A 53797-nucleotide genomic window follows, 5' to 3' on the forward strand; every position below is an offset into this window, starting at 1 on the left:
CGATGCGGCCGACAATGTCGATCTTGACGCCGCGGGCGAGCGCCCGGTCAAAAGCATGGGCGAGGCTCGGCGTCAGATTGAGGTAGGGATTGACGATCTGGATATGCTGCCGGGCGGCATCGACCAGCTCGACGAAATAGTCCTCCAGCGCATGGTCGTCCTCATAGGGCACGGAGATGAAATGCCGGGCATTGCCCTGGGGGCGGCCATTTCCATGGACCGGGATGGAGAAGGGGCGCGCCAGATTGGTGTCGGCGTCGCGCAACCATATCGTCGATAGATGCGCGGCGAGCGTCTCGACCGTCGCCCGGTCGGCGAACTCGATGTCGAAGTCGCTCCAGTTCGAATAGTAGTTCAGCGAAAAGCCGTCGGTCTTGCCGTATTGCTGCAGGTCCGGATAGCGCGACAGGTCGATCGGACTATGGAACAGGAAGCCGTCATGGATGTTGCGGCCGCCGATGATGACGCGCGAGCGCGCAGGGTCCACAGCCAGCGTCGCCAGCATCTTGATATGATGGGTCTTGTGCAGCTGTGAAATCTGCTCGTCGATCGGCGCGCCATGATCGGCGCGCCAGCGGTATTCCTGCAATTCGACATTGGGGAATTCGGCGGCCAGCCGGTGCAGCATGGCGTCGTCCTTTTCGCGCTCCAGCACGTCGGTGACCAGTATGCGCACCTTGGTGCCAAGGGCGGCATGATGGCGGATCAGCCGCTCGATGATGCAGCCGGAGAAGTCCGCCTTGAATTCCAGCGACGACAGATAGATCAGCTTCAGCCGTGGCGCCCTGGAGAAATCGAGAGGCAGCTCCGGGTCGCCTTTGTCTATCGCCGCATCGGACAGCGGTGCGCCCATCAGCGCCTCGACCTTGGCGTTGAAGCCGTCGCGCGACTTGCGCAGCAGCCTGGGCTCGCCGACGGGTAGGGCGCAGGTCTGCGACAGCCAGCGGCTGGCATAGAAGGCGCGCTCGAGCGCGTCGAGGCCAGCGCTTTCGGGGACCGGGCAGCGCTCGTAGCGGCTGTCGAAGCTGGCGAGAGCCGGATCCGCGGTCTCTTCGCGCCGGATGGTGAGCGGCGCCCCGGCCGGGACAAGGCTGGAGCGGATCCTTGCCGTGCAGCGGTTCAGGCCGTCGCTGGGAAACAGGCTGACCGTGTCGTCCTCGCCGGACAGGCGAAAACGAAATGCCGCGCCGGCGGCGATGGTGCGCGAGGCTCCGGCGGCGCGGATCGCCAACGCGCCGTCGCAGGTGGCCTCGATCTCGACCGGCTGCTCTCCGGCCTGGCGCACGACGATCTCGGTGCTTCGCGCCTGCAGGCCGGAGAAATCGAAACTCTTGGGTGACGAGGGCCGTGCCGCCGCATCGATGTAGAGCGTCTGCCGCGACACCCGCCAGCGTCCGTCGAAATGGCCCACGCCGCTACCGCCATTGGCCGACGGCAGATGCGTCCTGGCGAGTGGTTCGGCCAGTTGCTGCAGCGTCGAATAGGTCGCCCGGAAGCCGCTGTTCTGCACATCGCGGCGGTTGCGCCCGTACGGGCCGGTACCATTGGCGCGATCCATGGCGCCGAGCTGATTGTGGGCGAGCAGCGCCAGGAAGCGTCTTTCGTAGTCGCTGGCGCCGGCATCGCCAAAAAACTGCGACGCGGCGACCTGCGGCCCAGGCGTGCTGGCCGACAGAGACGGCCGCGCGCAGGCCGCCTGTCCCGGCAGGAGATTGCAGGCATTGTGGCCTGTGCCGGCACAACCGGCAAGGGCGGTCAGCCCGAACAGGGCAAGGATGATAAATGCGTGGCGATTCACCCGGTGGCTCCGGCCTTCATGGCGCTCAACTGAGCCGGGTCGCGCGGCGGCATGAAGCCTTGGGGAAACACCTTGCAGACGGGGATGGCGAAGGTAGCGATCAGCAATTCCGCCTCGCCGCGCATCTTGCGTGGCGCCGTCTTGTCATCACGGATCGCCCGGGCGGAGGCGACGAGCGCGCCGTCGCAATCGCAATGATTGTGGCGCGCGATGTAGCAGGCGTCGTGGGTCTGACACGCCGCGTCGAGGCGGTCGACCGGCCGGGCCGACATATCGCCGGTGCGGGTGCCGGGGCCGCAATAATTGCCGAAGACGAAAGGCGAGGGGCGCGCCATGGCGTAACGGATCGGCTTGGGCAATTCGGCTTCCGGCACTTTTGTCCACGGGTTGGCGCAGGCCGAAACGAAAATCAGCGGCAGGATGGCAAGAACGGCTCGCATTTTTTCCGCGCCAGCTTTCTGAACGATTCCCACCGGCGGCCCTGCCAATGGCCGGCGACCGCATGCCTGATGCCACACTGGCCGGTTTTGTGGCAAGCAAAAGGCGGCGTGTATCACCAGACCGTGTTATTACCGCAGCGATACAACCTGCCGGGCGCATCGACCCCGTCTGGCATTTCGCGAGCACCAGTGATGCGTATCGGCTTTGCGGTTACAGCTGTCGTATTTCTGTCCTGCATCTCGGCGGCCAATGCCGCCGCCAAGACCGTTCACGACAAGGACAACGGATTTTCCCTGACCTTTCCGGAAGGGTGGAGAAACGAGGCGCCTTCCGGCAAGACGATGCGGCTGAAGATAAAATCCGGTGATCAGGGCCTGACCTGCCGGATATCGGTCGGTCACTATGATCCGCAGGCGTCCGGTTCCCCCGCCGATCCCAAGGCATTTCTCGAAACGGGCTGGTCGCCGCAGGCCTGGCAAGAGATGGTGGGAGCCGCCTTTACCTCGGCGGCCTTCAGCAACGAAAAGTTGATCCGCTTTCCCGACGGCTATCCGGCACGAATGGCCGATATGGATTTCCAGGTCGGCGACGGCAGCGCCAGCTTCCCCGGTCACGCCAAGGTCGTGCTTTCGCTGCGCGGCAGCCACTTCGGTCTGGTGACTTGCGGGCTCACGGGCGACAGCCTCGAGCAAATGAAGCAGAAGTGGGCGCCACTGGCCGACGAGGCCGAACGGGTGGCGAGTTCGTTCGTTCTCGATGGGCCCTGAGCGCCTTACAGGAAGAGACTTTTTTCCCGCTCCACCGCCTTGGTGATGAAGCCGGCGACGATCTGGATGCGGCGCAGCGGCCTCACCGATTCATGATAGACCAGCCAGTAGGCACGGCGTATGGGCGCCACCACATCGACGGCCACCAGCTCCGGCATCGAGCGCGCGACGAAGGTGTGCAGGATGCCGATGCCGGCGCCCGAGCGCACCGCTTCGGCCTGGCCGAGTGCCGAGGAGATGGCGAAGCTGGTGCGCCAGTCCGCGCTGAATTCGGCCGCGTAGTCGAGCGAAGGGCTGACGATGAGATCCGGCACATAGCCGATGAGGGTGTGTCGGCCGAGTTCGGCCGCGGTTTTGGGCAGGCCATTGGCCTCGGCATAGGCGCGCGAGGCAAACAGGCCCAGCGAATAATCGACCAGCTTACCCGCTACCAGCCGGCCCTCGGTCGGCCGCTCGACGGTGATGGCGATGTCGGCTTCGCGACGGGACAGCGAGAAGGAGCGCGGCACCGGCACGAGCTGGATCGTCAGTTCGCGATGCAGTGCGGTCAGTTCGCCGAGGCGCCTGGCCAGGAAGGCGACGCCGAACCCGTCCGGCGCGCCGATGCGCACGGTGCCGGAGATATCGTCGCCTTCGCCTGATATGGTCGAGCGCGCGGCGATCATGTCACCCTCCATGCGCTCGGCAATGTCGAGGAAGCGCTCGCCGGCCGGCGTCAGTTCGCTGCCGGTGGTCAGCCGGCGAAAGAGCTTTGTGCGCAATGCGTCTTCGAGCGCTGCGATGCGGCGCGAGACGGTGGCGTGGTTGAGCTCCAGCCGCTTGGCGGCGCCAAGGATCTGGCCGGCGCGTGCCACGGCGAGGAAGATGCGGACGTCATCCCAGTTCATGGGAATCCCCAGGAGATATCTTGCGGTCCTCCATTTGCGAGAATTGATGCGCGCCCGTCAATCGTTATCTATTTGCTGCACAACGGTTGCGTTCTTCCTCGCGTTGCCTTCGCCATCGCAAAGGCGGACAATGCGTCCATCACAAACAAGGGAGAGATATCATGATCGAATACGGTCATTTCATCGGCGGCAAGCGTGTCGCCGGCACCAGCGGCCGCAAGCAGGACGTCATGCAGCCGATGGACGGCTCCGTGCGCGGCACGGTGGCGCTGGCCTCGCAGGCGGAACTGCGCGCGGCGGTCGAGAATGCCAAGGCGGCGCAGCCGAAATGGGCCGCCACCAACCCGCAGCGCCGCGTTCGCGTCTTGATGAAATTCCTCGAACTGGTCGCCCGCGACTATGACGAACTGGCCGACATACTGGCGCGCGAGCACGGCAAGACCATCGCCGACGCCAAGGGCGACATCCAGCGCGGCCTCGAAGTGGTCGAAGTCTGCATCGGTGCGCCGCACATGATGAAGGGCGAGTTCACCGATGGCGCCGGCCCCGGCATCGACGTCTATTCGATGCGCCAGCCGCTCGGCGTCGTCGCCGGCATCACCCCGTTCAACTTCCCGGCGATGATCCCGCTGTGGAAGATCGCCCCGGCGATCGCCTGCGGCAACGCCTTCATCCTGAAGCCGTCGGAGCGTGATCCGGGCGTGCCGATCCGCATCGCCGAACTGTTCCTCGAGGCCGGCCTGCCGGCTGGCATCCTCAACGTCGTCAACGGCGACAAGGAAGTCGTCGACGCCATCCTCGACGATCCCGACATCAAGGCCGTCGGCTTTGTCGGCTCAACGCCTATCGCCCACTACATCTATTCGCGCGGCACCGCGGCGGGCAAGCGCGTGCAGTGCTTCGGCGGCGCCAAGAACCACATGATCATCATGCCTGACGCCGATATGGACCAGACCGTCGACGCGCTGATCGGCGCCGGCTACGGCTCCGCCGGCGAGCGCTGCATGGCGATCTCGGTGGCTGTGCCGGTCGGCAACGACACGGCCAACCGGCTGATGGAAAAGCTGATCCCGCGCGTCGAGAGCCTGAAGGTCGGACCGTCGACGGATTCGGCCGCCGATTTCGGCCCGCTGGTGACGGCGCAGGCGCTGGAGCGGGTGAAGGGTTACGTCGATACCGGCGTCAAGGAAGGCGCCAAGCTGGTCGTCGATGGCCGCGGCTTCACGATGCAGGGCTATGAGAACGGCTACTATATGGGCGGCTGCCTGTTCGACAATGTCACGGCGGACATGCGCATCTACAAGGAAGAGATCTTCGGGCCGGTGCTCTCGGTAGTGCGCGCGCCGACCTATGAGAGCGCGATCAAGCTCGCCAACGACCATGAAATGGGCAATGGCGTCGCCATCTTCACCCGCGACGGCGACGCCGCGCGTGATTTCGCAAGCCGTGTCCAAGTCGGCATGGTCGGCGTCAACGTGCCGATCCCGGTGCCGATCGCCTATTACACGTTCGGCGGCTGGAAGGCGTCGTCCTTCGGCGACCTCAACCAGCACGGCCCGGACGCCTTCCGCTTCTACACCAAGACCAAGACGGTGACGTCGCGCTGGCCGTCCGGCATCAAGGATGGCGCCGAGTTCGTCATCCCGACGATGAACTGATTGGGAAACGTTCCAAAACAAGAAAGAGGCGGCTCATCCCGCCTCTTTCTTTTTTGTCGGCCGCTTGCCTCCGTCAGACCGTCGGTATGGTGCCACCGTCGATGACGTATTCGGCGGCGTGGATCGCCGAGGCGCGGTCCGAGACAAGGAATGCCACGAGTTCCGCAACCTCTTGCGGCCATGCCGGCCGGCCGATCGGGATGCCGCCCAGCGCATCCATGATGCCCTGGCGGGCGGTTGCCTCATCCGAGCCCGAGTGGGATGCCAGCCGCTTCACCATGGCTTCCGAAGCAGTGGTGTGGATCCAGCCCGGCGCCACGGTGTTGACGCGGATGCCTTTGGGGCCGAGTTCCTTGGACAGCGCCTTGCTGTAGGTTGAAAGGGCTGCCTTGGCCGCCGCATAGGCGATGGTGGATTCGTGCAGCGGCAGGCGGCGCTGGATCGACGACATGTGAACGATCACGCCTGAACCTTGCTCGATCATATGCGGGACAAGCAGGCGATCGAGCCGCACCGCCGCCAGCAGGTTGAGGTCCAGTTCATCTTGCCAGGCCTGCTCCGACAGTCCGGCAAATCCTCCTCCTGGGCTCTTCGAACCGCCGACGTTGTGAACGATGATGTCGACACCACCAAGCTGCTCCATGACACCCGCGGCGACCTTTTCGACGCCTGCCAGAGTGCTGATGTCGGCCCGCATGAACAGCTTCGGCTGGCATGCTTCCGTCGCCGAGCGAGCGGTGGTTGCAACCATCGCTCCCGCCGCCGAAAGCCTACGCACGATGGCCTCGCCGGCACCCTTTGTGCCCCCGGTGACCAGAACGCGCTTGCCGGCAAATTCCCGATCGTCGACCGCAAATTTCTGGACGAAGGTCATGCGCCGATCTCCAGCCGCGCGATCCGGTCATCGGCCAGTGTGAAGACGTAGTGGAGTATCGCGGGACTGCCGGGGAAATTTCCAGACACGATGCCGGCGATCCGCCATTTATCGCCGTTGACCGTCACGTCGGCGACCTCGACGGACACCCGGTATTTGCGTGTCGTTGCCTCCATCCAGCCGCGGATGGCGACTGAGCCTCGATGGGGTTCGCCTTCGTCCTTGACCGTGGCGTCTGACGAGAAAGGCACGAGCATGGCGTCGATGTCGTGCCGGTTCTTGGCGGCAAAATAGTCGGCCAGCGGCTGCGGAAGGTTTGCGGTCATGGTGTCGTCTCCGGTGCGGGGTTGCCGCCGCCCATCGAGGCCGGCGGCGCTTGTCCGGCTTCTAAAATGAGATATACTGGTGAAATGACAAAAACCGACGAAAAAGTAAGGTACTTACCTGAGAGTAAGCCCGAGACGTTGACGCCGTTGTCGGCGGCGAGCGGCGTCGAGAATGTGCTGCGCATCCTCGAGGGCCGCTGGAAGCTGGTGATCCTGTTTCACCTGTTCGGCGGCAAGGTGCTGCGCTTCTCCGACCTCGAACGGGCGATCCCGGCGATCTCGCAGAAGATGCTGATCCAACAGCTGCGGCAGATGGAGGCCGACGGCATCGTTCGCCGTATCGTCCACCACCAGGTGCCGCCGAAGGTCGAGTACTGCCTGACCGATTGGGGCCAGGCGCTGTGCCCGGCCCTCGACGCCTTGCTGAAATGGGCGGCACTTCGCGAACCGACGGAAGTCTGACGCCGATCGTTGCTCTGCAACGCGCCGCAAGCTCCGAAGCGATGCTTGTTTTCAGATCGGGGCCTCACCATATCGATTCCAGGGAATGATAAGGTTCCCTGACGACAGACCGGAAACCAGAAGGAGTGACGTGATGAAGACGTCGAACCCGGCCTGGAGCGTTCCGGTGCGTTGAGGCTGCCCCCATGTGCCTCCCTTTGCCGGAACGTCAAGGCGAAGGAGGTGCCAAATGGCACACAGATTTTCGTTTCGATGGATCAGGATAGCCGTGATTGGCGCCGCGCTGGCGCTGTCGACGCTATCGGCGCAGGCGCAATTTATCTGCGGCGGCCACAACGACCTCGTCGCGGGACTGGCGCAGGCCTTTCAACAAAAGCAGCTTGGTTATGGTGTGGTCGGGCAATCCGCCATTGTCGAGATCTATGTTTCGGCAAGCGGGACCTGGTCCATGCTGGTGACCGACGTGCAGGGCCGAAGCTGCATCTTCGCGACCGGTGAGGGATGGGAGAGTACCGCCATCGCCGCCGCGCAAGGAATCTGATCGCCCATTCAACGCGTCGCGGCGACCTCGGCGTGGCCGCGCAGCAGCGCCATCAGCCGCTTGGCATCCTTGGCGGCTGCCTCCTCGTCGCCGTCGAGGATCGAGCGGATCAGCGCGACATGATGCTCGGCTGACTCGGCCAGGCCCGTATCCGCCTTGTAGCGGAACCAGAAGCGGCGGCTGTGGGTCTGCAGCGGCGCGGCCAGCCGCGCGGCGAAGCGGTTGTCAGCGGCCATCGCCAGCGCCTCGTCCAGCGCCTTGTCGGCCTGGATGAAGGCAAGCACATTGCCCGAGATGACCGCCTTCTGCATGGCCAGCGCCGCCTCGTGAAACAGGTCGGCGGCCTCGCGGGTGACGAAGCGGGCGGCCGAGCGGGCCAGCACCACCTCGACGCCGCGCCGGGCGTCGAGCACGCGCAGCCAGTCGCCGGGATGCAGCGGCGCGATCGCGATGCCGGCGCGTGGCCTGACATCCAGCAGCCCTTCCCAGGCCAGCCGCTGGATCGCCTCGCGCACCGGCGTGCGGCCGAGGTCCAGCTTCTCGATAAGCGCTCCTTCGGTGACAAAGCTCGACGGCGCCAGTTCCAGCGTGACGATCATATGCTCGAGCACGCGGTAGGCCCTGGCCGCCGCCGGCTCGGACGTCATGGTTGCTTCCATGGATATCAAAGGCGATCTCCTGATATATTTTGGATATATCATAACGGATTCCGCATTGACAGTGAGTTTCTTGACAGATATACGGCTGATATATCAGATGGAGGCACGACTATGTGGACCGGAGTTTTCCCCGCCGTTACGACCAAATTCACCGCCGACGACCGGCTCGACCATGCCGAAATGGAGCGCTGCTTCGGCCTGCAGATGGAGGCCGGTTGCGACGGCATCATCGTCTGCGGCTCGCTCGGCGAAGGGCCGATGCTGTCGCCTGACGAGAAGATCGAGGTGCTGAAGACCGCGCAGAAAGTCGCCGGCAAGAAGCCGGTGCTGCTGACCGTAAATGAGGCGGGCACCCGGGAGGCCGCCGCTATTGCCAGGCGCGCCGCGAGCGAAGGTGCCGATGGCCTGATGGTGGTGCCGAGCCCGATCTACCACACCAATGCGGAAGAGACCGTCGCGGCGCTGCGCGCGGTCGCCGAGGCCGGCGACCTGCCGGTCATGATCTACTCCAACCGGCTCGCCTATCGCGTCGACGTCACCGTCGACCAGATGGAGGAGTTGGCGTCGGACAAGCGCTTCGTCGCCATCAAGGAATCCTCCGACGATATCAGGCGCTCGACCGAGATCATCAACCGGCTTGGCGACCGCTACGATCTGTTCACCGGTGTCGACAATCTCGCCTTCGAGGCGCTGTCGATCGGCGCCATCGGCTGGGTAGCCGGCCTGGTCACCGCCTTCCCGCGCGAGACCGTCGCCATCTTCCAACTGATGAAGCAGGGCCGCCGCGAGGAGGCGCTCGCCATCTACCGCTGGTTCCGGCCGCTGCTCGACCTCGACGTCTCGACCTATCTGGTACAGAACATCAAGCTTGCCGAAGTGCTGGCAATCGATACCAATGACCGCGTGCGCATGCCGCGCCAGCCGCTGTCGGGCGAGCGCCGCAAGGCAGTCGAGAAGATCATACGGGATGCGCTGGCGGTGCGGCCGAAGCTGCCGTCGCTCCAGACGTCTCCTCTATCGGCGGACAGACTGGTGGCAGCCGAATAACGGACAGCACCGACGTGCCAGAAAATTCCAAATCCGCGGAACAGGAGCAGCGCTCCGCCGTTGGGGCGCCTTCTCCCCGTGAATGGGGAGAAGGGAAAGATATCGCCATTGTCGGCGGTGGCATCATCGGCATCTGTGCCGCTGCCTTCCTTGTCGAGGCGGGGTGCAGCGTAACAATCTTCGACCGCACCGGCATCTGCGAGGAGACGAGCTCCGGCAATGCGGCGGCCTTCGCCTTCTCAGACGTGCTGCCGCTGGCGCACAAGGGCATGATCAAGCACCTGCCGAAATGGCTGGCCGATCCGCTCGGCCCGCTCAGCATTCCGCCCGCCTACCTGCCGCGGCTGCTGCCCTGGCTGATCCGCTTCTGGCGCGCCGGCGCGCCGGCGAAATACGAAGCCAGCCTCGCCGCCCAGGCCGGCATGATGAAGCTCGCCGAAACCGAATGGATCGGGCTGCTCGATCGCTCCGGCACGCGGCCGATGCTGCGCGAGGACGGCTCGCTGGAGCTCTACGAGAGCGAAGCCGAGTTCCGCGCCTCGCTGTCCGGCTGGGCCGCGCGCGAGCGCTTCGGCATCGGCTTTCGCCATGTCGAGGGCGAAGGCCTGGCGGGTTTGCAGTCAGGCCTCTCCCCGCGCTTCATCAAGGGCACCTTCGTGCCGGGCTGGAAGACGGTGGCCGATCCAAAGCTGCTCGGCAAGGCGGTGTGGGCTTACGCCGAGGCCAAGGGTGCCCGCTTCGAGAGGGCTGGGATCGATCGGGTCGCGGCGGACCAGGATGGCGCGACACTGACGTTGGCCGATGGCACGACCAGGCAGGCAAGGCACCTTATCGTCGCTGCCGGCGCCTGGTCGCATCTTCTGGCGCGGCAGCTTGGCGACCGCATTCCGCTGGAGACCGAGCGCGGCTACAACACGACGCTGCCCAGGAGTGCCTTTGACGTGAAGCGACAGCTGATCTTCTCCGGCCATGGCTTCGTCATCACGCCGCTGGAGACGGGCCTGCGCGTCGGCGGCGCCGTCGAGCTCGGCGGCATCGAGCGGCCGCCCAATTTCAACAGATCGAAGGCGCTCCTGCAGAAGGCGCAGCAGTTCCTGCCCGGGCTCAATCCCTCGGGCGGGCGCGAATGGATGGGGTTCCGGCCCTCGCTGCCGGATTCGGTGCCTGTCATCGGCAAGGCCTCGGGAAGCCGGCCGGTGGTCTATGCTTTCGGCCACGGCCATCTGGGCCTGACCCAGGCCGCGGCGACCGCACGGTTGATCCGGGAAATCATCCTGGGGCAGGTTGCGTCTGTTGATCTTGCCCCCTTCAGTCCACAACGGTTTTGAATTTTTCGAGGAACGACATGGCCAAGAAATCCTTCTTCTGCATCGACGGCCACACATGCGGCAATCCGGTGCGGCTGGTCGCCGGCGGCGGCCCGCTGCTCGAGGGCTCGACGATGATGGAACGGCGCGCGCATTTCCTTGCCGAGTATGACTGGATCCGCACCGGGCTGATGTTCGAGCCGCGCGGCCATGATGTGATGTCAGGTTCGATCCTCTATCCGCCGACGCGCGAGGATTGCGACATCGCCATCCTGTTCATCGAAACCTCCGGCTGCCTGCCGATGTGTGGCCATGGCACCATCGGCACGGTGACGATGGCCATCGAACACGGGCTGATCAAGCCGAAGACGCCGGGTGTGCTGAGGCTCGATACGCCGGCCGGGCTCGTCATCGCCGAATACAAACAGGTCGGCGAATATGTCGAGGAAGTGCGCATCACCAATGTGCCGTCTTTCCTCCATGCCGAAGGTCTGACGGTCGAATGTCCCGGGCTCGGCGAGATCACCGTCGATGTCGCCTATGGCGGCAATTTCTACGCCATCGTCGAGCCGCAGAAGAACTACCGCGACATGGCGGATTATTCCGCCGGCGACCTCATCGCCTGGAGCCCGGTGGTGCGGCAACGGCTCAACGAGAAATATTCCTTCGTGCATCCGGAGAACCCCGGCATCAATAGGCTGTCGCACATGCTGTGGACCGGAAAGCCGACGGTGGAAGGGGCTGATGCCCGCAATGCCGTGTTCTACGGCGACAAGGCGATCGACCGCTCACCGTGCGGCACGGGTACCTCGGCGCGCATGGCGCAGCTCCATGCCAAGGGCAAGCTCACGGCAGGCGATGCCTTCGTGCATGAATCGATCATCGGTTCGCTGTTCAAGGGCAAGGTCGAAAAGGAGGTCACCGTGGCGGGCAGACCGGCGATCATCCCCTCGATCGGCGGCTGGGCGCGGATGACCGGACTGAACACGATCTTCATCGACGACCGCGATCCGTTCGCGCATGGTTTCGTGGTCAAGTGAGGAGAATCCTGACCTTGCGGAAAGGAGTGTGACGAAAAGACGAACCCTGTCAGTAACGCAACGAATCCTCATATCACCTAATTTTGACGGCGATTTCTTCGAAACGGGGTGCATGATACGGCCGAATCGTCAAAGACATTGCGTTATGCCAATGATAGGGTCCGCGATAGTCCAGGGGTCGGGTGCAGAAAACGGGCGGTCGGAACGACGTGAATCGGAAACACGCGGGGCGGTCAAAAAAATCACGTTGCAATCCGGGCTCGAAACTTTACGACTAGGGGAAATACGAAAAGGAATGCGTCTGCATGGGCGACATTCCAGGGGAGCCATGTACACATGCAGTATTTTGTCCAGCAGCTTATCAACGGGCTGACGCTGGGATCGATCTATGGGCTGATCGCAATCGGCTACACGATGGTCTACGGCATCATCGGCATGATCAACTTCGCCCATGGCGACATCTTCATGGTGGGCGCCTTCACGGCGCTGATCGTCTTCCTCATCCTCGGCGCGCTGTTCTATTCGGTGCCCGTGGTCATCGCGCTGCTGGTCATGATGATCGTGGCGATGCTGCTCACCAGCCTCTACAACTGGACGATCGAGAAGGTGGCCTATCGGCCGCTGCGCGGTTCGTTCCGGCTGGCGCCGCTGATCACCGCCATCGGCATGTCGATCGCGCTGTCGAACTTCGTCCAGGTGACGCAAGGTCCGCGCAACAAGCCGATCCCGCCGATGGTCAGCCAGGTCTACAACATCAACGGCGTCAGCGTGTCGCTGAAGCAGATCATCATCGTCATCGTCACCGCGCTGCTCCTGGTGGTGTTCTGGTACCTGGTCAACAAGACCTCGCTTGGCCGGGCGCAACGCGCCTGCGAACAGGACCGCAAGATGGCGGCCCTTCTGGGCATCGACGTCGACCGCACCATCTCCATCACCTTCATCATGGGCGCCTCGCTTGCCGCCGTCGCCGGCACGCTGTTCCTGATGTATTATGGCGTGGTGGCCTTCTCCGACGGTTTCGTGCCGGGTGTGAAGGCATTCACCGCGGCGGTGCTTGGCGGCATCGGCTCGTTGCCGGGCGCCGTGCTCGGCGGGCTGCTGATCGGCTTCATCGAGAGCATGTGGTCGGCCTATTTCTCGATCGACTACAAGGACGTCGCGGCGTTCTCGATCCTGGCGATCGTGCTGATCTTCCTGCCTTCCGGCATATTGGGCCGGCCAGAAGTCGAAAAGGTCTGAGATCATGGCCGTGACCGTATCTCGTGAGAGCGACAGCGTCGCCACCCCCACCCAACGCGCGCTTAAGGAAGCGTTTTATGCCGGTGCCATCGCGCTTGGCCTGTTCGTGCTGTTCATCGGTCTGAAGACCGGTCAGAACATGTCCAATGAACTGGTCCTGACTCAGCGTTGGGGCCTGCTCGCCGCCGTGGTGATCGCCACGGCCGTCGGCCGTTTCCTCTATGTCGCCTATGGCCAGCCCTTCATGGCCAACCAGAAGATCGCCAACGTCGCCACCGGTCTGTTGCCGGCCAGCGTGGGGTCACGGTTCTTCACGCTGCCGGCGTTCATCGTGGCTGTCGTCGCGATGGTGCTGCTGTTCGTCTTCAATGGCTCCCTCGCCGGATGGGTGGGAGCGGAACCTGCCGGCTATCTGCAATTCCTGCGCGCCCTGGCGGTCATCTATGTGCTGGCTTGCGTGATCTACTACTTCCGCGCCTTCATCCATGCCAACTTCACCAAATTGGGCATCACAGCGCTGGTGCTATACCCGATCCTCGTGGTCGCGGTGCTGTCGCTGAACGCCTGGTCGATTGCTGGAGGGCTGCAGGGCTCGCTGAAATGGGTCGACAATTTCGGCATCCAGATCCTGATCTATGTGATGCTGGCCTGGGGGCTGAACATCGTCGTTGGCCTCGCCGGCCTGCTCGATCTCGGCTACGTCGCCTTCTATGCACTTGGCGCCTATGCCTATGCGCTTCTTGCCACGCAATACGGCCTGTCGTTCTGGATCCTGCTGCCGGCAGCGGGCTGCATGGCCGCTCTGTGGGGGGTGCTGCTCGGCTTCCCCGTGCTGCGCCTGCGCGGCGATTATCTGGCGATCGTGACGCTCGCCTTCGGCGAGATCATCCGCCTGGTGCTGATCAACTGGCGCGAGGTCACCAACGGGTCGGCCGGTATCTCCGGCATTCCCAAGGTTTCCTTCTTCGGCCTGATGACCTTCAACGTGTCGGACCCCAACTACATTGCCAAGGTTCTGCACATTGCGACCTCGAGCGCCTACTACAAGATCTTCCTCTACTATCTGATCCTGGGCCTGTGCCTGCTTACCGCCTTCGTCACCATCAGGCTGCGCCGTCTGCCGGTCGGCCGCGCCTGGGAAGCCTTGCGTGAGGACGAGATCGCCTGCCGCTCGCTCGGCATCAACACCACCACCACCAAGCTGACTGCCTTCGCAACCGGTGCCATGTTCGGTGGCTTCGCCGGCTCGTTCTTCGCCGCGCGGCAAGGCTTCGTCAGCCCGGAATCCTTCGTTTTCCTGGAATCGGCCATCATCCTTGCCATCGTCGTTCTCGGCGGCATGGGCTCGCTGGTCGGCATCGCGGTTGCCGCGATGGTGATGATCGGCGGCACCGAGGCGCTGCGCGAACTCGACTTCCTCAAGCAGATCTTCGGGCCGGACTTCACCCCCGAACTCTACCGCATGCTTCTGTTCGGCATGGCCATGGTCATCGTCATGCTGTGGAAGCCGCGCGGCTTCGTCGGCAGTCGCGAACCGACCGCCTTCCTCAAGGAGCGAAGGGCTGTCTCAAGCTCCTTCACCAAGGAGGGCCACGGCTGATGAACGCGACCACGCAAATGAACGACGCCATCCTGCAGGTCGACCATCTGTCGATGAAATTCGGCGGCCTGGTCGCCATCGGCGACCTCTCCTTCACCGCCAGGCGCGGCGAGATCACGGCGCTGATCGGGCCTAACGGCGCCGGCAAGACCACCGTGTTCAACTGCATCACCGGCTTCTACAAGCCGTCCGAAGGCATGATCACGCTCAACCGGGCCGACGGCTCGACCTATCTGCTGGAGCGGCTGCCCAACCATGAGATCCCGGCGCGCGCCAAGGTGGCGCGCACCTTCCAGAACATCCGGCTGTTCTCGGGCATGACGTTGTTGGAGAACCTTCTGGTTGCCCAGCACAACAAGCTGATGAAGGCATCGGGCTATACGGTGCTTGGCCTGTTCGGCTTCAGCGGTTACCGCAAGGCGTCAGCCGAGTCGATGGAGCTGGCCAGGCATTGGCTGGAGAAGGCCGATCTCGTCGATCGCGCCGATGATCCGGCCGGCGATCTGCCCTATGGCGCGCAGCGGCGCCTCGAGATCGCGCGTGCCATGTGCACGGGTCCGGAACTTCTGTGTCTCGACGAGCCGGCGGCCGGCCTCAACCCGAAGGAATCGGCGGCGCTCAACGAGCTCTTGATGGACATCAAGCACAACACCGGCACCTCGATCCTGCTGATCGAGCACGACATGTCGGTGGTCATGCAGATTTCCGACCATGTCGTCGTGCTGGAATACGGCCGCAAGATCTCCGACGGCAATCCGCAATCGGTGCGCACCGATCCGCGCGTCATCGCCGCCTATCTCGGCGTCGACGACGAGGAGGTCGAGACCGTGCTGACCGAGGTCGGCGACGAGGACGTCATCGAGCAGCTCGACATTGGGCCGGATGCGGCGCATGGCCCGGGTACGTCGTCATCATACCTGGCCGGACCTGTGACCGACACTGTCGGACACAGCGATGGCGAGCGCGTCACGGTGTCGAAAGGCGCCTCGAAGGCGGCACAGGTTGATGCCCGCGCGGCAACCGTGGTGAGCAAACCCCTCGCAAAACCGGCCGCGCCGACCAAGCCGGCGGCGAAAGCAGCACCGAAGAAGACGGCCGCCAAGGTGCCCGCGGCAAAAGCCGAAGGCATTTCGAACCGCCTCGCCGCCCCTCGTGGCGGCAAGGCCGACAACCTGACCCGCATCAAGGGTATCGGCACGGTCAACGAGAAGAAGCTCAACGAGCACGGCATCTTCCACTTCGACCAGATCGGCGCCTGGAAGAAGGCCGATGTCGAGGCTGCCGAAGCCTATCTCGCCTTTGACGGGCGCATTGCGCGCGAGGAATGGGTCAAGCAGGCCAAGCTGCTCGGTCGGGGCAAGGGCACGGAATTCTCGCGCCGCGTCGACGCCGGCAAGGTGGCGACCAGCCATGCTTCCGCAAAGACCACCGGTGCGGCCAAGCCTGTGTCGGGCAAGCGTGGAGGGGGCAAATAATGGCCGGGACAACGCTGCTCGATATCAAGGGCGTGGAGACCTACTACGGCAACATCCGGGCGCTGAACGGCGTCGATGTCACCGTCAAGGAGGGCGAGATCGTGGCGCTGATCGGCGCCAACGGCGCCGGCAAATCGACGCTGATGATGACCATTTTCGGCGCTCCGCGCGCCCGCACAGGGACCATCACCTTCGCCGGTACCGACATCACCCAGTTGCCGACGCACGAAATCGCGCGCATGCGCATCGCCCAGTCACCCGAAGGCCGGCGCATCTTTCCGCGCATGACGGTGATGGAAAACCTGCAGATGGGCGCCAGCCTCGACAACCTCAAACACTATGACGAGGACGTCGAGAAGGTGTTCACGCTGTTCCCGCGGCTCAAGGAGCGCATCGCGCAGCGCGGCGGCACGCTGTCGGGCGGCGAGCAGCAGATGCTGTCGATCGGACGCGCGCTGATGGCGCGGCCGAAGCTGCTTCTGCTCGACGAGCCGTCGCTGGGCCTGGCGCCGCTGATCGTCAAGCAGATCTTCGATGCCATCCGCGAGCTGAACCGCACGCAAGGACTGACCGTGTTCCTGGTCGAGCAGAACGCGTTCGGCGCGTTGAAGCTCGCCACGCGCGGCTACGTCATGGTCAACGGCAATGTGACGATGAGCGGCACCGGCAAGGAACTGCTCGCCAATCCGGAAGTGCGCGCCGCCTATCTCGAAGGCGGACATCACTGAGTTTGGAGCGGAATGTGCATCCGGTATCCCGCTCCAACTTGTTTGTTTGTCGCATGATCCTTGTCCGAAAAGTCTGCAACTTTTCGGGATCGTGCTAGGGAGACTTCATCATGCAGGGCATTCTCTATGAGGAACCCTCGATCTGGCAGTTCTTCTTCGTCACTTGCCTGCTCGGCGGCTGGGCGGCCTGGATGACCGGCAAGGCCAGCGCCCAGACATGGCGCTCCTTCATCCAGCTTTTCGCCTATCTGCTGGGTCTCGGCATCGGCATCCGCTTCATCCATCATGCGCTGTTCGACGGCACGATGTTCTCGCTGCAGTACTATATCGTCGACACCATCGTGCTGATGATATTGGGCTTCGTCGGCTATCAATACACACGAACCAACCAGATGGTCACACAGTATAATTGGCTCTACGAAAGAGCTTCAATCTTGAGCTGGAAACCGAAAGGTTGAGGTTCATCATTAACGCCGGGTCAGGGATGAATCGGCGTGACAAGTGCCTGAAAATCGGCAAACTATGCTTTCTGCGATAAGGGTGGGCATCGCATGAAAGCTTCATCCACGCCCACTCCGTTAATGGGAGCGTTTAAATGAAAAAGTCACTTTTGTCCGCCGTCGCCCTGACCGCGCTTGTCGCGTTCGGCGGCAACGCGTGGGCTGATGTAATGTTCGGCGTTGCCGGTCCGATCACCGGTCCGAACGCGGCCTTCGGCGCACAGCTGCAGAAGGGCGCAGAGGCGGCGGTCGCTGCGATCAATGCCAAGGGCGGCATCAACGGCGAGCAGATCAAGCTTGAAGTCGGCGACGACGTCTCCGACCCGAAGCAAGGCATATCGGTTGCCAACAAGTTCGTCGGCGACGGCGTCAAGTTCGTGATCGGCCACTTCAACTCGGGCGTCTCGATCCCGGCCTCGGAAGTCTACGCCGAAAACAACATCGTCGAAATCACCCCGGCCGCGACCAACCCGAAGTTCACCGAGCGCGGTCTGTGGAACGTGTTCCGCACCTGCGGACGCGACGATCAGCAGGGCAGCATCGCCGGCGCCTATATCGCCGCGAACTTCAAGGATGCCAAGGTCGCCGTCGTGCACGACAAGACCCCTTATGGCCAGGGCCTCGCCGATGAAACCAAGAAGGCGATGAACGCCGCCGGCGTCAAGGAAGTGATGTATGAAGGCGTCAATGTCGGCGACAAGGACTTCTCGGCGCTCATCGCCAAGATGAAGGAAGCCGGCGTCACCCTGATCTATTGGGGCGGCCTGCACACCGAAGCCGGCCTGATCATCCGCCAGTCGGCGGACCAGGGCCTCAAGGCACCGATGATGTCGGGTGACGGCATCGTGACGGACGAACTCGCGGCGATCGCGGGCGACGCCGTCGCCGGCACGCTCAACACGTTCGGACCCGATCCGCGCCTGATCCCGGCCAACAAGGAACTCGTCGAGAAGTTCCGTGCGCAGGGCTTCGAGCCGGAAGCCTACACGCTCTACGCCTACGCCGCCGTGCAGGTGGTCGCCGAGGCGGCTGCTGCCGCCAAGACGAACGACCCGCAGGCCGTTGCCAAGGCGATGCATGAAAACGGCCCGTTCCCGACCGTTCTGGGCGATCTTGCCTATGACGCCAAGGGCGATCCGAAGCTGCCGGGCTACATCATGTACGAGTGGAAGAAGAAGGACGACGGCAAGTATTCCTGGTTCCCGAAATAAGCTGCTCTGACAGGTCTGAAATCCAAGATGCCCGGCGCAACGCGCCGGGCATTTTCTTTTGGCGCGTTCGGTCGGCCGATGATCTTTCTTGCCGGCTCCCCTCAGGCGGAGAGATCGCATCCAGGATCGAAATTGTCGCCATTGTTCCGTCCGTTGGGGCTAAGGCGTGCGAGTGTTGGCCGGATAATTGATTTAAATCGGTTTAAACCGGCGCTGATTTTGTTTGCACTGCAGCATTTTCACGCTAATCATTGCACCGATTTCCCGTCCCTTCCGCTGCTGGAGCCCAGTCCTTGGCCATCACGAAGATCCTCGTCGCCAACCGGTCAGAAATCGCCATCCGCGTCTTTCGCGCGGCCAATGAACTGGGCCTCAAAACCGTGGCGATCTGGGCCGAGGAAGACAAATATTCGCTGCACCGCTTCAAGGCCGACGAGAGCTACCAGGTCGGGCGCGGTCCGCATCTCATCAAGGATATGGGGCCGATCGAGAGCTATCTGTCGATCGAGGAGGTGATCCGCGTCGCCAGGCTCTCGGGCGCCGATGCCATCCATCCCGGCTACGGGCTTCTGTCCGAAAGCCCCGAATTCGCCGAAGCCTGCGCGCAAGCGGGCATCACCTTCATCGGACCGAAGCCGGACACGATGCGCCGTCTCGGCAACAAGGTCGCGGCGCGCAATCTCGCCATCGAAGTCGGCGTGCCTGTCATTCCCGCCACCGATCCGTTGCCGGACGATATGGAGGCGGTCAAGAAACTGGCCAAGGAGATCGGCTATCCGGTGATGCTGAAGGCCTCCTGGGGCGGCGGCGGGCGCGGCATGCGTGCCATCCGTTCCGAGGCCGATCTCGCCCGCGAGGTCACGGAAGGCAAGCGCGAGGCGAAGGCCGCTTTCGGCAAGGACGAGGTCTATCTCGAAAAGCTGATCGAGCGCGCGCGCCACGTCGAGGTGCAGGTGCTTGGCGACACGCATGGCAATGCCGTGCACCTGTTCGAGCGCGACTGCTCGATCCAGCGCCGCAACCAGAAGGTCGTCGAGCGGGCACCCGCGCCCTATCTCGAAATGGCGCAGCGCGAGGAGCTTTGCGGCTACGCGCTGAAGATCGCGCGCGAGACCAGCTATATCGGCGCCGGCACGGTCGAGTTCCTGCAGGATGCCGATACCGGGAAATTCTATTTCATCGAGGTCAACCCGCGCATCCAGGTCGAGCATACCGTCACCGAGCAGGTGACCGGCATCGACATCGTCAAGGCGCAGATCCACATCCTCGACGGTTTCGCCATCGGCACACCGCAATCGGGCGTGCCGGCGCAGAAGGACATCAGGCTGAACGGCCATGCCTTGCAGTGCCGCATCACCACCGAAGATCCCGAGCACAATTTCATCCCGGACTATGGCCGCATCACCGCCTATCGCGGCGCCACCGGCTTCGGCATCCGGCTGGATGGCGGAACCGCCTATTCCGGCGCCGTCATCACCCGCTTCTACGATCCGCTGCTGGAGAAGGTGACGGCCTGGGCGCCGACGCCGGCCGAGACGATTGCCCGCATGAACCGGGCGCTGCGCGAATTCCGCATCCGCGGCGTCGCCACCAACCTCACCTTCCTCGAAGCGATCATCAACCACCCGAGCTTCGCCGACAACTCCTATACGACCAAGTTCATCGACACGACGCCGGAGCTGTTCCAGCAGGTCAAGCGCCAGGACCGCGCAACCAAGCTGCTCAACTACCTGGCCGATGTCAGCGTCAACGGCCATCCCGAGACGCGCGGCCGGCCGATGCCGAAGGCCGATGCGGCAGCACCGGTCGTCCCCTATCTCAACGGCAATGTGCCGGGCGGCAGCAAGCAGAAGCTGGACGTGCTCGGTCCGGAGAAATTCGCCGGCTGGATGCGCGAGCAGAAGGAAGTTCTGGTCACCGATACCACCATGCGCGACGGCCACCAGTCGCTGCTGGCGACACGCATGCGCACGCATGACATTGCCAATATTGCCGGCACCTATGCGCGCGCCCTGCCGCAGCTTCTGTCGCTCGAATGCTGGGGCGGCGCGACCTTCGACGTCGCCATGCGCTTTCTCACCGAGGATCCTTGGGAGCGGCTGTCGCTGGTGCGCGAGGCGGCCCCCAACCTGCTGCTGCAAATGCTGCTGCGCGGCGCCAACGGCGTCGGCTACACCAATTATCCCGACAATGTCGTGCAGCATTTCGTCAAGCAGGCGGCGAGCGGCGGTATCGACCTGTTCCGCGTCTTCGACTGCCTGAACTGGGTCGAGAACATGCGCGTCGCCATGGACGCGGTCGGCGCCGAGGGCAAGCTGTGCGAGGCGGCGATGTGCTATACCGGCGACATTCTCGATCCGGCGCGGGCCAAGTACGACCTGAAATACTATGTCGGCCTGGCCGGCGAACTGCAGGCCGCCGGCGCCCACATCATCGCCGTCAAGGACATGGCGGGCCTGTTGAAGCCGGCGGCGGCCCGCGTGCTGTTCAAGGCGCTGCGCGAGGCGACCGACCTGCCGATCCATTTCCATACCCACGACACGTCGGGCCTGTCGGCGGCGACCGTGCTGGCGGCGGTGGAGAGCGGCGTCGACGCCATCGACGCTGCGATGGATGCCTTCTCCGGCAACACGTCGCAGCCTTGCCTGGGTTCGATCGTCGAGGCGCTGAAGGGCACCGAGCGCGACCCCGGCCTCGATCCGCAATGGATCCGCAAGATCTCGTTCTACTGGGAAGCGGTGCGCAACCAGTACGCCGCCTTCGAAAGCGATCTCAAGGGGCCGGCCTCGGAAGTCTATCTGCATGAAATGCCGGGCGGACAGTTCACCAACCTCAAGGAACAGGCTCGCTCGCTCGGGCTGGAAACGCGCTGGCACGAGGTGGCGCAGACCTATCACGACGTCAATCTGATGTTCGGCGACATCGTCAAGGTGACGCCGTCATCCAAGGTCGTCGGCGACATGGCGTTGATGATGGTGAGCCAGGACTTGACCGTCGCCGATGTCGAGAACCCGGCCAGGGATATCGCCTTCCCGGACTCGGTCGTCTCGATGCTGCGCGGCGATCTCGGCCAGTCGCCCGGCGGCTGGCCTGCAGCGCTGCAGAAGAAGGCGCTGAAGGGCGACAAGCCGATCACGGCGCGGCCTGGCTCGCTGCTCAAGCCCGCCGATCTCGAGGCCAGCCGCAAGGAGATCGAGGAGAAGCTCGAGCGCAAGCTCTCGGAATACGAATTCGCCTCCTGGCTGATGTATCCGAAGGTGTTCACCGACTTCGCCGGCGCGCAGGAGACCTACGGGCCGGTCAGCGTCCTGCCGACGCCGACCTATTTCTACGGCATGAAGTCGGAAGACGAGATCTTCATCGACATCGAGAAGGGCAAGACGCTTGTCGTGCGTTGCCTCGCCATCGGCGATGTCGACGACAAGGGCATGGTCACCGTGTTCTTCGAGCTCAACGGCCAGCCGCGGCGCGTGAAGGTGCCGGACCGGGCGCATGGCGCCTCCGCCGCCAAGGCGCGCCGCAAGGCCGAGCCCGGCAACGAGGCGCATGTCGGCGCGCCGATGCCGGGCGTGGTTTCCGCCCTTTCGGTCGCCACCGGCCAGGCGGTGAAGGCCGGTGACGTGCTGCTCTCCATCGAAGCGATGAAGATGGAAACGGCCCTGCATGCCGAGCGCGACGGCACCGTCGCCGAGGTGCTGGTCAAGACCGGCGACCAGATCGATGCCAAGGATCTGCTGATCGCCTTCGCTTAAGACCCGGCAAAGAGCGGGCAGGCTGTCGGCTTCTGTCGGCAGCCCTCATGCCTTGTTCGATAACAGCTTGACCCGCCGCCGCCGGTCGGGCATCGAACCGGCTCAAATTTGCCGCCGTCTTTCGCCGAGTCGCGGCCCAGAACCAATTTTGGAGAAAAACATGGCCGACGATATCACCGAGACCAGCCAGACTGTTGCCGCCGGCCAGCTGCGTGCCCTCATCGAACGCATCGAGCGGCTCGAGGAAGAAAAGAAGACGATCGCAGACGACATCAAGGAAGTGTTCGCCGAGGCCAAGGGCACGGGGTTCGACACCAAGGCGATACGCACCATCATCCGGCTGCGCAAGAAGGATCAGGCCGAGCGCCAGGAAGAGGATGCCATCCTCGATCTGTACATGGCAGCGCTCGGCATGGTGTAAGACTAACCGCCCGGTGCCCGATGCGGTTGCCGTGAATACGGTTTGAAACATGAGCGAATTCGACTTCGGCGGACGCCGCGCCTCGGAGTTCCGCCATCGTGGCTTCTGGTCGCTGTTCGCCGAACGGCATCCGGAGGAAAGAGCCCGGCTGGCGCGGCGCGGGCCTTGGTTCTGGCAGCGCGGGCTGCCTGATTTCGCCCTGGTCATTTCCATGTATGTCGCGCCGGCGCAGAACCATGTCGGCGTCTTTTTCGGCCGCAACGAAAAGTTCGGCGCCACGCAAAGCTGGTCGCGGTTGAAGCCGTTCCAGCCGGCGATCGAAGAGAGGCTTAACCTCAGGCCGGAACAAAGTTGCGAGGGCCTCGGCATCAATTCGATGTGGCGGGTCAACTGCTTTGCCGAGGACAACTGGCCCGCCATGACCGACTGGCTGGTGACGGAATGCTCGCGCGTCGAGCGCGCCGTTGTCGATGTGCTCGGACAGGGGTAGGGCGCCGGTGTCCCCGGAAGGCGCCGGATCCTTCTTCCGCTCGCGCTGGCTTGGCCAGGTGCCGATCGACCGGCTGTTCTGGCGCGACATGCTGCTGGTCGGGACGGGGATCAGCATTGCCTCGTCCGTGGTCGCTCTGATCCTGCTTGGGCTGAAGATGCCGCTCGGGCTCGTGCTGGCGGTGCATTTCGCACCGGTGCCCTACAACATCTTTCTCACCATCGCGGTCTGGCGGACGGCCGAGAAATCGGGCGCCAAGGCCTCCCTGATGCTGCTGGGCTCGGCGCTCTGGCTCATCGCCACGGTTGTGATCTGAGCAGGCGGAACGCAGCATGAAAAAGGGCGGCCGAAGCCGCCCTTTGCTGAAAGCCTGCGCGATGCCCCTTCAGGCCGCCGGCTCGAAATTAAGCGCCACGCCGTTGATGCAATAGCGCAGACCGGTCGGCGGCGGGCCGTCCTCGAAGACGTGGCCGAGATGGCTGCCGCAGCGCGAGCAATGGCACTCGGTGCGGACCATGCCATAGCTGCGGTCGACGGTGGTCTCGATCGAGCCGGGCACCGGGTCGTTGAAGCTCGGCCAGCCGGTGCCGCTCTCGAACTTCAGCTTGGATTCGAACAGCGGCTGGTCGCAGCCGACGCAGGAAAATGTGCCGGCGCGCTTCTCGTAGAGCAAAGCGCAGCTGCCCGGCCGCTCGGTGCCGTGATTTCGCATGACCGCATATTGCTCCGGCGTCAGCCGGGCGCGCCATTCGGCATCGGTGCGGGTGACGGGGTAGGTGTGGGTGTCCATCTGATCTCCTCAGCCTTGGCGGCTCGTTCTTTGTTGCAACCTCATATTCGCAACAAATAGGCATTTGTTACAAGGTTTGCCCGCATTCTCGCTCGCCATCATCATCCTATCGCCGCGAGATAGCGCGCGACAGAGGTGGCCAAGGCCGTTTTGCCACCGCCGATGATGTTCAGGTCCCACCATGCCCCGCGGATATCGTCGAAGGCGAATGGTTCCAATGCCGCCGCTATGCGGCGCACGGCCGCCGCGTTGAGCGGTATCTGGTTGGGATAGCTGTACATGAAGCTGACATGGCGGCGCGTCGGCGTCACCTGCACCGTGTCGCCGGTCAGTAGGGCGTTGCCGCCCTCGCGCTGCCAGTGCAGCACCTGGCTGCCGGCAAAATGGCCGCCGCAGCGGACGAGCGTGAGCGACGGATTGAGGACGAGCGTCTCGCCTTGCCAACTGACGATCGAGGGATGCGGCCGCATGATCCATTGGCGGTCGTCGGCGTGGAGATAGATCGGCACGCCGCCAAACGCTTCGCTCCAACATGCCATCGCCGAGTAGAAGTGGCAGTGCGAAATGGCGATGGCCGCCAGGCCGCCGCGGCGGTTGATCTCGGCCACCGCCTCGTCGCTGACCATCGAGATGCAGTCCCACAGCACATTGCCATGCGGCGTCTGCACCAGCTGCGCCCGCTGGCCGATAGCAAAGCGCGGCTCGATGCCGAAGCCGAGCACGCCGGCATCATCCCGCATCACCAGTCGATGCCCGGCAGCGAGCTCCTGCGGCGCGATCCAGGCCTGGCCTTCCCAGCGCACGAACTGCCGCTCGTCCTCGCAGATCGGGCAGTGTTGCAGCGGCGTCTCCGTCGCCGCGAATTGGACGCCGCATTGCAGGCAGAGGAAGCAGGTCATGGTGGCTCCGGAAATTGCTCAGTGTTTTCTGGAAAGCTGCTTCGTTGCGCTTTCGAGCCCGGCCAGCGTCAGCGGGAACATGCGGCCGCCGAATATGTCGCGGATCATGGCGAGCGAATGGGTGTAACCCCAGTTCTTTTCGCTCTCGGGATTGAGCCATACCGCATTCGGCCATTGCTGCAGCAGGCGGCCGAGCCAGACGGCGCCTGCCTCCGGGTTCCAATGCTCGACCGAGCCGCCGGGGTGGGCGATCTCGTAAGGGCTCATCGAGGCGTCGCCGACAACGATCACCTTGTAGTCCTGGCCGTATTTGTGGAGGAGATCGAAGGTCGGGATCACCTCGGCATGGCGGCGGCGATTGTCCTTCCACACGCCCTCGTAGAGGCAGTTGTGGAAGTAAAAATATTCGAGCTGGCGGAATTCCGCACGCGCCGCCGAAAACAGCTCTTCAACACTTTTTATGTGGTCGTCCATCGAGCCGCCGACATCGAAGAACATCAAAAGCTTCACCGCGTTGCGCCGCTCGGGCCGCGTCTGCACGTCGAGATAGCCATGTTCGGCGGTGGCGTGGATGGTGCCGGGCAGGTCGAATTCCTCCTCGGCGCCCTCGCGCACCCAGCGGCGCAGCCGCTTCAGCGCGATCTTGATGTTGCGGGTGCCGAGCTCGACGGCATCGTCGAAATTGCGGAACTCGCGCTTGTCCCAGACCTTCACGGCGCGGCGGTTGCGGCTTTCGTGCTGGCCGATGCGCACGCCTTCGGGATTGTAGCCATAGGCGCCGAAGGGCGAGGTGCCGCCAGTGCCTATCCATTTCGAGCCGCCCTGATGGCGGCCTTTCTGCTCCTCCAGCCTTTGCTTCAAGGTCTCCATCAGCTTTTCGAAGCCACCGAGCGCCTCGACCAGCTTTTTCTCCTCCTCGGTCAAATGCTTTTCGGCAAGCCGGCGCAGCCACTCTTCCGGGATGTTGGCGACATCGACCGCATCCGGCCCGCCCAGCGCTTCAATGCCCTTGAAGACATGCGCGAACACCTGGTCGAAGCGGTCGATGTGGCGCTCGTCCTTCACCAGAGCGGCGCGGGCCAGGTAATAAAAACCCTCGACGTCATAGTCGACCAGCCCGGCTTCCAGTCCTTCCAGCAGTGACAGATATTCCCGGAGCGAGACGGGAACACGTGCGGCCTTCAGTTCGAGGAAGAAGGGGATGAACATTGTCTATCTACAGCAGATCATACTCGATGAAGCCGGTGCGGCGCGCCACGTGGTCGTAGAGCTTGCGCGCCGTGGCATTGGTTTCGTGCGTCATCCAGTAGACATTCTTGACGCCGATCTTTGCCGCTTCCTGCTTTACGGCATTGATCAGCGCCGCACCGATGCCCTTGCCGCGCACGTCCGGATCGGCGAACAAGTCCTGCAGGTAGCAGTTGTTTTTCTCGGACCAGCCTGAGCGATGGTAGAGATAGTGGGTGAGGCCGACCGCCTTGCCGTCGAGCGTGGCGATAAAACCCTTCGGCTCAAATTCGCCTTCCGTGAACAGCCGCTTCCAGGTGACGGCATAGACCTCTTCCGGCAGCTTGGTTTCATAGAAGGTAAGGTAGTCGGTCCACAGGCGCTTCCAGTCGGCGTGGTCGGACTGTGCGAGCGGGCGGACAATAGTCTCAGACATTTCATCTCCTCCGAAAGGTTCTGGCCGAAGCTGCCGTCCCGTCCCGCCCGCGGCAACGGTCCACGGTCGGGGAAAGCGCTATTGCTGTCGTCTGGCCATGAAAGCCAGCCGCTCGAACAGATGCACGTCCTGTTCGTTCTTCAACAGCGCGCCATGCAGTTTGGGCAATGCGTTCTTCGGGTCGGCGCGCAAATCCTCGGGTGCGATGTCGTCTGCGACCAGCAGGCGGATCCAGTCGAGCGCCTCGGAGGTCGACGGCTTCTTCTTCAGGCCTGGGACCTCGCGGATCTCGTAGAACTGGGTAAGTGCCGCGCGCACCAGATTCTGCTTGATGCCGGGATAATGGACGTCGACGATCCTGTGCAGCGTATCGACGTCGGGAAAGCGGATGTAGTGGAAGAAGCAGCGGCGCAGGAAGGCGTCCGGCAGTTCCTTCTCATTGTTGGAGGTGATGATGACGATCGGCCTGATAGCAGCGCGGATGGTCTCGCCGGTCTCGTAGACGAAGAACTCCATCCGGTCGAGTTCCTGCAGCAGGTCGTTGGGGAATTCGATGTCGGCCTTGTCGATCTCGTCTATGAGGAGCACGACCTTCTTGCCGGCCGCGAAGGCGTCCCACAGCTTGCCGCGCTTGATGTAGTTCTTGATGTCGTTGAACCTGGCATCGCCAAGCTGGCTGTCGCGCAGCCGTGACACGGCGTCATACTCGTAAAGGCCTTGCTGCGCCCGCGTCGTCGATTTGACGTGCCATTCGATGAGATCGAGGCCAAGTGCCGCCGCCACCTGGCGGGCAAGCTCGGTCTTGCCGGTGCCGGGCTCGCCCTTGACCAGCAGGGGCCGCTCCAGCGCGATCGCCGCGTTGACGGCCACCATCAGATCCTTGTCGGCGACATAGGCCGCCGTGCCTTCGAAACGCATTTTTGCTCCTTGGTTCACCCTGTGACCGTAAGGACGCCGCCCGGCCTGTGCAAGGGTGCGGCGCGGATGGCGAATAAAGCCGCCGAGACTGCCTGCGTCACTGGCGCTTGACCGATGAGCGGCCTATATTGGGAGGGACGGTCTGTGCTTCCCGGCAGGAGAACATTTTCCCCGGGGCCTTAACGATCCTTAGGGAGCTGTCCCTGGGAAGACCCGTGGGTTTTCTCACACGGCGCCCACCTACTTTGTAGGTTCCCGGGATCGCTCTCTCCACCGGTTGTGTGGATCGTCACTTCTTGCCCCTGTATCCACGCATTTCGGTGGATGATGCGGTGGAAAACGTCGCTCCCAACACGCCATCCCGATCCGGCCTTTTCTATCGTCCGCGCATGACATCTCTCAAAGACCAGAAAAAACAGCTGCGACTCCAGGCGCTTGGACGCCGCGACGCGCTCGATGAATTCTGGCGGGTGGAGATGGCGCTCGAAATGGCCGAGACGGCGCGCGATCATCTCGCCATCGAGCCCGGCCAAATCGTCTCCGGCTTCTGGCCGATGCGTTCGGAAGTCGACGTAAGGCCCTTGATGTTTGCCTTGCGTGAACAGGGCGCGAGGCTTTGCCTGCCCGCCATTCTCGACAAGACCACGATCGTCTTTCGCGAACTGGTGCGCGGCGCGCCGATGGTCGACATGGGTTTCGGCACGGTCGGGCCCCATGAAGAGGCCGAGGTGCTCGATCCCGAGGTGATGCTGGTGCCGCTCGCCGCCTTCGACGCGCGCGGCCACCGCATCGGCTATGGCGCCGGCTATTACGACCGCGCGATCGCGAAGCTCGTCGACAAGGGGCATACGCCCCGGCTGATCGGCATCGCCTTCGACTGCCAGGAGGTGGCACAGGTTCCGGACGAGAACCATGACGTGGTCATCCCGGAAATACTCACCGAGAGCGGGTTGCGCCGCTTCACGCCAAAATTGTAGATAATGGAGGCATGATCTTTTCGCGGATGTCATGCAGCTTTTGCTTCGCTGACTTTCGGTGCGGGATCATATGAGACTTCTCTTCCTCGGTGACATGGTCGGAAAAACGGGACGCACGGCGGTGTGGGAACAACTGCCCGGCCTGATATCGGACTTCAAACTCGATTTTGTCATCGTCAATGGCGAGAATGCCGCCGGCGGCTTCGGCATCACCGAGGAGATCTTTCGCGAGACGATCGCGGCCGGCGCCGATGTCGTAACCACCGGCAATCATGTCTGGGATCAGCGCGATGCGCTGGCCTTCGCGCCGCGCGAAGAACGCTTCCTGCGTCCGTCGAATTTTCCCAAAGGGACACCCGGGCGTGGCTCCGGCGTCTACATCGCCAGAAGCGGCGCGCGCGTGCTGGTCGCCAACATCATGGGCCGGGTGTTCATGCATCCCGAACTCGACGATCCGTTCCAGGCCGGCGAACGCGAGCTTGCCGCCTGCCCGCTCGGCGAACAGGCGGATGCGGTGGTGATCGACTTCCATGCCGAGGCAACCTCGGAAAAGATGTGCTTCGCGCATTTTGTCGACGGCCGCGCCAGCCTGGTCGTCGGCACCCACACCCACCAGCCGACCGCAGACCACCAGATCCTCAATGGCGGCACCGGCTATCTGTCGGATGCCGGCATGTGCGGCGACTATGATTCCTCGCTCGGCATGGACAAGGAGGAACCGCTCAACCGGTTCCTGTCGAAAGTGCCGAAGGGGCGCTTCGAGGCAGCGACCGGCCCGGCGACCTTGTGTGGGGTCGGTGTCAATATTTCCGATCGTACCGGACTGACCGAGAAGATCGCGCCGTTTCGTCGCGGGCCCAGACTGGAAGAAACGGCTCCATCCTTCTGGTCATGACATTGATATAGGCGCGCGCAGTACCTAACTGCCGACGACATCTGCTTCAGATCGTTAAAAGAGGGGACAACGACCTCCATGCAGCTTATCGAATTTCTTGCGCCGCATTTTCAATTCGTTTCCGATCCAACCGCATGGGTCGCCTTGCTGACGCTGGTGGTGCTCGAGATTGTGCTCGGCATCGACAATCTGATCTTCATCTCGATCCTGACCAACAAGCTGCCGGAAGCGCAGCGGGCTCGCGCCCGCCGGCTCGGCATTTCGGCGGCGCTGGTCATGCGGCTGGTGCTGCTGGCCACCATCTCGATCATCGTTCAGCTGACGACGCCGGTCTTCACCGCCTTCGGCCATGGCTTCTCCTGGCGCGACCTGATCCTGATCGCCGGCGGCCTGTTCCTGGTGTGGAAGGCGACCAAGGAGATCCATCACACGGTCGATCCCGACGACCACAAGGACACGATGATGGGTGAGACGATCAAGATCTCGCTTGCCGGCGCGATCTTCCAGATCCTGCTGCTCGACCTCGTCTTTTCGATCGATTCCATCATCACCGCCGTCGGCATGACCGACGAGATCGCCATCATGTACATCGCCGTGATCGTGGCCGTCAGCGTGATGATGCTGGCGGCGGGTCCGCTGGCCAACTTCATCGCCAAGAACCCCAGCATCGTCATGCTGGCCCTGGGCTTCCTGTTGATGATCGGCATGACGCTGATCGCCGACGGCATGGGCTACCACGTGCCCAAGGGCTACATCTACGCGGCGATGGGTTTCTCGGCCCTGGTCGAGGGGCTCAACATGCTGGCGCGGCGGCGCAGGAAAGCGAAGCCCGGCGACGGGCATTGAGCATCGGGGTGCTGGGGCATCTAACGCCCCGGCACGCCCTTCGGGTGGCGGTCGCCAATCAGGCCGAGCGTCAGGCCTTGTTCCAGCCAGGCCTTGGCGCCGGCCAGCACCAGCGTGAAGCCACCGGTCGAGCCGATCGCTTCCTTAACCTGCTCGTCGCCTGTCCCGGCGAAACCGAAGTTACGGACCTCGAGAAAGGTCGCATCCCCGGGCATTTCGGTGAAGGTCCAGACCACCGTGGTCGGCGGATCGCTCCATTGCATGACGATCCTTTCGTTCCTGACGATCTCGCTGACCTTGGCGGTCGTCGAGACGCCATACATGCGCCATTCCCAGCGGACCTCCTTGCCGCTGTCCAGCCGGTCGCTGCCATGAGTGAACCAGAATTTGGGGGTGACGGCTGGATCGACGATGGCCTCGAACACTTCGGCGACAGGCCGCCGGATCAGCATGCCGGCTTCGGCTGTCGGGGTTTCGCGGATCTCCATGGCGGTCTCCTTTCTGGCCTTGGCGCTCACCAGGCGTCGGGCTCGCGCAGCATGTGGACGACGCTGGCCGGGTTGGTGATCCAGCCGCCGCGAAAGCCTTCGCCCAAGGGCTCGATGGCATCGCAACGCACGACGCCGGCCTCGGCGAGGTGTGCGGCAGCGGTCGTGAAATCCTCGGTGAACAGTTCCAGCCAGACCTCGGCCTGGCTCAACATCGGTGCCTCGTCGATCCATAGGCGGTTTGGCCCGAGCTCGAAGCCGATCGCCGGCGCCTTGGCGGTGAATGGCTTCAGGCCGACGATATCGCGGTAGAAGGCGATCGTCGCCTCAAACTGATGCGGCGGCACCTTCATGGCGATGTTGATGCCGCCGGTGATTTTCGTCGTCATTGCTGTCTCCATTGCGCTGCGCTTGGGTGTCTTCGTGATCGTTTCGGCCAGGTTCGGTCAGGCCAGGTTGACTTGCCAGGAGACACCAAACCTGTCGTTCAACCACGCAAAGCGGCGGCTGAAACCGTAATTGTCGGGTGGCATCAGGAACCCGCCATCCTTCGCCAGTGCGTCGACGATACGGTCCAGTTCCTCCGAGGAGGAGCAGTCGATATAGAACGAGACCGACGGCGTGAAGCCGAAGGCGTGGTGCACGGGGCTGTTGAAGACCATGACGTCCAGGCCGGCGATCGAAGCGCGCGCCAGCTTCAGCGTCCCTTCCGGGCCATCCTCACCGGCGCCATAGCGGGTGATGTCGAGGATGTTGCAGCCGGGAATGGTCTCGCAATAAAGCGCCATCGCCTCCTCGGCCTTGCCCTCGAACATCAGGAACGGTGTTACTTTCGTCATCGCTGGCCTCCGTTTTCGCTGCTCAAACATTGGTCTCGTTGGCGGGTTCGCCCTTCATCTCGCTGCGGTAATAGCCGTCGCGCAGATTGATGCCGTATTCGACATAAGCCTTCATGCAGGCCAGCATCTGCGACCAACCCTCGCAGTTGAGGTAGGATTTCTTCAGGCCGACCGCGCCTTCCTGCCAGCCGCTTTCGGCGATGGTGACAAAGGTGCCGCCATCGTCCAGCTGTTCGAAATTCATCTCGATGCGGGTCTTGTAGGCCAGCTTGCCGTCGGCGTCGGTGGCGTCCCAGCGCAGCACGATAAGGCTGTCCCTGACCACCTCGTCGACCTCGACCGGCACCGTGCCCCACCAGACGACGCTGATGCCGGTCTTGAGCGGCGCGCTGGCGCCGCCGATGGTGGTGAAATAGCCGCTCAGCTTCCTGGGGTTGACGACGGCGTCGAAGACTTCGGCAACCGGTTTGCCGATGCGGCCGGAAACGCGGAATCCAAGAGACATATCCACAGCTCCATCCTTGATCGGTTCGACGATATGTTATATAAACATAACATGTCAAGTCGATCGCAGGATGACAATGTTTTCAAGGCGCTGGCGCACCCGCGCCGGCGCGAAATGCTCGATCGGCTGAAGGACGAACCGAAGACCACCGGTATGCTGTGCGATGCCTTCCCCGACATCGACCGCTGCACCGTCATGCTGCACCTCAAGGTGCTGGAGGAGGCGGAGCTGATCGTTGCGCACCGCGACGGACGCGAGCGCTGGAACCATCTCAACGCACTGCCGATCAAGCAGATCCACGACCGCTGGATCAGCCAGTATGCCGGCCATGCGCTCAGCATCATCGACCGGCTGAAGTCCGATCTGGAGGCATGAGCGCCTGTAGACGTCCTTGTTGGCTGCCGGCAGCACGGCGCGGCTGGACGAATTGAGCCGATTTATCTATAAGCCGGCCATTCCGGCAGAGAACGCCGTGCTTCCACGGGTTGCACCTGGGACGCTCTGAAATTTGAATTCGAGCATTTTGCAAGGGCGAGGTGATCCACCTGGCTGCGAGATGCTCTAGCCGAACACGACAGGGGTGCCATGGCTGGCCATTCACAGTTCAAGAACATCATGCACCGCAAGGGCCGTCAGGACGCGGTGCGGTCGAAAATGTTTTCCAAGCTGGCGCGCGAAATCACCGTGGCCGCCAAGAGCGGCACGCCCGACCCATCGATGAATCCACGCCTGCGGCTGGCGATCCAGAACGCCAAGGCGGTGTCGATGCCGAAGGACAACATCCAGCGCGCCATCAACAAGGCGTCGATGGGCGATGCCGAAAACTACGAGGCCGTGCGCTATGAGGGCTATGGCCCAGGAGGCGTCGCCGTCATCGTCGAGGCGTTGACCGACAACCGCAACCGCTCGGCGTCGAATGTGCGCGCGGCCTTCACCAAGGCCGGCGGCGCGATGGGCGAAACCGGTTCGGTGTCCTTCATGTGGGACCGCGTCGGCGAGATCTATTATCCGGCATCGGCCGGCAGCGTCGACAAGGTCATGGAAGCGGCGATCGAGGCCGGCGCCGACGATGTCGAAAGCGACGAGGAAGGCCACACGATCTATTGCGCCTTCGAGAATCTCGGCGAGGTGTCGAAAGCACTGGAAGCCGCGCTCGGCGAAGCTGAATCGGTGAAGCTGATCTGGCGGCCTCAGAACAATGTTCCGGTCGACGAGGAACGGGCACAGTCGCTGATGAAGCTGGTCGCCACGCTCGAGGACGACGATGACGTGCAAAGCGTCTACGCCAACTTCGAAGTCGACGACGAGACCTTGGCCAAGCTCAGCGCGGCGTGATCGGTTGGGATATGAGCAAAGCTCAATCCGATATGGACAGAGCTCAATCCGATAGGAGCGGGGCGCCGTTGCCCGCCATCCGCATCACCTACTGCACGCAGTGCCAGTGGCTGCTGCGTGCCGGCTGGATGGCGCAGGAACTGCTCTCCACCTTCGGCACCGATCTCGGCGAAGTGACGCTTGTGCCTGGCACCGGCGGCGTCTTCACCATCTCCTGCAATGATGTTCTCATCTGGGATCGCAAGCGCGACGGCGGCTTTCCCGATGCGGCAAAACTCAAGCAGCTGGTGCGCGACGTGATCGACCCCGATCGCGATCTCGGTCATTCCGACCGCAAGGGCCGCACGTCAAAGGGGCACACGCAAAAAGACCCCGCCTGAGCGGGGCCCTTTGTGTTTCGCAAGGCCTCTTCACAGCAATGCGAAGATAAAGCAGGCCATCGCCACGATGGCGGTGATGGTGCGGACGTGGTTCCACATCACCCATTGGCTCAGATGGTTGGCCCACACGGCGGCGCCATTGCTGCTGGCCGGGTCGACGGCGGCAAGCGCATCGTTGAGCGGCACGTTGAAGATTATGGTCACAATCGGGTTGCCGATCACGTAGAGCACCGCGCCGGCGAGCAGCCAGTACGAGCCGGACTGGCTCCAGCCCATGACAGCGGCCGCGATAAGCACCAGACAGAGCAGGCCGGTGCCGAACAGCGCCGTCATGAAGGTCGGCGTGATCACCGTGATGTTGATCGAATTCATCGCGGCGATGCCTTGCGGGACAGGCAGCCGGGCAAGTGCCGCCATGACGAAGTTGGAAAAGGCGAAGAAGACGCCGCCGACGACGCCCGAGCCGATTGCGGCGATGATGGTGAGGGCGGGAACAAGCTTGCTCATCTCAGTGACTCCAGATGCCTGTTGCGGCGGTTTCGGTTGCGTAGTCGGAAAAGTCTTTCGGTGCGCGGCCGAGCACGCGTTGGACGCCGTCGGTGAGCGATTCGTTGCGGCCGTCGAGCACCTTGGTGAACAGCTCATCGAGCAGCCAGACGATTTCGGGTGGCAGTTCATGCGACGCGACGGCGGCGGTGAACTCATCATGCGAAATTCTGACGAAGCGGATGTCGCGCCCGACCGCCTTGGCAATCTCGGCGACCGCATCTGCGAAGCTCAACAGCCGCGGCCCGGTCAACTCATAGAGCTGGCGGACATGACCGGGCTCGGTCAGCACCGCTTCGGCGGCGTCAGCGATGTCGTCGACATCGACAAAGGGTTCGCCGACAGGTCCGACCGGCAGGGCCACTTCGCCCGCCAGCAGCGGCTCTATGAGAAAGCCTTCGCTGAAATTCTGCGAGAACCATGCGCAGCGCAGGATCGTCCAGTCGGCCCCGGAAGCCTTCAGCATCTCTTCGGCGCGCTGCGCCTCATGCTCGCCGCGGCCCGACAACAGCACCAGCCGGCGAACGCCATGCTCCATGGCAAGGCGGGTGAAGGCATCGATCACTTCGGCGGCGCCCGGCACGGCGATGTCGGGATAGTAGCTGATGTAGACCGCGCTGACGCCTTCGAGTGCGGGAGCCCAGCTTGCGGGAACCTCCCAGTCGAAGCGCGGCGTGCCGGAACGGGAGCCGATCCGTACCGGAATGCCGCGCGCCGTCAGCCGCTCGGCAAGACGGCGGCCGGTCTTGCCGGTGCCGCCGAGGATAAGAATTGGTTTGGTGTCGCTCATGGTGGTTTTCCTCTGCTTGAAAACATGAGTAATCCTCACATTTGCAAAACGTGATAAACCCTCGTATTTTGTGTGTCAAGCCATTCTCTCGGCGATTGTGCCGAATGCGTTGTTGGAGACAGTCCATGGAAGGCACGCCGGCCAACGAGCAGATCGCTTCGCCACGGCGGGCGCCAAGCCAGCAGCGCAGCCGCGAGCGGGTGGAGCGCATGCTGGCCGCGGCCTCGGCGCTCATCACCGAGCAAGGCAGCGATGCCATGCGCATGGGCGAAGTCGCCGAACGGGCAGGGGTGTCGATCGGCTCGCTCTACCAGTTCTTTCCCGACAAGCGGGCGATCATCTGGGCGCTGGCAGAGCGCTACACCGCCGAGAGCCAGGCCTGCATCTCGGCCGCGCTCAAGGATGTCGGCGACGCCGAAGGCCTGCGGCGGGCTTTCTCGGAGTTGGTCGATATCTATTACGGGCTATTCCTGGCCGAACCGGTGATGCGCGACATCTGGTCGGGCACCCAGGCAGACCAGGCGCTGCGTCAGCTCGAACTCGCCGACAGCCGGGCCAATGCCGAATTCCTGGTGGCGGTGCTGAGGCGATTGCGTCCCGGCGCCGACCCTGTCTCGCTGGAGACCACGGCGTTCCTCGTCTGGCAAATGGGCGAGGCAGCGATGCGGCTGGCCATCTCGGTCGAGCGGCAGGAGGGCGACAGGCTGGTCGCAGCCTACAAGCGCATGGCGCTGCGGGAATTGTTGGACGGGTAGAATGCCTCCCCATCCTCCCCCTCGTGGGGGTTCGAAGGACGGGCGAAACCCGCGCCCCGCCCCCGGCAAGTCGGTGTGCGAAGGGGCGGCGTCAGACCCGCACCCAGACCCTCGGTCCCCCTCACTACAAGGGGGAGTTCGGGGGATGAGGGCCAGCTCGAGGCGCGTCACCTCATCGCAACAAAAAAACCCGCCACAAGAGGCGGGTTTTTGATCTGCGACAATGCCGAAGTGGGCTTAGAGGCCGAAACCTTCGAAACGCTTCTTGAACTTGGAGAGGCGGCCGCCGCGGTCGAGCAGGGTCTGCTGGCCGCCGGTCCAGGCCGGGTGGGTGGTCGGGTCGATGTCGAGGTTCATCGTATCGCCTTCCTTGCCCCAGGTCGAACGGGTCGTGTATTCGGTGCCGTCGGTCATGACGACCTTGATGGTGTGGTAGTCGGGATGAATAGCGCTCTTCATGGTTCGGTTCCTGGCTTGCCGGCGCGGCTGACGGGCATGAGCCTGCGTCGATGCGCCTCTTTTTAAAACTCGAAGCCGTAGCTATTGAGTAGCCACGGCTTCTAAAACGGTCGGCGAGCCTATACATCAGCCGAAATTGAATCACAAGGCCGCGTCAACCGCATATTGATGGCGCGCACGAAAAGGGCCAGAGGAAAACGGTCATGGCGGACATCAGTGGCGATGCGGACGAGCGTCGGCGCTCGCTCAAGCCGCTCAGGCGCCTGTTCCCCTATCTTGGCCGCTACCGGAAACTGGTGGTCGGCGCGGTGATCTCGCTGACGGTCGCGGCGGCGACGACGCTGGCCTTGCCGCTGGCGGTGCGGCGCATGATCGACCACGGCTTTTCGGCATCGGATTCCAGCTTCATCGCCGAATATTTCGGCATGCTGGTGGTGATGGCCGCGGTGCTGGCGGCGGCGTCGGCCTGCCGCTACTATTTCGTCATCACGCTCGGCGAACGTGTTGTTGCCGACATCCGCAACGACGTGTTCAGCCATGTGACGACCCTGTCGCCATCCTTCTTCGATACGTCGCAGTCGGGAGAGATCGTATCGCGGCTCGCGGCCGATACGACGCAGGTCAAATCGGCGGTCGGCGCCACCGCCTCGGTCGCGTTGCGCAACGTCATCCTCGGCCTCGGAGCCGTGGCGATGATGGTCTTCACCAGCCCGAAGCTTTCCGGCCTGGTCATTGCCGCCATCCCCGTCATCGTCTTGCCGCTGGTCGCCTTTGGGCGCTCGGTGCGTCGCAAATCGCGGCTGGCGCAAGACACGTTGGCCAATGCGACGGCCTATGCCAGCGAGCAGATCGGCGCGGTGCGTACACTGCAGGCCTTCACCAATGAAAGACTGGTCACCGGTCGCTTTTCGTCCGCCGTGGAGGCTGCCTTCGAGGCGGCGCGCGCCTCGATCTTTGCACGCTCGTTCCTCACTTTCTTCGCCATCTTCATGATCTTTTCCTCTGTCGTGGCGGTGCTGTGGTTCGGTTCGCGCGACGTGCTCGAAGGCACGCTGTCGCCGGGCACGCTTGGCCAGTTCCTGCTCTATTCGGTGTTCGCCGCCGGCGCGCTCGGCGCGCTGTCGGAAGTCTGGGGCGAACTTTCCCAGGCGGCGGGTGCAGCCGAGCGGCTGACCGAGATCCTGGCCGAAAAGCCGGCGATCCAGGCGCCGTCCGATCCGAAGCCGCTGCCGGCGGTCGCCAAGGGCGCGATCGTCTTCGACAACGTCTCCTTCTCCTATCCGGCGCGACCCGACCGTGCCGCCGTCCACGGCCTGGGTTTCCAGGTCATGCCCGGCGAGACGGTGGCCATTGTCGGCCCCTCGGGAGCCGGCAAGAGCACCGTGTTTTCGCTGATCCTGCGCTTCTACGATCCCGAAAGCGGCCGGATCCTGATCGATGGCGTCGACGTGCGCGAAGCCGATCCGGTTTCGGTGCGCGAGCGCATCGCCATCGTGCCGCAGGACGTCACCGTCTTCGCGGCGAGCGCGCGCGACAATATCGGCTTCGGCCGACCGGGTGCCAGCGAAGCCGAGATCGAGGCGGCGGCGAAGGACGCGCTGGCCGACGAATTCATCCTCAAGCTCGAGAACGGCTATGACAGCCAGGTCGGCGAGCGCGGCGTCACGCTGTCCGGCGGCCAGCGCCAGCGCGTGGCGATCGCCCGCGCCATCCTGCGCGACGCGCCGATCCTGCTGCTCGACGAGGCCACCTCGGCGCTGGATGCCGAAAGCGAGACGCTGGTGCAGACAGCGCTGGAACGGCTGATGCAAGGCCGCACCACCATCGTCATCGCCCACCGGCTGGCGACGGTGCTGAAGGCCGACAGGATCCTGGTCATGGATGGCGGCCGCATCGTCGAGGAAGGCACGCATCAGAGCCTGGTCGCCAGGGGCGGCATCTATGCCAGGCTGGCCAAGCTGCAGTTCGAGACCGGCGCCAGCGCCTTCAGGGGCGCGGCGGAGTAGACAGGCGCTTCTGTCCTGTCGGTTCCTTCGATCGCTTTACGCGGTTCCATACCGTTTGCGCAGGTGATCGACGAAATACACGGCGTTGAGCTTTTCGCCGGTGGCGCGTTCGAGCAGGTCCGGCGTCGACCAGCGCGAGCCCTGCGACCATATCTTCTTGCGGCGCCAGTCATTGATGGCGGTGAAATTGCCTTTCGCGAGATCGTCATCGGCTGAGGGATGTTCGCGCGTCAGCGCGGCCCATTGCTGCGCCGCCATCATCGCGCCCAGCGTATAGGACGGGAAGTAGCCGAAGGCGGCACCCGGCCAGTGCACGTCCTGCATCGGCCCGTCGGCCGGGTTGTCCAACGTGGAGAGGCCGAGATAGTCGCGCATCTTGGCGTCCCAGGCTTCGGGCAAATCGGCAACCTCGAGCCTGCCCGAGACCAGTTCCTGCTCCAGTTCGTAGCGCAGGATAACGTGCAGGGGATAGGTCACCTCGTCGGCGTCGACGCGGATCAGCCCGCGCTCGACGCGATGCACATGCGGCAGGAGATCGTCGAGCGACCAGGCCTCGCCGAGATGTTTGTCCACCACCGGCAGCGCCCAGCGCCAGAAGGCGGGGTTGCGGCCGATCTGCTTTTCGACGAACAGGCTCTGGCTCTCATGCACGGCCATGCCGCGCGCCTTACCGAGCGGCCAGTGCGACCACGCCTTCGGCAGGTTCTGTTCATAGAGCGCATGGCCGGTCTCGTGCAGCACGCCCATCAGTGCCGACAGGAAATCCGACGTCTTGTAACGGGTGGTGATGCGCACGTCGCTGGGCACGCCGCCGCAGAAGGGATGGTGCGACACCGACAGCGAGCCGTGCGTCAGGTCGAAGCCGACGGCTGCCATCATGGCAAGGCCAAGTTCGCGCTGCTTGTCGATCGCGTAGGTGCCTGAGAGCGGCTTCAGCGGATGCTTGCGCAGCCGCGCTTCCTGGATCGCCAGAGCCTCCGGGACGAAGCCTTTGAGGAAGGCTTTCAAATCGGCGAAGACGGGCGTGATGTCTGATGTACGGTTGCCGGGGTCGAATTGCTCCATCAGCGCATCGTAAGGGGCGAGGCCGAGCACGTCGGAGCGCAGGGCCGCCTCTTCGCGCACCAGCGCCACCACGCCTTCGAGCGCCGGCTGGAAGCCCGCCCAGTCGTTCTTGGCGCGCAGGTCGCGCCACAGCTGCTCGCAGCGCATGCGCGCCGTCGTCTGGCGTTCGACGAATTGGACCGGCAGGCAGGTCAGGTTGGTGTATTGCCGCCGCAGTTCGCCGAGCGCCGCACGCTGCTCGTCGTCGAGCGCCTCGCCTTCGGCGGCGGCGATCCAATCGGCGATTTCCGGGGCGGTCGCCCTGGTGTGGTACATGCCGGCGAGTGCCGCCATCGCCTCGGCGCGCTTCTCGCCGCCACCGACGGCCATATGCGTGGCTTCGTCGGCGCCGAGGATGGCCAGCGCATGCTCAAGCGCTTCGAGCTTGTGGCCGAGGTCATCGAGTTTCTGAAAGGACATAGCGGCTTCCGTGATTGAGACGGCGCGAAAAGACACCAACGCAAAAGCGTTGGCAACCCTAAGAGCGGTTCACCGTTCCATGGAAACGGCAAACCGCTCTAACTCTTTGTTTTGATGCAATTCCCAAGGGAAAGCGCTGCGCGCTTTTCCCGGGAAAACCGCCTCACACTTTTCCTGGAATTGCCCAGATGCCGTCCGGCGGATGCACCTTGCGCAAGCGATGCCAGACATGAAATGCTGCCGGCAACGCGTTAAGGGGGAGCAAATGATCGGCAACATCCTGGTCGGGCTGGTGGCCTTGATCCATGTCTACATCGTCTATCTCGAGATGGTGCTTTGGAACACGCCTCGCGGGCACAAGACATTTCGCCTGACGCCCGAATTCGCTAACGCATCGAAGGTGCTCGCGGCCAATCAGGGCCTCTATAACGGATTTCTCGCGGCCGGCCTGATCTGGGGGCTGTACCTCGGCGCCGCCGGTTTTCAGGTCAAGGTCTTCTTCCTGTTGTGCGTCGCCATTGCCGGCCTCTACGGCGCGGCAACGGTCGGCCGCAAGATCCTGTTCATCCAGACCGTGCCGGCGGTGGTCGCCCTGATCGCGATCTGGCTTGGTTGGTAGGCAAGCCGGGCTGGTGAGGAAAAAGGACGCCCGCGGGACTGGGGTCCCGAAGGCGCCAGATAGTCCCTTCCTCTTGGACCTTGCCGGATGGCTTCAGCCGTTCGGATAGGTTCCGCCGTCGGCGCCGTCACCCATCAGGAAACCGCTGCCGGTGTCGACCCGCAGCTGCTGGTCGACATTGTCGAGACGGCGCAGCAGGTCATGATACTGCGCGGCCGGAATCCTGCCGTGATCCGACGCGGCTATCTTCTCGGCCGCCTGGCTGATGCGGGCGGTACGCATCTCCAGGCGCTCCGCCACCGCCGGAGTGATGTTGTTGGCCTGCCTCGCGTCGACGATGCCGTGGCGGACACCCTGGACCTGTTCGATGAGAGCCTCGACGCGCGGGCCGGTCATGTCTGTCGGGTCCGTCGCGTCGAGAGCGCCCTTGTGATGGCCCGCGGCATAGGCGCCGGCGAGCGGAATGGCGATAAGGAATGCGGTCAGTGCTGCAGTTCTAAGCGTAGGGTTAAAAGAGCGCATCGTCGCGTCTCCTCCAGAAGAGGAAGGCAGCGGTTCTTTCGTCTACCTTCCAGCCGCGGGCCGTCGGGTTCCGTCGCGTCGCGATGGGAGGCATCGCCGGCGGTTCTCGGCCCTGGGCGGCAAGCTAGGAGCGCTCCGGCGCCAAGTGTAATTAAAAAAAGATAATCTTTTCAGGCCTTGCCGGCTCCGGTCTGCGCCCTAAAGTTGAGCCGGCGAACAAATTCGCGTGAGTTCGCGTGATGAGAAATCAACGTTCGGTGAGCTTGAGTTCAATGCGGCGGTTTTTGTTGCGCGCTTCGTCGGTGTCGGCGGGGTCGAGCGGCTGGAATTCACCAAAGCCGGCGGCGACCAGGCGGTTGGCCGGCACGCCGTTCTCGATCAGGAACTTGACCACCGAGGTCGACCGCGCCGTCGACAATTCCCAATTGTCGCGGTAGCGGCCGGTGCCGGAGAGCGGCTTGTTGTCGGTATGGCCGTCGACGCGCAGCACCCAGTTGATCTCGGGCGGGATTTCCTTCTGCAACTCGATGATGGCGTCGGCGAGCTTCTTCATCTCGACCTTGCCGGCATCGTTGATCACCTCGGAGCCGGTCGGAAACAACACTTCCGACTGGAACACGAAGCGGTCGCCGACGATGCGGATGTTTTCGCGATCGGCGAGGATCTCGCGCAGGCGTCCGAAGAAGTCGGAGCGGTAGCGGTTCAATTCCTGCACGCGCTGCGCCAGGGCGACGTTCAGCCGGCGGCCGAGATCGGCGATCTTGGTGTTGGAATCGCGGTCGCGGGCTTCGGACACATTGAGGGCGTCTTCAAGCGCGCCGATCTGCTTGCGCAGCGCGGCGATCTGCTGGTTGAGGATCTCGACCTGGCTCAGCGCCTGCTGGCTGATCTGGCGCTGGCTGTCGAGTTCGCCCGAAAGCGCCGCGGCGCGCTGGTTGGCCTGGTCGCCGGCGCCCGCGCCTTGCGCCAGCAACTGTTCGAGCCGGCTCTTCTCCGCCTCGGCCGCCGACAGCGACGCCTGCAGATTGGCCAGCGAATCGTCCTTGTCCTGCGCGGTCGAGCGCTCCAGCGCCAGCAACTGGGTCAGTTCGTTGATTTGCGAGTTGAGACGGGCGAGCACCGTATCCTTGCCGGAAATCTCGCGGCCGAGCAGGAACTGCGCCAGCACGAAGACGGTGAGCAGGAACATGATGGCCAAAAGCAGCGTCGACAGCGCGTCGACAAAGCCCGGCCAATAGTCGATGCGGCGATCGGTACGCCGGCCCCTGGCAAGCGCCATGTCAGTGCACCCCGGGCTTCTTCAGGGCGTCGGCAATCTTTTCCAATGTGTTGCGCATCGCCTTCTGCTCATCGGACTGGGCCTCGACCCAGTCGCGCATGATCTGCTGCTCGGAGCGCATGTTCTTGACCAGGCCGGAAATGCCGTCGGCGAGATTGGCCATCGCGGTGGCGACGCGCGGATTGGAGCCGCCGCCATTCTCCTGCATGCTGCGCAGCCGCTCCGACAACAGACGGATCTCGTCGGATGGTTCGCTCTTGGCCGGATCGGAGACGACGATGTCGGAGGAAAGATCGGTGACCGAGGACAGCCAGTTCTCAAGCTCGGTGTAGAAGCGCGTCTGGGCGCGGCCCGCCTGCAGGTCGAGGAAGCCGAGCACGAGCGAGCCGGACAGGCCGAACAGCGAGGACGAGAAGGCGGTGCCCATGCCGGCCAGCGGCGCCGACAGGCCCTGTTTCAAGGAATCGAGCACCGCCGCGGCGTCACCCGTGCCGGGGTCGAGCGATTCGATGGTCTCGCGGATCGAGCCGATCGTGTTCAACAGGCCCCAGAAGGTGCCGAGCAGGCCGAGGAACACCAGGAGGCCGACCAGGTAGCGCGAGGTGTCGCGGCTTTCGTCGAGGCGCGTGGCGATGGAATCGAGCATGGTGCGCATCGAGGAGGTCGAGAACGCCATGGTCGAGGAGCGGCCGATCATGGCTTTCATCGGCGCCAAAAGCACCGGCTCGGTGGTCTCCGAGCCGGCGCGGAAGGAGTTGAGCCAGCGCACCTCGCGAAACAGCCGGCCAACCTGGGCGAAGGCAAGCAGGATGCCGACCGCGAGCACGCCGATGATCAGGCCGTTGAGCCCGGGATTGGTGACGAAGGCCGTCGAGATCTGGCGGGTCAGGATGGCGGCAATGAAGGCGACGATGGCCAGGAAGATGACCATGGTCAGCAGGAACACCTGCGGACTCGACAGTTTATGTGGATCGTAGATCAGTACGTCGGAGCGCCTGCCCATGCCGAAGGATCTGAGAAAAGCCATCCGTGCCCCGTTTTCGCTGCCGCTGCCGCCGATCACGTCGTTCGCGACTCTAAACGGAATTGTGACCAAATTGAATGGCGCTTGGCAATATTGCCGCAGGCGGATCAGAAACGGTTTATCACCAGGCAGTCGACCATGGCCGCCAGATGCAGGCCCGCGCCAGTGACGACGAAGCCGTGCCACAGGGCGTTGTGGAAGCGCAGACCCTTCCAGGCGAAGAAGATGACGCCGCAGGAATAGACGACGCCACCGGCGACGATGAGCACGATCGACGTCGTCGGCAGCGTCTCGACGAGCGGCTTGACCAGGACGATGCCGCTCCAGCCGATGGCAAGATAGAAGACGATCGCCAGCCGGTCCAAACGGCCGGGAAAGCACACCTTGATGGCGATGCCCGTCGCCGCCGCGATCCAGACCAGCACGATCATCCAGCGGGCCAGCGGCGAAGCGTCGAGCTGAGCCAGAAAAGGCGTGTAGGTGGCGGCGATGAGAAGATAGATCGCGGCGTGATCGAAGCGCCGCAGAACCCATTTGGCCGGTGACGTCACCGGCCACAGATTGTAGGCCAGCGACACCGAGAGCACGGTCAGCAGCGAAACGACATAGAAGGCGGCGGCAATGTACTCGCCCGGTCCGACGCGAAACGCCGCCAGCGCCAGCAACGCCGAGCCGGCCGCGATCGCCAGCACGATGCCGACCGCATGGACAATGCCGTCGGCGATCATCTCCGCGCGGGAGTAGTGCCAGCGCCCGACAAACGGGATTTCGAGTTGCGGCGGGATATTGGTCATCGATCGTCCTGCGTCACCCTATATCTGGGCAACCGCCGGACAGTATTTCAAGCTTAGGTGGCGGTTTTGCGACCGCGGCCGTTCAGCGCGGCGGGAGGGCTTTAGCGGGATGCCAGGGGCTTTTTCACCGTCTTCAGCAGCGCACGCTGGATGACCTCGTTGCCGGCAACGACGGAGCCGTTGTCCAGCATGTCCTGCCCGCCATCCATGTCCGAGACGAAGCCGCCGGCTTCGCGGATCAGGAGCATGCCGCCGGCAATGTCCCAGGCCGACAGGCCGGTTTCCCAGAAACCGTCCATGCGGCCGGCAGCGACATAAGCGAGATCGAGCGCGGCCGAACCGAGACGGCGCACGCCCGAGACCTCGGCCATGACGTTGCGCAATTCCACGAGGAAATTGCCGTGGTGGCCGCGTCCCAGATGCGGCATGCCGCAGCCGATCACCGTGTCGACCAGCTTGATGCGGCCGGCCACGCGCAGCCGGCGGTCGTTCATGAAGGCGCCGCCACCGCGCTCGGTCGTGTAGAGCTCGTCCATGGCCGGATTGTAGATGACGCCGGCGACGATCTGGCCCTGGCGCTCCAGCGCGATCGAGACGGCGAACAGCGGAATGCCGTGCAGGAAATTGGTGGTGCCGTCGAGCGGATCGACGATCCAGCGGTGCTGGCTGTCTTCGCCTTCCACCGCGCCACGCTCTTCCATCAGGAAACCGTAGCCCGGACGCGCCTTCGACAATTCGGCAAAGATGATGTCCTCGGCCTTGCGGTCGGCCTGGCTGACATAGTCGCCGGGTCCCTTCAGCGAGACCTGCAGGTTCTGGACCTCGCCGAAGTCGCGCGACAGCGAGCGGCCGGCCTTCATTGCGGCCTGGACCATGACGTTGAGAAGGGCTGAGCGTGCCATCGTATGTCTTCCTGCTGCAGCGCGTCAGTCGGCGCGGCGCACGTAAGTGATTTCGTTGGTGTCGACGATGATGCGTTCGCCGGCGCCGATGAAGGGCGGCACCAGCACGCGGATGCCGTTCTCCAGCACCGCCGGCTTGTAGGAGGATGCCGCCGTCTGGCCCTTCACCACCGGGTCGGCCTCGGTAATGGTGAGGGTGACATAGTCGGGCAGCGAAATGCCGATCGGCCTCTCCTCATAGAGCTGGACCGTCACCATCATGCCGTCCTGCAGGAAGGCGGCGCGGTCGCCGACGAAATCCTTGTTCAGTTCGAGCTGTTCGTAGCTCTGGGTGTCCATGAACACCAGCGCGTCGTCCTGTTCGTAGAGGAAGGAAAAATCCTTCAGGTCGAGGCGGATCTGTTCGACCGTCTCGGCCGAGCGGAAGCGCTCGTTGAGCTTGGTGCCGTTGATCAGATTCTTCAGTTCGACCTGGTTGTAGGCGCCGCCCTTGCCGGGCTTGACGGTGTTGGTCCTGACCGCCACCCACAGGCCGCCATCATGCTCGATGACGTAGCCGGGACGGATTTCGTTGCCATTGATCTTGGCCATGATGATGGGATCCGGAATGAGATTTTCGCTGGGACAAGCGATTTAGGGGCTCCCAAGACCACAAATCGTCCGGAGAGGCAAGGGAGCGGGCAGCAATGGGCCCGGCGCCGGGCGATCGCACCTGCCGCCATCAGGGCAGGCGGTTTGCCTTCTGCAGGGCCTGTTTGGTCTGTTCGTCGCTCAGGCCCTGCAGGAAATCGTCCATGTCGGGATCGATGAGACCGGCACGGCGGGCGACGATGTACCAGGCGCCGGCGAGCACCAGGTCCGGGTCTGTGCCGATGCCTTGCATGTAGAGTTTTGCCAGCCGGTTCTGCGCCGCGACGTTGCCGCCCTCGGCTGCCTGCTTCGTCCAGCCGAAAGCCGATTTCAGGTCGCGGGCGCCGCCGCGGCCTTCGATCATCCAGGCGGCGAGATCGATCTGCGCGGTGTCGTAGTTCTGCCGCGCGGCCTGCGCGAGAAAGCGTCTCGCCTGCGCGTCGTCGCGCGGCTTGCCGCCGACGCCGTTGGCATAGATCTGGGACATGGCGTATTGCGCGTCGGCGAGACCCGTCGCGGCGGCGCGCTCATAATAGGAGACCGCCTTGGTCAGGCCCGCGTCGCCTGGATCCTGCTGGACCAGCATCTGCGCGAAATTGAACTGCGCCAGCTGGTTGCCGGCTTCGGCGGCGGCCTGCATCAGGGCGTAGGCCTCTTTCGGATCCTTCTTGACGTAACGGCCGTCGAGCAGCATCAGCGCATACTGGAACTGCGCCTCAGGCACACCCTGTTCGGCGGCAAGCGCATACCATTTCGAGGCTTCCGCCGCATTCAGCGGCACGCCTAGCCCGCGCGACAGGATCTCGGCCACCAATGTCTGCGCCGCCGGGTCGCCGTTCCGGGCGCGAGTCAGCGCCAGATTATAGGCCGTTTTGTAGAGCCCGCGCTGGAAAGCGCCATAGGCTGCGTCCGCCGGCTTGGCGCCGAAGCGGTCGGGATTGATGCTGTCGACCGAGGGCAGCGGTGCCGGCTCCGCCGTGGTGGCGGGCTGCGGCAGCTGCTTTTCGATCGGCTTGTCGGTGTGCACGCCGTTTTCAGGCTTGGGCTGCGGCTGGGGTACGGTTTCGGCGGCGGCGGCCTGGATCATGACCGCTGCAAGCAAGGCCTGAAGGGGAAACCTTACCGGAGCCACATCAGTCCTCGAAGCGCGGCGCGGTTTCGTCGAGCAATGCGTTGGCACGGGCCACGGCGGTTTTCGGATCGACGCCCTCGGCGAACACCGCGCTCGACAGCGCGACGAACTCGGCGCCGGTGGCGGCCACGTCCTCGACGGAAGCCAGATCGGATCCGGCCATGACGATGCAGGGGATCTGGATCATCTGCGCCCACCACTCGCCCAGCGACAGGTTGCGCGGATGCGGCTCCGGCTTGTTGTCGTAGCCGAAGCGGCCGAAGAAGATGTAGTCGGGCCTGACCTCACCAAGCTCGAGCGCGTCGTCGCGCTTCTTGGCACCGCCGGCGCCGACCATCATCTTCGCCTGGAAATGTTCGATCGTTTCGGCGAGTTCGGCCTTGGATGTCTCGACATGGATGCCGTCGGCCTGGACACGGCCGGCGATGCGGGTATCGCCGGCGATGATCACGGCCACGCCCGCGGCCTGCGCCGTCGGCACAATCTGTTCGGCAAAGGCCTGGAAGGAAGCCTCGTCCATGCCGTTTTCGGGCAGGATCAGCGAGGCGACGTCGCCGCCGTCGAATGCGGTGGCGATGCGGGCGGCCGGCACGCCGGGCGGCGCGATCAGCACGATGCGGCAACGATTTGGGGGTGTGGCGTCGTTCATGGTTCTTCGATCCCGGATTTCGCCTATGCCGGGCGAAGATGGTTGCATTGCGGCATAGAGCAAACTGCCCGCTTTGAACAGGCGGGCAGTCGGGATCGCGTTTCCTGACCGCGGGGCGGCAGGCGTGCCTGCCCTACTTGACCGGCTCAGGGCTCGCGGTGACCGGTTTCGATTTCCACAAGGACCAGCCGAGGTTCATGCCGGCGGCAGCCACCAGAATGGCGGCGGCGCCGGCGACCTGGCTGAGATGCAGCCGATGGCCGAAAGCCACGACATCGACCAGGATGGCGACCACCGGATAGATGAAGGACAGCGATCCCTGCAGATGCGTCGGCAGCTTCTGGATGGCGCCGTACATCAATATGTACATTAGGCCGGTGTGGACGATGCCGAGCGTCGCCAGCATCGCCCAGCTCCACGGGTCGGCGGGAAGACGCGAGAGATGGGCGAAGGGCGCCAGCATGACGACGCCGACGCAGACCTGTATCAGCGCGATCAGGTGCGGCGGCGTGCCCTTGAGCTTCTTGGTGACGATGGCCGCGACGGCCCAGAAGAAGGCCGCGGCCAGCGCCATGACGATGCCGGCAAAATAGTTGGTGCCGACATCGCCGGCATCAGGCGTGGCCTCGACGATGAGCACCATGCCGGCAAAGGCTATTGCCAGCCATGTCAGCTTGGTCAGCGTCAGCCGTTCGGCGAAGAAGAGTGCACCGAAGCCGACCAGCATGAAGGGCTGGGTGTTGTAGACGGCGGTGGCAATCGAGATCGACGCGCGGGAGAAGGCGCTGAACAGGAGCAGCCAGTTGATGACGATGGCCGCGCCGCCAAGCGCGGCGAGGCCGATGACGCGCGGCGGCAGCCTGCCGCGCAACAATCCCAGGCAAGCGCAGATGATCAGCAGCGTCACCGCGCCGAACGCGCAGCGCCAGAACACCACATCCATGATCGGCTGGCCGGACATGACGACGAACCATCCGATCGTCCCGAGGATGGCCATTGCGGCCGACATTTCGACCGTGCCACGTACCGTATCGTTCATGATAACCTCTGAGCCCATTTTGAGGCGGCATAATCTCATGCGGGTTGGGCGCTTTCCATCTGATTGGAAAGGCTGTATGGAGGCCTGACCTAATTATATTAGGTTCCTGCCACGAATTTGTGAGAAATCTGAAATGCTTGACGATCTCGACCGAAATCTCCTCGAAATCCTGGTCAGGGATGCGCGGACCTCGCTGAAGGAGCTGGCCGCCCAGGTCGGGCTGTCGTCGCCAAGTGTTTCGGAGCGGCTGCGGCGGCTCGAGGAGCGCGGCGTCATCCGGGCGTTCACCGTCGAAATCGATCCGCTGGCGCTCGGCTATACGCTGCAGGCGATCGTGCGTATCCGGCCTTTGCCGGGCAAGCTGCACATCGTCCAGAAGCTGATCGAGGAGATCGCCGAGTTCGGCGAATGCGACAAGGTGACGGGTGACGACTGTTTCGTCGCCCGGCTGTTCGTGCGCTCGATCGGCGACCTCGACGGCATTCTCGACCGCATCGCCGACAAGGCCGAGACCAGCACCGCCATCATCAAGGCGCAGCCGATCCGGCGGCGGCCGCCGCCGCTCGGGGCGCGGTCGGCCCCGTCGTCTTGACTCCACATGGCTGTGGTGGACAGGCGCGACCAGTCCACTAAATGTCAGCCCGCCGGATGATTGGCTGAGAGACGAGGTAGACATGGCGCAGAATATCTACGACCAGCCGGATTTCTTCGCGGGCTACAGCCAGCTTGGCCGGTCGATCGACGGCCTGGAAGGCGCCGCCGAATGGCCGGCGCTGTGCGCCATGCTGCCTCAAGTGGGCGGCTTGCGGATCGTCGACCTCGGCTGCGGTTTCGGCTGGTTCTGCCGCTGGGCGCACGAGCATGGGGCGAGCCATGTCCTGGGGCTGGACCTGTCGGAGAAGATGCTGGCCCGGGCGAGGGCCGCCGGCCCGGACACCGGCATCACCTATGAACGGGCCGACCTCGACAAGCTCGACCTGCCGCAAGACAGCTTCGGTCTCGCCTACAGCTCGCTTGCGCTGCATTATGTCAAGGATGTCGCGCGGCTGTTCGGGACGGTGCATCAGGCGCTGTCGGCCGGCGGCCATTTCGTCTTCTCGACGGAGCATCCGATCTACATGGCTCCGACCAGGCCGGGCTGGGCGGTCGATGCCGAAGGCCGAAGGACATGGCCTGTCGACCGCTATCTGGTGGAGGGCCCGCGCAAGACCGACTGGCTGGCCAAGGGCGTGGTGAAACATCATCGCACCATCGGCACGACGCTGAACGCGCTGATCCGGACCGGTTTCGCGATCGAGCATGTCGAGGAGTTCTGTCCGACAGACGCGCAGATCATGGCCAAGCCGGAACTCGCGGAAGAGCTGGAACGGCCGATGTTCCTGCTGGTCTCGGCCCGGCGATAAGGCACGAGCCGGACATTGGCAGGTGTTCGGCAACCGGCCCGCATTTACAGTCGCCCAAAGCGCAATTCTCGGCTATTCAGGCGATGACGCCTTCCCTCCAGACCAGTCCCTCCCCATGTCAGGCCTGCTTCTCGATCCGTGGTTCTACGCGGCTGCCATTCCGGCGGTCATTCTGGTCGGCCTGTCCAAGGGCGGGTTTGGCGGCGCTGTCGGTTTCGTCGGCGTGCCGCTGATGGCGCTGACCATGCCGCCGGTGCAGGCGGCCGCCATCCTGCTGCCAATCCTGTGCCTGATGGACATCGTCTCGGTTTGGACGTGGTGGGGCGTCTATGACCGCAAGATGCTGGTCGACATGATGCCGGGCGCCGTCATCGGCATCGGCATTGGCTGGTTGACGGCGGCCTTGGTCACCGAGGAAGCGGTGCGGCTGATCGTCGGTGCCGTCGCCATCATCTTCGTGCTGCGCTGGCTCTATCTGCAGTTCCGCCATGGCGCCGACCACGCCGCCGAACCCAACCGCGTGGCTGCCGCGATCTGGGGGACGGTCGCCGGCTTCACCAGCTTCGTCGCCCATGTCGGCGGCCCGCCCTTCCAGGTCTATGCGCTGCCGATCCGGCTCGACCCCAAGGTCCTGTCGGGCACGGCCGCGATCTTCTTTGCCGCGACCAATGCGCTGAAGCTCATACCCTATTTCGCGCTCGGCCAGTTCGACACCGCCAACCTGACGGCGTCGGCCGTGCTGATGCCGCTGGCGCCGCTTTCGACTATCGCCGGCGCCTGGCTGGTGCGGCGCATGCGGCCGGAGATTTTTTATCCCTTCACCTACGCGACCGTGGCGGTCGTGGCACTGAAGCTTTTGTGGGACGGCCTCGCCGGCCTGATGTAGACAGGCGAGGCGGCTGTTCGGCCGCTCTCACCGTCAGGGAGATCAGGCGGCGCTTTCCACCAGCCGGCGGCTTCCGCCGAAGGCCAGCGTGGCGCCGACCACCAGGACCAGTACCATGCCGGCGAGGATGCCGATGTCATGCGTGGTCGGCTTGAGCACCATGTCGGCGACGATCACCAGCATCACCGCATAGTCGAAGCGAGCCGCGCTCATCATGCGCTGGCCAATGGCAAGCACGGAAGGTGTCACGCCCTCCTTGGCGATCATCGCGCCCATGCGCTCGCCGGTCGGCTTGAAGATGAGCATGCCGATCGAGAAGGTCGTGGCGTAGCCTGCCAGGCCGATGATGATCCACAGGTCGGAGAAGCCGACCCAGAAGCCGCACATGATGAGGCCGAAGAGCAAGGTCAGCATCGACATCGGTGCGAAGAAAAGGCCACCCAACTGACCGCTGGCGCGCATCGCCTGCAACTTGTCCTCGATGTTGCCGGCGCGCTCGGCAAGCACGCCGAGGAGGAACAATACGAAGCCGCCGCCGACCCACAAAATGGCTGAGACGACGTGAAGGAATTTGACGATGGAATACCAGTCCATTGTTTGCTCCTGGGACATTTCTTGTTGTTCGCAGCCGGGCGGATATGCACCAGCCGTCAGAGGAGCGGGCGTTTAGCGTAATGCCTGTTTCGGCACGATGTCGCGGAAAAACAGCTTTTGTTTCGGCGGTTTTCGATCAGCGCTGATTCTCGACAACCACCGATGCGCGGCTTCATTTTCTGCTATTGTCGGATGCGTCAGGGGGAGCGCGACATCGTCTGGAAACAGTACCGATGCTAGTGCGCCGAGGCCGGGAGCCCGGTGGCGACAGCAGACGCCGGACGATCAACCCATTCCCGCAACGGGAAGAGGCAATGAGGGGGAACATTATGCAAGGGGTAGCACGCAATTTCTTCACGCTGGCCATCATCTATGCGCTGTGCGGCATGGCGCTCGGCATCCATATGGCGATCAGCGAAGACCATGGCCAGATGCCGACTCACGCTCACATTATGGTGGCAGGCTGGCTGATGTCGGCGGTCTTTGCCTTCTTCTACCATCTGTTTCCTACGGTCGGGCTAAAGACGATCGCCGTCGTACACTTCTGGCTGACCGCGATCAGCGGAATTGGGCTCATGATCGGCCTCTTCATTCTGCTTGCCGGTACGCCCGCAATAGAACCGCTGCTGGGGATAGCCTCGATCGGCTTCTATGCCGGCATGCTGCTGTTTGCCTTCATCGCTTTGCCGGTGGTCTGGAAGAAAGCCTGAGCCTGAAGCGAGCTTCGGGTCTGTGCTGTTACGGCACAGGAATGGGGTGTTCGGTCAAAAAACATCGGTGCCGTTAAAGGTTCATTAAGCTTTACAGGCGTTTACTATGCGCATCCAGTGATCTGGATTCTTACCGAGTGGTTGGAGCCACTTTGTTTGACGCCTCCCTGTTAAACTCCTGAGAGCCGCCTTATCCGCGGCTCTTTTTTTGTCCGCATTCCGGTGGCACGCCGGGTGTCGGTCCGCTGTTAACCTTCTGTTAAACATGTGCTTGCCTTCACCCCCGGCGAAGCGCATTTTCAAGCTTCAGTCAGATAGGGTGCCGGGTGTATCGGCAGTGAACCGAATCGGCCGGTTGCAAGTGCAGGGGCGTATCAATGAACGAGCCTTCGAAGGGCAGTGCGAAAACCGTCAAACTGGCGGAGCGCCGGGTTTTTTCGCATTCCTTCAAACCGCTCTACCAGGAAGGCATGGGGCTGGTCGAACAGGCGGCCGAGTATCTCGACGGCAAGGGCCGTGCCGAGGCCAAGAAGCTGTCGCGCCTGGCGGCCACGCTCTACGCGGCCGAATCGATGCGGCTGACGACCAGGCTGATGCAGGTTGCCTCCTGGTTGCTTTTGCAGCGCGCGGCCAATTCCGGCGAGATGACCCGCGACCAGGTCGCTTCGGAAAAGTCCAAGGTGCGCCTCGATACCGCTTCCGCGCATGACGAAGCCGCCGGCTGGGCCGAACTGCCCGAGGAGTTCCTCGACCTGGTCAACCGCTCGCTTCGCCTGCAGGCATTGGTGCGCCGCATGGACGACGAGATCTACGGCGCCGGCGCGGTAGTCGACATGCAGCCCATGGGCCGCCGGCCCAATCCGGTTTCCGACCAGATCAGCCTGCTCAACACGGCGTTCGCCCGCAACTGAGCGGCTTCGGAATATTTCCAGCTCGACAGGCCTCCGTTTCCGGTTTGTTCACATTTCGCTGGCATCGCTGTCCCCCGGAGGTAAAGTGACCGGATGGGGGACGCGATTCGCATCATCGGCATCGATCCGGGGCTCAGACGCACCGGCTGGGGCATCGTCGAGAGCCTCGGCAATTCCTTGCGCTTCGTCGCGTCCGGCACCGTGCGCTCCGAGGACAAGGCGGCGCTGGCGACGCGGCTCTGCCAATTGCATGACGGGCTCGCCGAAGTCCTGCATGCGGCAATGCCGCATGAGGCGGCCGTCGAACAGACTTTCGTCAACAAGGATGCCGTGGCGACGCTGAAGCTCGGCCAGGCGCGCGGCATCGCCATGCTGGTGCCGGCGCGTGCCGGCCTTGTCGTCGCCGAATACGCGCCCAATGCGGTGAAGAAGGCGGTCATCGGCGTCGGCCATGGCGACAAGAAGCAGATCCACATGATGGTGAAGGTGCTGCTGCCGAAAGCGACCTTCGATACCGAACACGCCGCCGACGCGCTGGCCATCGCGATTTGCCACGCGCATCACCGCCAGAGCGCCGCCTACCGGATGGCGCTTGCCGGCTAGCGATGTTCTTGACTTGTTCACGTTGAGCGGATAAGTAATACCTTGGAGGTATTACCATGCGCGTCACCACCAAGGGGCAAGTGACAATCCCCAAGCCGATAAGGGACCATCTGGGCATCGGTCCGGGTTCCGAGGTGGAGTTCGTGGCCACCGACGGGGGCGTTCAGCTGGTTGCCGTCAACGAGAACCTCTCCGAGGAGGAGAAATTGCGCAGGCTCCAAGATGTCCTCGACCGGATGGAGGGGACGTTGGACCTGGGGGG

62 protein-coding genes and 1 other RNA gene (2 of these 63 cut by a window edge) are annotated in these 53797 nt (G+C 63.6%); 34 read left to right on the plus strand and 29 right to left on the minus strand.

The features are described 5' to 3' along the window. Both JG747_RS05985 and JG747_RS05990 read right to left on the minus strand, forming a co-directional pair. On the minus strand, positions 1-1798 hold the 5' portion of the coding sequence (locus JG747_RS05985; protein ID WP_202361366.1) for a phospholipase D-like domain-containing protein. The gene continues 356 nt to the left of window position 1, outside the view; the window shows 1798 of its 2154 coding nt (coding positions 1-1798); its start codon is at positions 1796-1798; the stop codon falls past the left edge of the window. Further along, positions 1795-2238 (minus strand): hypothetical protein, encoded by a 444-nt coding sequence (locus JG747_RS05990; RefSeq protein WP_038650330.1) that lies wholly within the window; start codon positions 2236-2238, stop codon positions 1795-1797. Before JG747_RS05990 ends, JG747_RS05985 begins: the two co-directional genes overlap by 4 nt. A gap of 108 nt (positions 2239-2346) precedes the next feature. On the opposite strand from JG747_RS05990, the gene JG747_RS05995 reads away from it, so the two are divergent. Then, entirely contained in the window at positions 2347-3006 is a 660-nt protein-coding gene (locus JG747_RS05995) for a hypothetical protein (protein ID WP_244748340.1), read from the plus strand. A 5-nt stretch (positions 3007-3011) separates the two neighbouring features. Here the strand turns inward: JG747_RS05995 and JG747_RS06000 are convergent, their stop codons facing one another. Beyond that, complete coding sequence (locus JG747_RS06000; protein ID WP_202361367.1) at positions 3012-3893, minus strand: LysR family transcriptional regulator; 882 nt, start codon at positions 3891-3893, stop codon at positions 3012-3014. Between the two features lie 161 nt (positions 3894-4054). Between JG747_RS06000 and JG747_RS06005 the strand changes: the two genes are divergently transcribed. Continuing rightward, positions 4055-5551: a CoA-acylating methylmalonate-semialdehyde dehydrogenase gene (locus JG747_RS06005; protein ID WP_019861803.1), complete on the plus strand. Its 1497-nt coding sequence runs from the start codon at positions 4055-4057 to the stop codon at positions 5549-5551. Between the two features lie 73 nt (positions 5552-5624). Here JG747_RS06005 and JG747_RS06010 read toward each other — a convergent pair whose 3' ends face one another. Both JG747_RS06010 and JG747_RS06015 read right to left on the minus strand, forming a co-directional pair. Next, entirely contained in the window at positions 5625-6425 is an 801-nt protein-coding gene (locus JG747_RS06010; RefSeq protein WP_202361368.1) for an SDR family oxidoreductase, read from the minus strand. Next, a complete protein-coding gene (locus JG747_RS06015) occupies positions 6422-6751 on the minus strand; it encodes a nuclear transport factor 2 family protein (protein ID WP_202361369.1) in 330 nt (109 codons plus the stop codon). Before JG747_RS06015 ends, JG747_RS06010 begins: the two co-directional genes overlap by 4 nt. Positions 6752-6835: 84 nt before the next feature. On the opposite strand from JG747_RS06015, the gene JG747_RS06020 reads away from it, so the two are divergent. After that, positions 6836-7213 (plus strand): winged helix-turn-helix transcriptional regulator, encoded by a 378-nt coding sequence (locus JG747_RS06020; protein WP_202361370.1) that lies wholly within the window; start codon positions 6836-6838, stop codon positions 7211-7213. A 268-nt stretch (positions 7214-7481) separates the two neighbouring features. Beyond that, on the plus strand, positions 7482-7754 hold the full coding sequence (locus tag JG747_RS06025; RefSeq protein WP_019861798.1) for a hypothetical protein: 273 nt from the start codon (positions 7482-7484) through the stop codon (positions 7752-7754). An 8-nt stretch (positions 7755-7762) separates the two neighbouring features. Here the strand turns inward: JG747_RS06025 and JG747_RS06030 are convergent, their stop codons facing one another. Further along, positions 7763-8455, minus strand: coding sequence for a GntR family transcriptional regulator (locus JG747_RS06030; RefSeq protein WP_064981273.1), 693 nt, complete (start codon positions 8453-8455; stop codon positions 7763-7765). A 69-nt stretch (positions 8456-8524) separates the two neighbouring features. Here JG747_RS06030 and JG747_RS06035 point away from each other — a divergent pair, with 69 nt between their 5' ends. The 13 genes from JG747_RS06035 to JG747_RS06095 all read left to right on the plus strand — a co-directional run bounded on the left by JG747_RS06035 (position 8525) and on the right by JG747_RS06095 (position 23539). After that, a complete protein-coding gene (locus tag JG747_RS06035) occupies positions 8525-9460 on the plus strand; it encodes a dihydrodipicolinate synthase family protein (RefSeq protein WP_019861796.1) in 936 nt (311 codons plus the stop codon). A 14-nt stretch (positions 9461-9474) separates the two neighbouring features. Further along, positions 9475-10788 carry an NAD(P)/FAD-dependent oxidoreductase gene (locus JG747_RS06040; protein ID WP_202361371.1) on the plus strand — a complete coding sequence of 438 codons (1314 nt, stop codon included), beginning with the start codon at positions 9475-9477 and terminating at the stop codon, positions 10786-10788. Positions 10789-10805: 17 nt separating this feature from the next. Continuing rightward, on the plus strand, positions 10806-11807 hold the full coding sequence (locus tag JG747_RS06045) for a 4-hydroxyproline epimerase (RefSeq protein ID WP_202361372.1): 1002 nt from the start codon (positions 10806-10808) through the stop codon (positions 11805-11807). A 336-nt stretch (positions 11808-12143) separates the two neighbouring features. Next, complete coding sequence (locus tag JG747_RS06050) at positions 12144-13046, plus strand: branched-chain amino acid ABC transporter permease (protein ID WP_019861793.1); 903 nt, start codon at positions 12144-12146, stop codon at positions 13044-13046. 4 nt (positions 13047-13050) lie between these two features. Then, complete coding sequence (gene livM / locus JG747_RS06055) at positions 13051-14646, plus strand: high-affinity branched-chain amino acid ABC transporter permease LivM (RefSeq protein WP_019861792.1); 1596 nt, start codon at positions 13051-13053, stop codon at positions 14644-14646. Then, complete coding sequence (locus JG747_RS06060) at positions 14646-16121, plus strand: ATP-binding cassette domain-containing protein (protein WP_244748341.1); 1476 nt, start codon at positions 14646-14648, stop codon at positions 16119-16121. The genes livM and JG747_RS06060 overlap by 1 nt, the downstream gene beginning before the upstream one ends. Further along, positions 16121-16849, plus strand: coding sequence for an ABC transporter ATP-binding protein (locus tag JG747_RS06065; protein WP_010912086.1), 729 nt, complete (start codon positions 16121-16123; stop codon positions 16847-16849). Before JG747_RS06060 ends, JG747_RS06065 begins: the two co-directional genes overlap by 1 nt. Positions 16850-16959: 110 nt before the next feature. Further along, complete coding sequence (locus JG747_RS06070; protein ID WP_010912085.1) at positions 16960-17307, plus strand: DUF6867 family protein; 348 nt, start codon at positions 16960-16962, stop codon at positions 17305-17307. Between the two features lie 137 nt (positions 17308-17444). After that, positions 17445-18560 (plus strand): branched-chain amino acid ABC transporter substrate-binding protein, encoded by a 1116-nt coding sequence (locus JG747_RS06075; RefSeq protein WP_019861791.1) that lies wholly within the window; start codon positions 17445-17447, stop codon positions 18558-18560. A gap of 293 nt (positions 18561-18853) precedes the next feature. Beyond that, positions 18854-22312, plus strand: a complete 3459-nt coding sequence (gene pyc / locus JG747_RS06080) for a pyruvate carboxylase (protein WP_019861790.1) — start codon at positions 18854-18856, stop codon at positions 22310-22312. 160 nt (positions 22313-22472) lie between these two features. Further along, the gene (locus tag JG747_RS06085) at positions 22473-22733 is read left to right on the plus strand and encodes a DUF2312 domain-containing protein (RefSeq protein ID WP_010912082.1); all 261 of its coding nucleotides are present in this window, start codon (positions 22473-22475) and stop codon (positions 22731-22733) included. A 49-nt stretch (positions 22734-22782) separates the two neighbouring features. Beyond that, entirely contained in the window at positions 22783-23223 is a 441-nt protein-coding gene (locus tag JG747_RS06090) for a hypothetical protein (protein ID WP_019861789.1), read from the plus strand. Beyond that, positions 23204-23539, plus strand: coding sequence for a hypothetical protein (locus JG747_RS06095; RefSeq protein WP_051112850.1), 336 nt, complete (start codon positions 23204-23206; stop codon positions 23537-23539). The genes JG747_RS06090 and JG747_RS06095 overlap by 20 nt, the downstream gene beginning before the upstream one ends. Positions 23540-23608: 69 nt before the next feature. Here JG747_RS06095 and msrB read toward each other — a convergent pair whose 3' ends face one another. From msrB to JG747_RS06120, 5 genes are all read right to left on the minus strand, one after another. Next, entirely contained in the window at positions 23609-24013 is a 405-nt protein-coding gene (msrB, locus tag JG747_RS06100; RefSeq protein WP_010912078.1) for a peptide-methionine (R)-S-oxide reductase MsrB, read from the minus strand. A 101-nt stretch (positions 24014-24114) separates the two neighbouring features. Beyond that, entirely contained in the window at positions 24115-24912 is a 798-nt protein-coding gene (locus JG747_RS06105; RefSeq protein WP_019861787.1) for a hypothetical protein, read from the minus strand. A gap of 18 nt (positions 24913-24930) precedes the next feature. Next, entirely contained in the window at positions 24931-26121 is a 1191-nt protein-coding gene (locus JG747_RS06110) for a vWA domain-containing protein (protein WP_202361373.1), read from the minus strand. 7 nt (positions 26122-26128) lie between these two features. Then, entirely contained in the window at positions 26129-26575 is a 447-nt protein-coding gene (locus tag JG747_RS06115) for a GNAT family N-acetyltransferase (RefSeq protein WP_202361374.1), read from the minus strand. A 78-nt stretch (positions 26576-26653) separates the two neighbouring features. Beyond that, positions 26654-27493, minus strand: a complete 840-nt coding sequence (locus JG747_RS06120; RefSeq protein WP_202361375.1) for an AAA family ATPase — start codon at positions 27491-27493, stop codon at positions 26654-26656. A gap of 136 nt (positions 27494-27629) precedes the next feature. Here JG747_RS06120 and ssrS point away from each other — a divergent pair. From ssrS to JG747_RS06140, 4 genes are all read left to right on the plus strand, one after another. Next, positions 27630-27785: non-coding RNA, 6S RNA (gene ssrS / locus JG747_RS06125), on the plus strand. A 97-nt stretch (positions 27786-27882) separates the two neighbouring features. After that, the gene (locus tag JG747_RS06130) at positions 27883-28470 is read left to right on the plus strand and encodes a 5-formyltetrahydrofolate cyclo-ligase (RefSeq protein ID WP_064981721.1); all 588 of its coding nucleotides are present in this window, start codon (positions 27883-27885) and stop codon (positions 28468-28470) included. Between the two features lie 70 nt (positions 28471-28540). Further along, positions 28541-29365: a TIGR00282 family metallophosphoesterase gene (locus JG747_RS06135; protein ID WP_019861780.1), complete on the plus strand. Its 825-nt coding sequence runs from the start codon at positions 28541-28543 to the stop codon at positions 29363-29365. 78 nt (positions 29366-29443) lie between these two features. Further along, positions 29444-30211 (plus strand): TerC family protein, encoded by a 768-nt coding sequence (locus JG747_RS06140; protein ID WP_202361376.1) that lies wholly within the window; start codon positions 29444-29446, stop codon positions 30209-30211. A gap of 20 nt (positions 30212-30231) precedes the next feature. On the opposite strand, the gene JG747_RS06145 is transcribed toward JG747_RS06140, so the two are convergent. Genes JG747_RS06145 through JG747_RS06160 form a run of 4 tightly spaced genes read right to left on the minus strand, consistent with a single transcriptional unit; the run spans position 30232 to position 32043 of the window. Further along, the gene (locus JG747_RS06145; RefSeq protein ID WP_202361377.1) at positions 30232-30699 is read right to left on the minus strand and encodes an SRPBCC family protein; all 468 of its coding nucleotides are present in this window, start codon (positions 30697-30699) and stop codon (positions 30232-30234) included. A 26-nt stretch (positions 30700-30725) separates the two neighbouring features. After that, positions 30726-31088, minus strand: a complete 363-nt coding sequence (locus JG747_RS06150) for a glyoxalase/bleomycin resistance/dioxygenase family protein (RefSeq protein ID WP_019861776.1) — start codon at positions 31086-31088, stop codon at positions 30726-30728. 57 nt (positions 31089-31145) lie between these two features. Further along, a complete protein-coding gene (locus tag JG747_RS06155) occupies positions 31146-31538 on the minus strand; it encodes a VOC family protein (RefSeq protein WP_202361378.1) in 393 nt (130 codons plus the stop codon). A 22-nt stretch (positions 31539-31560) separates the two neighbouring features. Next, the gene (locus JG747_RS06160; RefSeq protein ID WP_202361379.1) at positions 31561-32043 is read right to left on the minus strand and encodes an SRPBCC domain-containing protein; all 483 of its coding nucleotides are present in this window, start codon (positions 32041-32043) and stop codon (positions 31561-31563) included. Positions 32044-32094: 51 nt separating this feature from the next. On the opposite strand from JG747_RS06160, the gene JG747_RS06165 reads away from it, so the two are divergent. From JG747_RS06165 to JG747_RS06175, 3 genes are all read left to right on the plus strand, one after another. Then, on the plus strand, positions 32095-32418 hold the full coding sequence (locus tag JG747_RS06165; RefSeq protein ID WP_069090366.1) for an ArsR/SmtB family transcription factor: 324 nt from the start codon (positions 32095-32097) through the stop codon (positions 32416-32418). Positions 32419-32628: 210 nt separating this feature from the next. Continuing rightward, on the plus strand, positions 32629-33378 hold the full coding sequence (locus tag JG747_RS06170; RefSeq protein ID WP_202361380.1) for a YebC/PmpR family DNA-binding transcriptional regulator: 750 nt from the start codon (positions 32629-32631) through the stop codon (positions 33376-33378). A gap of 32 nt (positions 33379-33410) precedes the next feature. After that, on the plus strand, positions 33411-33758 hold the full coding sequence (locus JG747_RS06175) for a SelT/SelW/SelH family protein (protein ID WP_202362237.1): 348 nt from the start codon (positions 33411-33413) through the stop codon (positions 33756-33758). Between the two features lie 30 nt (positions 33759-33788). On the opposite strand, the gene JG747_RS06180 is transcribed toward JG747_RS06175, so the two are convergent. Next, positions 33789-34265 (minus strand): anthrone oxygenase family protein, encoded by a 477-nt coding sequence (locus tag JG747_RS06180; RefSeq protein WP_202361381.1) that lies wholly within the window; start codon positions 34263-34265, stop codon positions 33789-33791. A gap of 1 nt (position 34266) precedes the next feature. Next, the gene (locus tag JG747_RS06185; RefSeq protein ID WP_202361382.1) at positions 34267-35094 is read right to left on the minus strand and encodes an NAD(P)H-binding protein; all 828 of its coding nucleotides are present in this window, start codon (positions 35092-35094) and stop codon (positions 34267-34269) included. 125 nt (positions 35095-35219) lie between these two features. Between JG747_RS06185 and JG747_RS06190 the strand changes: the two genes are divergently transcribed. Then, entirely contained in the window at positions 35220-35849 is a 630-nt protein-coding gene (locus JG747_RS06190; protein ID WP_202361383.1) for a TetR/AcrR family transcriptional regulator, read from the plus strand. 237 nt (positions 35850-36086) lie between these two features. Here JG747_RS06190 and rpmE read toward each other — a convergent pair whose 3' ends face one another. Beyond that, on the minus strand, positions 36087-36308 hold the full coding sequence (gene rpmE, locus JG747_RS06195) for a 50S ribosomal protein L31 (RefSeq protein WP_010912060.1): 222 nt from the start codon (positions 36306-36308) through the stop codon (positions 36087-36089). A gap of 203 nt (positions 36309-36511) precedes the next feature. Here rpmE and JG747_RS06200 point away from each other — a divergent pair, with 203 nt between their 5' ends. Continuing rightward, entirely contained in the window at positions 36512-38314 is a 1803-nt protein-coding gene (locus JG747_RS06200) for an ABC transporter transmembrane domain-containing protein (RefSeq protein WP_064981245.1), read from the plus strand. A 36-nt stretch (positions 38315-38350) separates the two neighbouring features. Here the strand turns inward: JG747_RS06200 and JG747_RS06205 are convergent, their stop codons facing one another. Next, entirely contained in the window at positions 38351-39838 is a 1488-nt protein-coding gene (locus tag JG747_RS06205) for a carboxypeptidase M32 (protein ID WP_064981243.1), read from the minus strand. 265 nt (positions 39839-40103) lie between these two features. Between JG747_RS06205 and JG747_RS06210 the strand changes: the two genes are divergently transcribed. After that, a complete protein-coding gene (locus tag JG747_RS06210) occupies positions 40104-40457 on the plus strand; it encodes a DUF1304 domain-containing protein (protein ID WP_064981242.1) in 354 nt (117 codons plus the stop codon). Positions 40458-40550: 93 nt separating this feature from the next. Here JG747_RS06210 and JG747_RS06215 read toward each other — a convergent pair whose 3' ends face one another. The 9 genes from JG747_RS06215 to JG747_RS06255 form a co-directional block, all read right to left on the minus strand. Beyond that, the gene (locus tag JG747_RS06215) at positions 40551-40979 is read right to left on the minus strand and encodes a hypothetical protein (protein WP_064981240.1); all 429 of its coding nucleotides are present in this window, start codon (positions 40977-40979) and stop codon (positions 40551-40553) included. A 247-nt stretch (positions 40980-41226) separates the two neighbouring features. After that, a complete protein-coding gene (locus tag JG747_RS06220; protein WP_019861763.1) occupies positions 41227-42258 on the minus strand; it encodes a peptidoglycan -binding protein in 1032 nt (343 codons plus the stop codon). 1 nt (position 42259) lies between these two features. Continuing rightward, entirely contained in the window at positions 42260-43285 is a 1026-nt protein-coding gene (locus JG747_RS06225) for a MotA/TolQ/ExbB proton channel family protein (RefSeq protein WP_027047497.1), read from the minus strand. A gap of 104 nt (positions 43286-43389) precedes the next feature. Beyond that, positions 43390-44076, minus strand: a complete 687-nt coding sequence (gene trhA / locus JG747_RS06230) for a PAQR family membrane homeostasis protein TrhA (protein WP_019861760.1) — start codon at positions 44074-44076, stop codon at positions 43390-43392. 101 nt (positions 44077-44177) lie between these two features. After that, a complete protein-coding gene (locus tag JG747_RS06235) occupies positions 44178-44978 on the minus strand; it encodes an inositol monophosphatase family protein (protein ID WP_202361384.1) in 801 nt (266 codons plus the stop codon). 24 nt (positions 44979-45002) lie between these two features. After that, positions 45003-45569, minus strand: a complete 567-nt coding sequence (efp, locus tag JG747_RS06240; protein WP_019861758.1) for an elongation factor P — start codon at positions 45567-45569, stop codon at positions 45003-45005. A 130-nt stretch (positions 45570-45699) separates the two neighbouring features. After that, positions 45700-46695 carry a tetratricopeptide repeat protein gene (locus JG747_RS06245; protein WP_446720611.1) on the minus strand — a complete coding sequence of 332 codons (996 nt, stop codon included), beginning with the start codon at positions 46693-46695 and terminating at the stop codon, positions 45700-45702. A 46-nt stretch (positions 46696-46741) separates the two neighbouring features. Further along, entirely contained in the window at positions 46742-47389 is a 648-nt protein-coding gene (locus JG747_RS06250; RefSeq protein WP_027047496.1) for a thiamine phosphate synthase, read from the minus strand. Positions 47390-47522: 133 nt separating this feature from the next. After that, complete coding sequence (locus JG747_RS06255) at positions 47523-48428, minus strand: DMT family transporter (protein ID WP_064981238.1); 906 nt, start codon at positions 48426-48428, stop codon at positions 47523-47525. A gap of 133 nt (positions 48429-48561) precedes the next feature. On the opposite strand from JG747_RS06255, the gene JG747_RS06260 reads away from it, so the two are divergent. From JG747_RS06260 to JG747_RS06270, 3 genes are all read left to right on the plus strand, one after another. Continuing rightward, positions 48562-49020 carry an Lrp/AsnC family transcriptional regulator gene (locus JG747_RS06260; protein WP_064981237.1) on the plus strand — a complete coding sequence of 153 codons (459 nt, stop codon included), beginning with the start codon at positions 48562-48564 and terminating at the stop codon, positions 49018-49020. A gap of 82 nt (positions 49021-49102) precedes the next feature. Continuing rightward, entirely contained in the window at positions 49103-49831 is a 729-nt protein-coding gene (locus JG747_RS06265) for a class I SAM-dependent methyltransferase (protein WP_202361386.1), read from the plus strand. 115 nt (positions 49832-49946) lie between these two features. After that, positions 49947-50717, plus strand: coding sequence for a sulfite exporter TauE/SafE family protein (locus JG747_RS06270; RefSeq protein ID WP_064981233.1), 771 nt, complete (start codon positions 49947-49949; stop codon positions 50715-50717). Between the two features lie 42 nt (positions 50718-50759). Here JG747_RS06270 and JG747_RS06275 read toward each other — a convergent pair whose 3' ends face one another. Further along, positions 50760-51311, minus strand: a complete 552-nt coding sequence (locus JG747_RS06275; RefSeq protein ID WP_038650278.1) for a DUF2269 family protein — start codon at positions 51309-51311, stop codon at positions 50760-50762. Positions 51312-51640: 329 nt separating this feature from the next. Here JG747_RS06275 and JG747_RS06280 point away from each other — a divergent pair, with 329 nt between their 5' ends. The 4 genes from JG747_RS06280 to JG747_RS06295 form a co-directional block, all read left to right on the plus strand. Next, positions 51641-52021, plus strand: coding sequence for a hypothetical protein (locus JG747_RS06280; RefSeq protein ID WP_019861748.1), 381 nt, complete (start codon positions 51641-51643; stop codon positions 52019-52021). A gap of 377 nt (positions 52022-52398) precedes the next feature. Further along, positions 52399-52932 carry a protease adaptor protein RcdA gene (gene rcdA / locus JG747_RS06285; RefSeq protein ID WP_038650276.1) on the plus strand — a complete coding sequence of 178 codons (534 nt, stop codon included), beginning with the start codon at positions 52399-52401 and terminating at the stop codon, positions 52930-52932. Between the two features lie 93 nt (positions 52933-53025). Further along, positions 53026-53535 (plus strand): crossover junction endodeoxyribonuclease RuvC, encoded by a 510-nt coding sequence (ruvC, locus tag JG747_RS06290; RefSeq protein WP_010912038.1) that lies wholly within the window; start codon positions 53026-53028, stop codon positions 53533-53535. Positions 53536-53591: 56 nt separating this feature from the next. Beyond that, positions 53592-53797, plus strand: partial view of an AbrB/MazE/SpoVT family DNA-binding domain-containing protein gene (locus JG747_RS06295; protein ID WP_019861745.1) — the 5' portion only. Its footprint extends 64 nt past the window's final position; only the first 206 of its 270 coding nucleotides appear in the window; its start codon is at positions 53592-53594; its stop codon lies off the right edge, out of view.

Source organism: Mesorhizobium sp. 131-3-5 (assembly GCF_016756575.1).
Classification (GTDB): domain Bacteria; phylum Pseudomonadota; class Alphaproteobacteria; order Rhizobiales; family Rhizobiaceae; genus Mesorhizobium; species Mesorhizobium jarvisii.

Coding starts and splice junctions, on each gene's coding strand:
- JG747_RS05990 (WP_038650330.1), bottom strand. CDS start 2,238: ATGCGAGCCGTTCTTGCCATCCTGCCGCTGATTTTCGTTTCGGCCTGC.
- JG747_RS06000 (WP_202361367.1), bottom strand. CDS start 3,893: ATGAACTGGGATGACGTCCGCATCTTCCTCGCCGTGGCACGCGCCGGC.
- JG747_RS06005 (WP_019861803.1), top strand. CDS start 4,055: ATGATCGAATACGGTCATTTCATCGGCGGCAAGCGTGTCGCCGGCACC.
- JG747_RS06010 (WP_202361368.1), bottom strand. CDS start 6,425: ATGACCTTCGTCCAGAAATTTGCGGTCGACGATCGGGAATTTGCCGGC.
- JG747_RS06015 (WP_202361369.1), bottom strand. CDS start 6,751: ATGACCGCAAACCTTCCGCAGCCGCTGGCCGACTATTTTGCCGCCAAG.
- JG747_RS06020 (WP_202361370.1), top strand. CDS start 6,836: ATGACAAAAACCGACGAAAAAGTAAGGTACTTACCTGAGAGTAAGCCC.
- JG747_RS06030 (WP_064981273.1), bottom strand. CDS start 8,455: ATGATATATCCAAAATATATCAGGAGATCGCCTTTGATATCCATGGAA.
- JG747_RS06035 (WP_019861796.1), top strand. CDS start 8,525: ATGTGGACCGGAGTTTTCCCCGCCGTTACGACCAAATTCACCGCCGAC.
- JG747_RS06045 (WP_202361372.1), top strand. CDS start 10,806: ATGGCCAAGAAATCCTTCTTCTGCATCGACGGCCACACATGCGGCAAT.
- JG747_RS06050 (WP_019861793.1), top strand. CDS start 12,144: ATGCAGTATTTTGTCCAGCAGCTTATCAACGGGCTGACGCTGGGATCG.
- livM (WP_019861792.1), top strand. CDS start 13,051: ATGGCCGTGACCGTATCTCGTGAGAGCGACAGCGTCGCCACCCCCACC.
- JG747_RS06060 (WP_244748341.1), top strand. CDS start 14,646: ATGAACGCGACCACGCAAATGAACGACGCCATCCTGCAGGTCGACCAT.
- JG747_RS06065 (WP_010912086.1), top strand. CDS start 16,121: ATGGCCGGGACAACGCTGCTCGATATCAAGGGCGTGGAGACCTACTAC.
- JG747_RS06070 (WP_010912085.1), top strand. CDS start 16,960: ATGCAGGGCATTCTCTATGAGGAACCCTCGATCTGGCAGTTCTTCTTC.
- JG747_RS06075 (WP_019861791.1), top strand. CDS start 17,445: ATGAAAAAGTCACTTTTGTCCGCCGTCGCCCTGACCGCGCTTGTCGCG.
- JG747_RS06085 (WP_010912082.1), top strand. CDS start 22,473: ATGGCCGACGATATCACCGAGACCAGCCAGACTGTTGCCGCCGGCCAG.
- JG747_RS06090 (WP_019861789.1), top strand. CDS start 22,783: ATGAGCGAATTCGACTTCGGCGGACGCCGCGCCTCGGAGTTCCGCCAT.
- JG747_RS06095 (WP_051112850.1), top strand. CDS start 23,204: ATGTGCTCGGACAGGGGTAGGGCGCCGGTGTCCCCGGAAGGCGCCGGA.
- msrB (WP_010912078.1), bottom strand. CDS start 24,013: ATGGACACCCACACCTACCCCGTCACCCGCACCGATGCCGAATGGCGC.
- JG747_RS06105 (WP_019861787.1), bottom strand. CDS start 24,912: ATGACCTGCTTCCTCTGCCTGCAATGCGGCGTCCAATTCGCGGCGACG.
- JG747_RS06110 (WP_202361373.1), bottom strand. CDS start 26,121: ATGTTCATCCCCTTCTTCCTCGAACTGAAGGCCGCACGTGTTCCCGTC.
- JG747_RS06115 (WP_202361374.1), bottom strand. CDS start 26,575: ATGTCTGAGACTATTGTCCGCCCGCTCGCACAGTCCGACCACGCCGAC.
- JG747_RS06120 (WP_202361375.1), bottom strand. CDS start 27,493: ATGCGTTTCGAAGGCACGGCGGCCTATGTCGCCGACAAGGATCTGATG.
- JG747_RS06130 (WP_064981721.1), top strand. CDS start 27,883: ATGACATCTCTCAAAGACCAGAAAAAACAGCTGCGACTCCAGGCGCTT.
- JG747_RS06135 (WP_019861780.1), top strand. CDS start 28,541: ATGAGACTTCTCTTCCTCGGTGACATGGTCGGAAAAACGGGACGCACG.
- JG747_RS06140 (WP_202361376.1), top strand. CDS start 29,444: ATGCAGCTTATCGAATTTCTTGCGCCGCATTTTCAATTCGTTTCCGAT.
- JG747_RS06145 (WP_202361377.1), bottom strand. CDS start 30,699: ATGGAGATCCGCGAAACCCCGACAGCCGAAGCCGGCATGCTGATCCGG.
- JG747_RS06150 (WP_019861776.1), bottom strand. CDS start 31,088: ATGACGACGAAAATCACCGGCGGCATCAACATCGCCATGAAGGTGCCG.
- JG747_RS06155 (WP_202361378.1), bottom strand. CDS start 31,538: ATGACGAAAGTAACACCGTTCCTGATGTTCGAGGGCAAGGCCGAGGAG.
- JG747_RS06160 (WP_202361379.1), bottom strand. CDS start 32,043: ATGTCTCTTGGATTCCGCGTTTCCGGCCGCATCGGCAAACCGGTTGCC.
- JG747_RS06165 (WP_069090366.1), top strand. CDS start 32,095: ATGTCAAGTCGATCGCAGGATGACAATGTTTTCAAGGCGCTGGCGCAC.
- JG747_RS06170 (WP_202361380.1), top strand. CDS start 32,629: ATGGCTGGCCATTCACAGTTCAAGAACATCATGCACCGCAAGGGCCGT.
- JG747_RS06175 (WP_202362237.1), top strand. CDS start 33,411: ATGGACAGAGCTCAATCCGATAGGAGCGGGGCGCCGTTGCCCGCCATC.
- JG747_RS06180 (WP_202361381.1), bottom strand. CDS start 34,265: ATGAGCAAGCTTGTTCCCGCCCTCACCATCATCGCCGCAATCGGCTCG.
- JG747_RS06185 (WP_202361382.1), bottom strand. CDS start 35,094: ATGAGCGACACCAAACCAATTCTTATCCTCGGCGGCACCGGCAAGACC.
- JG747_RS06190 (WP_202361383.1), top strand. CDS start 35,220: ATGGAAGGCACGCCGGCCAACGAGCAGATCGCTTCGCCACGGCGGGCG.
- rpmE (WP_010912060.1), bottom strand. CDS start 36,308: ATGAAGAGCGCTATTCATCCCGACTACCACACCATCAAGGTCGTCATG.
- JG747_RS06200 (WP_064981245.1), top strand. CDS start 36,512: ATGGCGGACATCAGTGGCGATGCGGACGAGCGTCGGCGCTCGCTCAAG.
- JG747_RS06205 (WP_064981243.1), bottom strand. CDS start 39,838: ATGTCCTTTCAGAAACTCGATGACCTCGGCCACAAGCTCGAAGCGCTT.
- JG747_RS06210 (WP_064981242.1), top strand. CDS start 40,104: ATGATCGGCAACATCCTGGTCGGGCTGGTGGCCTTGATCCATGTCTAC.
- JG747_RS06215 (WP_064981240.1), bottom strand. CDS start 40,979: ATGCGCTCTTTTAACCCTACGCTTAGAACTGCAGCACTGACCGCATTC.
- JG747_RS06220 (WP_019861763.1), bottom strand. CDS start 42,258: ATGGCGCTTGCCAGGGGCCGGCGTACCGATCGCCGCATCGACTATTGG.
- JG747_RS06225 (WP_027047497.1), bottom strand. CDS start 43,285: ATGGCTTTTCTCAGATCCTTCGGCATGGGCAGGCGCTCCGACGTACTG.
- trhA (WP_019861760.1), bottom strand. CDS start 44,076: ATGACCAATATCCCGCCGCAACTCGAAATCCCGTTTGTCGGGCGCTGG.
- JG747_RS06235 (WP_202361384.1), bottom strand. CDS start 44,978: ATGGCACGCTCAGCCCTTCTCAACGTCATGGTCCAGGCCGCAATGAAG.
- efp (WP_019861758.1), bottom strand. CDS start 45,569: ATGGCCAAGATCAATGGCAACGAAATCCGTCCCGGCTACGTCATCGAG.
- JG747_RS06245 (WP_446720611.1), bottom strand. CDS start 46,695: ATGATCCAGGCCGCCGCCGCCGAAACCGTACCCCAGCCGCAGCCCAAG.
- JG747_RS06250 (WP_027047496.1), bottom strand. CDS start 47,389: ATGAACGACGCCACACCCCCAAATCGTTGCCGCATCGTGCTGATCGCG.
- JG747_RS06255 (WP_064981238.1), bottom strand. CDS start 48,428: ATGAACGATACGGTACGTGGCACGGTCGAAATGTCGGCCGCAATGGCC.
- JG747_RS06260 (WP_064981237.1), top strand. CDS start 48,562: ATGCTTGACGATCTCGACCGAAATCTCCTCGAAATCCTGGTCAGGGAT.
- JG747_RS06265 (WP_202361386.1), top strand. CDS start 49,103: ATGGCGCAGAATATCTACGACCAGCCGGATTTCTTCGCGGGCTACAGC.
- JG747_RS06270 (WP_064981233.1), top strand. CDS start 49,947: ATGTCAGGCCTGCTTCTCGATCCGTGGTTCTACGCGGCTGCCATTCCG.
- JG747_RS06275 (WP_038650278.1), bottom strand. CDS start 51,311: ATGGACTGGTATTCCATCGTCAAATTCCTTCACGTCGTCTCAGCCATT.
- JG747_RS06280 (WP_019861748.1), top strand. CDS start 51,641: ATGCAAGGGGTAGCACGCAATTTCTTCACGCTGGCCATCATCTATGCG.
- rcdA (WP_038650276.1), top strand. CDS start 52,399: ATGAACGAGCCTTCGAAGGGCAGTGCGAAAACCGTCAAACTGGCGGAG.
- ruvC (WP_010912038.1), top strand. CDS start 53,026: ATGGGGGACGCGATTCGCATCATCGGCATCGATCCGGGGCTCAGACGC.